This is a genomic window from Bartonella sp. WD12.1 (genome assembly GCF_002022415.1).
GTDB lineage: Bacteria > Pseudomonadota > Alphaproteobacteria > Rhizobiales > Rhizobiaceae > Bartonella.
The window spans coordinates 173,014-230,684 of the sequence record NZ_MUBG01000001.1; the positions used below are offsets into that span (position 1 = coordinate 173,014).

Annotated in this window: 41 protein-coding genes and 1 pseudogene (2 of these 42 only partly in view); 28 read left to right on the forward strand and 14 right to left on the reverse strand. The window is 37.4% G+C overall.

What is annotated here, in order from left to right:
- From BWD121_RS00595 to BWD121_RS00670, 16 genes are all read left to right on the forward strand, one after another.
- Nucleotides 1–1,734 carry the final stretch of a YadA-like family protein gene (locus tag BWD121_RS00595; RefSeq protein ID WP_078662939.1) on the forward strand. The gene continues 5,613 nt to the left of window position 1, outside the view, so 1,734 of the gene's 7,347 nt are visible here — the last part of the coding sequence; its start codon lies beyond the left edge, outside the window; it ends in the stop codon at nucleotides 1,732–1,734.
- Between the two features lie 903 nt (nucleotides 1,735–2,637).
- Complete coding sequence (locus BWD121_RS00600) at nucleotides 2,638–13,476, forward strand: YadA-like family protein (protein ID WP_078662940.1); 10,839 nt, start codon at nucleotides 2,638–2,640, stop codon at nucleotides 13,474–13,476.
- A complete protein-coding gene (locus tag BWD121_RS00605) occupies nucleotides 13,476–14,048 on the forward strand; it encodes an invasion associated locus B family protein (protein ID WP_078662941.1) in 573 nt (190 codons plus the stop codon). The genes BWD121_RS00600 and BWD121_RS00605 overlap by 1 nt, the downstream gene beginning before the upstream one ends.
- Before the next feature lie 997 nt (nucleotides 14,049–15,045).
- Nucleotides 15,046–15,771 carry an RlmE family RNA methyltransferase gene (locus BWD121_RS00610; protein ID WP_078662942.1) on the forward strand — a complete coding sequence of 242 codons (726 nt, stop codon included), beginning with the start codon at nucleotides 15,046–15,048 and terminating at the stop codon, nucleotides 15,769–15,771.
- A 169-nt stretch (nucleotides 15,772–15,940) separates the two neighbouring features.
- Nucleotides 15,941–16,957, forward strand: coding sequence for a GTPase ObgE (gene obgE / locus BWD121_RS00615; RefSeq protein WP_078662943.1), 1,017 nt, complete (start codon nucleotides 15,941–15,943; stop codon nucleotides 16,955–16,957).
- A gap of 11 nt (nucleotides 16,958–16,968) precedes the next feature.
- Nucleotides 16,969–18,108, forward strand: coding sequence for a glutamate 5-kinase (gene proB / locus BWD121_RS00620; RefSeq protein ID WP_078662944.1), 1,140 nt, complete (start codon nucleotides 16,969–16,971; stop codon nucleotides 18,106–18,108).
- A 50-nt stretch (nucleotides 18,109–18,158) separates the two neighbouring features.
- Nucleotides 18,159–19,415: a glutamate-5-semialdehyde dehydrogenase gene (locus BWD121_RS00625; protein WP_078662945.1), complete on the forward strand. Its 1,257-nt coding sequence runs from the start codon at nucleotides 18,159–18,161 to the stop codon at nucleotides 19,413–19,415.
- Nucleotides 19,416–19,438: 23 nt separating this feature from the next.
- Nucleotides 19,439–20,032, forward strand: a complete 594-nt coding sequence (locus tag BWD121_RS00630; RefSeq protein WP_078664032.1) for a nicotinate-nucleotide adenylyltransferase — start codon at nucleotides 19,439–19,441, stop codon at nucleotides 20,030–20,032.
- Nucleotides 20,033–20,090: 58 nt separating this feature from the next.
- Nucleotides 20,091–20,534, forward strand: coding sequence for a ribosome silencing factor (rsfS, locus tag BWD121_RS00635; RefSeq protein WP_078662946.1), 444 nt, complete (start codon nucleotides 20,091–20,093; stop codon nucleotides 20,532–20,534).
- 1 nt (nucleotide 20,535) lies between these two features.
- Nucleotides 20,536–21,018 (forward strand): 23S rRNA (pseudouridine(1915)-N(3))-methyltransferase RlmH, encoded by a 483-nt coding sequence (gene rlmH / locus BWD121_RS00640; protein WP_078662947.1) that lies wholly within the window; start codon nucleotides 20,536–20,538, stop codon nucleotides 21,016–21,018.
- Nucleotides 21,019–21,183: 165 nt separating this feature from the next.
- Nucleotides 21,184–22,395: a peptidoglycan DD-metalloendopeptidase family protein gene (locus BWD121_RS00645; protein ID WP_078664033.1), complete on the forward strand. Its 1,212-nt coding sequence runs from the start codon at nucleotides 21,184–21,186 to the stop codon at nucleotides 22,393–22,395.
- Nucleotides 22,385–23,695: a S41 family peptidase gene (locus BWD121_RS00650; protein WP_078662948.1), complete on the forward strand. Its 1,311-nt coding sequence runs from the start codon at nucleotides 22,385–22,387 to the stop codon at nucleotides 23,693–23,695. The genes BWD121_RS00645 and BWD121_RS00650 overlap by 11 nt, the downstream gene beginning before the upstream one ends.
- A gap of 59 nt (nucleotides 23,696–23,754) precedes the next feature.
- The gene (locus BWD121_RS00655; protein ID WP_078662949.1) at nucleotides 23,755–24,276 is read left to right on the forward strand and encodes an RNA pyrophosphohydrolase; all 522 of its coding nucleotides are present in this window, start codon (nucleotides 23,755–23,757) and stop codon (nucleotides 24,274–24,276) included.
- Between the two features lie 106 nt (nucleotides 24,277–24,382).
- Nucleotides 24,383–24,940 (forward strand): invasion associated locus B family protein, encoded by a 558-nt coding sequence (locus tag BWD121_RS00660; RefSeq protein ID WP_078662950.1) that lies wholly within the window; start codon nucleotides 24,383–24,385, stop codon nucleotides 24,938–24,940.
- A 341-nt stretch (nucleotides 24,941–25,281) separates the two neighbouring features.
- Nucleotides 25,282–25,575 carry a YggT family protein gene (locus BWD121_RS00665; protein WP_078662951.1) on the forward strand — a complete coding sequence of 98 codons (294 nt, stop codon included), beginning with the start codon at nucleotides 25,282–25,284 and terminating at the stop codon, nucleotides 25,573–25,575.
- Between the two features lie 30 nt (nucleotides 25,576–25,605).
- Nucleotides 25,606–25,932 (forward strand): DUF167 family protein, encoded by a 327-nt coding sequence (locus BWD121_RS00670; protein ID WP_078662952.1) that lies wholly within the window; start codon nucleotides 25,606–25,608, stop codon nucleotides 25,930–25,932.
- Between the two features lie 54 nt (nucleotides 25,933–25,986).
- Here BWD121_RS00670 and ppa read toward each other — a convergent pair whose 3' ends face one another.
- The 3 genes from ppa to mgtE all read right to left on the reverse strand — a co-directional run bounded on the left by ppa (nucleotide 25,987) and on the right by mgtE (nucleotide 30,075).
- The gene (ppa, locus tag BWD121_RS00675; RefSeq protein ID WP_078662953.1) at nucleotides 25,987–26,517 is read right to left on the reverse strand and encodes an inorganic diphosphatase; all 531 of its coding nucleotides are present in this window, start codon (nucleotides 26,515–26,517) and stop codon (nucleotides 25,987–25,989) included.
- Nucleotides 26,518–26,584: 67 nt separating this feature from the next.
- Nucleotides 26,585–28,411, reverse strand: coding sequence for a translational GTPase TypA (gene typA / locus BWD121_RS00680; RefSeq protein ID WP_078662954.1), 1,827 nt, complete (start codon nucleotides 28,409–28,411; stop codon nucleotides 26,585–26,587).
- Between the two features lie 287 nt (nucleotides 28,412–28,698).
- Entirely contained in the window at nucleotides 28,699–30,075 is a 1,377-nt protein-coding gene (gene mgtE, locus BWD121_RS00685) for a magnesium transporter (RefSeq protein ID WP_078662955.1), read from the reverse strand.
- Nucleotides 30,076–30,418: 343 nt separating this feature from the next.
- Between mgtE and BWD121_RS00690 the strand changes: the two genes are divergently transcribed.
- A complete protein-coding gene (locus BWD121_RS00690) occupies nucleotides 30,419–32,443 on the forward strand; it encodes a M3 family metallopeptidase (protein WP_078662956.1) in 2,025 nt (674 codons plus the stop codon).
- Between the two features lie 812 nt (nucleotides 32,444–33,255).
- Here BWD121_RS00690 and BWD121_RS00695 read toward each other — a convergent pair.
- Nucleotides 33,256–34,512 carry a lytic murein transglycosylase gene (locus tag BWD121_RS00695; protein WP_078662957.1) on the reverse strand — a complete coding sequence of 419 codons (1,257 nt, stop codon included), beginning with the start codon at nucleotides 34,510–34,512 and terminating at the stop codon, nucleotides 33,256–33,258.
- A 269-nt stretch (nucleotides 34,513–34,781) separates the two neighbouring features.
- Between BWD121_RS00695 and galU the strand changes: the two genes are divergently transcribed.
- The gene (gene galU, locus BWD121_RS00700; RefSeq protein ID WP_078662958.1) at nucleotides 34,782–35,666 is read left to right on the forward strand and encodes a UTP--glucose-1-phosphate uridylyltransferase GalU; all 885 of its coding nucleotides are present in this window, start codon (nucleotides 34,782–34,784) and stop codon (nucleotides 35,664–35,666) included.
- A 45-nt stretch (nucleotides 35,667–35,711) separates the two neighbouring features.
- Nucleotides 35,712–36,707, forward strand: a complete 996-nt coding sequence (locus tag BWD121_RS00705) for a KpsF/GutQ family sugar-phosphate isomerase (RefSeq protein ID WP_078662959.1) — start codon at nucleotides 35,712–35,714, stop codon at nucleotides 36,705–36,707.
- Between the two features lie 264 nt (nucleotides 36,708–36,971).
- Here BWD121_RS00705 and BWD121_RS00710 read toward each other — a convergent pair whose 3' ends face one another.
- A complete protein-coding gene (locus BWD121_RS00710; protein ID WP_078662960.1) occupies nucleotides 36,972–37,346 on the reverse strand; it encodes a hypothetical protein in 375 nt (124 codons plus the stop codon).
- A 266-nt stretch (nucleotides 37,347–37,612) separates the two neighbouring features.
- Between BWD121_RS00710 and BWD121_RS00715 the strand changes: the two genes are divergently transcribed.
- The 3 genes from BWD121_RS00715 to guaB all read left to right on the forward strand — a co-directional run bounded on the left by BWD121_RS00715 (nucleotide 37,613) and on the right by guaB (nucleotide 42,642).
- Complete coding sequence (locus BWD121_RS00715; RefSeq protein WP_078662961.1) at nucleotides 37,613–39,025, forward strand: sigma 54-interacting transcriptional regulator; 1,413 nt, start codon at nucleotides 37,613–37,615, stop codon at nucleotides 39,023–39,025.
- Between the two features lie 394 nt (nucleotides 39,026–39,419).
- The gene (locus BWD121_RS00725; protein ID WP_078662963.1) at nucleotides 39,420–40,991 is read left to right on the forward strand and encodes a phospholipase D family protein; all 1,572 of its coding nucleotides are present in this window, start codon (nucleotides 39,420–39,422) and stop codon (nucleotides 40,989–40,991) included.
- Between the two features lie 151 nt (nucleotides 40,992–41,142).
- Entirely contained in the window at nucleotides 41,143–42,642 is a 1,500-nt protein-coding gene (gene guaB, locus BWD121_RS00730) for an IMP dehydrogenase (RefSeq protein ID WP_078662964.1), read from the forward strand.
- A 163-nt stretch (nucleotides 42,643–42,805) separates the two neighbouring features.
- Here guaB and BWD121_RS08340 read toward each other — a convergent pair whose 3' ends face one another.
- On the reverse strand, nucleotides 42,806–42,955 hold the full coding sequence (locus BWD121_RS08340; RefSeq protein WP_197684852.1) for a hypothetical protein: 150 nt from the start codon (nucleotides 42,953–42,955) through the stop codon (nucleotides 42,806–42,808).
- Between the two features lie 240 nt (nucleotides 42,956–43,195).
- Nucleotides 43,196–44,056, reverse strand: a complete 861-nt coding sequence (locus BWD121_RS00735) for a universal stress protein (protein WP_078662965.1) — start codon at nucleotides 44,054–44,056, stop codon at nucleotides 43,196–43,198.
- 237 nt (nucleotides 44,057–44,293) lie between these two features.
- Between BWD121_RS00735 and BWD121_RS00740 the strand changes: the two genes are divergently transcribed.
- The 3 genes from BWD121_RS00740 (at nucleotide 44,294) to BWD121_RS00750 (ending at nucleotide 48,181) form a co-directional block, all read left to right on the forward strand.
- Nucleotides 44,294–45,580 carry an RsmB/NOP family class I SAM-dependent RNA methyltransferase gene (locus BWD121_RS00740; RefSeq protein WP_078662966.1) on the forward strand — a complete coding sequence of 429 codons (1,287 nt, stop codon included), beginning with the start codon at nucleotides 44,294–44,296 and terminating at the stop codon, nucleotides 45,578–45,580.
- A 133-nt stretch (nucleotides 45,581–45,713) separates the two neighbouring features.
- Nucleotides 45,714–47,270 (forward strand): glutamine-hydrolyzing GMP synthase, encoded by a 1,557-nt coding sequence (gene guaA / locus BWD121_RS00745; RefSeq protein ID WP_078664034.1) that lies wholly within the window; start codon nucleotides 45,714–45,716, stop codon nucleotides 47,268–47,270.
- Between the two features lie 170 nt (nucleotides 47,271–47,440).
- Entirely contained in the window at nucleotides 47,441–48,181 is a 741-nt protein-coding gene (locus tag BWD121_RS00750; protein WP_078662967.1) for a glycerophosphodiester phosphodiesterase, read from the forward strand.
- A gap of 83 nt (nucleotides 48,182–48,264) precedes the next feature.
- Here the strand turns inward: BWD121_RS00750 and BWD121_RS00755 are convergent, their stop codons facing one another.
- The 7 genes and pseudogenes from BWD121_RS00755 to BWD121_RS00785 all read right to left on the reverse strand — a co-directional run bounded on the left by BWD121_RS00755 (nucleotide 48,265) and on the right by BWD121_RS00785 (nucleotide 55,438).
- Nucleotides 48,265–49,302, reverse strand: a complete 1,038-nt coding sequence (locus BWD121_RS00755; RefSeq protein WP_078662968.1) for a sn-glycerol-3-phosphate import ATP-binding protein UgpC — start codon at nucleotides 49,300–49,302, stop codon at nucleotides 48,265–48,267.
- A 2-nt stretch (nucleotides 49,303–49,304) separates the two neighbouring features.
- Nucleotides 49,305–50,156, reverse strand: a complete 852-nt coding sequence (ugpE, locus tag BWD121_RS00760; RefSeq protein ID WP_078662969.1) for a sn-glycerol-3-phosphate ABC transporter permease UgpE — start codon at nucleotides 50,154–50,156, stop codon at nucleotides 49,305–49,307.
- Nucleotides 50,157–50,167: 11 nt separating this feature from the next.
- Nucleotides 50,168–51,052: a sn-glycerol-3-phosphate ABC transporter permease UgpA gene (gene ugpA / locus BWD121_RS00765; protein WP_078662970.1), complete on the reverse strand. Its 885-nt coding sequence runs from the start codon at nucleotides 51,050–51,052 to the stop codon at nucleotides 50,168–50,170.
- A gap of 105 nt (nucleotides 51,053–51,157) precedes the next feature.
- Nucleotides 51,158–52,482 (reverse strand): annotated as a pseudogene (gene ugpB, locus BWD121_RS00770) (sn-glycerol-3-phosphate ABC transporter substrate-binding protein UgpB).
- A 379-nt stretch (nucleotides 52,483–52,861) separates the two neighbouring features.
- On the reverse strand, nucleotides 52,862–53,800 hold the full coding sequence (locus BWD121_RS00775) for a zinc ABC transporter substrate-binding protein (RefSeq protein ID WP_078662971.1): 939 nt from the start codon (nucleotides 53,798–53,800) through the stop codon (nucleotides 52,862–52,864).
- A 9-nt stretch (nucleotides 53,801–53,809) separates the two neighbouring features.
- Nucleotides 53,810–54,682 (reverse strand): metal ABC transporter permease, encoded by an 873-nt coding sequence (locus tag BWD121_RS00780; protein ID WP_078662972.1) that lies wholly within the window; start codon nucleotides 54,680–54,682, stop codon nucleotides 53,810–53,812.
- Nucleotides 54,683–54,697: 15 nt separating this feature from the next.
- Entirely contained in the window at nucleotides 54,698–55,438 is a 741-nt protein-coding gene (locus tag BWD121_RS00785) for an ABC transporter ATP-binding protein (protein WP_078664035.1), read from the reverse strand.
- 693 nt (nucleotides 55,439–56,131) lie between these two features.
- Between BWD121_RS00785 and nrdH the strand changes: the two genes are divergently transcribed.
- The 3 genes in view from nrdH to nrdE are tightly spaced (each overlapping or abutting the next) and all read left to right on the forward strand, a layout consistent with a single transcriptional unit that may run on beyond the window.
- Nucleotides 56,132–56,356 carry a glutaredoxin-like protein NrdH gene (gene nrdH / locus BWD121_RS00790; protein WP_007477950.1) on the forward strand — a complete coding sequence of 75 codons (225 nt, stop codon included), beginning with the start codon at nucleotides 56,132–56,134 and terminating at the stop codon, nucleotides 56,354–56,356.
- Nucleotides 56,356–56,748, forward strand: coding sequence for a class Ib ribonucleoside-diphosphate reductase assembly flavoprotein NrdI (gene nrdI, locus BWD121_RS00795; RefSeq protein WP_078662973.1), 393 nt, complete (start codon nucleotides 56,356–56,358; stop codon nucleotides 56,746–56,748). The genes nrdH and nrdI overlap by 1 nt, the downstream gene beginning before the upstream one ends.
- On the forward strand, nucleotides 56,736–57,671 hold the 5' portion of the coding sequence (nrdE, locus tag BWD121_RS00800) for a class 1b ribonucleoside-diphosphate reductase subunit alpha (RefSeq protein WP_078662974.1). Its footprint extends 1,215 nt past the window's final position; the window shows 936 of its 2,151 coding nt (coding positions 1–936); its start codon is at nucleotides 56,736–56,738; its stop codon lies off the right edge, out of view. The genes nrdI and nrdE overlap by 13 nt, the downstream gene beginning before the upstream one ends.

Consider the following 57,671-nt stretch of genomic DNA (forward strand, 5'->3'; position numbering starts at 1 on the left):
AATAAGAATCTGAATGCTTATTTAGGTGGTGATGCAGACGTACTGAAGGGTCAACAGCCAACGTATAAAATTCAGGATACTTCGTATAATGATGTTGCTTCTGCCTTTGAAGGTGTTGGTGAGAAGTTAGCAGACCTTTCTGTAAAGGTTGGTGAGGCGACGAGTAGCTTGGAATCTAGAATGGAGAGTGAGAAGCTTGTAAAACAAGATCTTGTGTCAAAGCAAATCACGATTGGTGCCGAAACTGGTGGTGATGAGATCAAAATTACTAACATAAAAGAAGATTCTCGTATTCTTTCTGGTGTTGCAGAGGGTCAAGTTGCAAAAGGCTCGAAAGATGCGGTTTCAGGTAGGCAGCTTTATAAGTTTGGTCAGTATATTGAGAAGTTGAATAGCGGTGCTGAGGGTGTGCAGACAGATATTGCAACCTTTAATAAGAATCTTAGTGCTTATTTAGGTGATGATGTAGATGTCCTTAAAGATCAACAACCGACGTATGAAATTCAAAATCAAGAGCGTACAGGTATTGAAAATGCGTTTAAAGGTGTAGATGAAAAGCTGACGGCTCTTGTAGCTGATGTTAAGGATGTCACGAGTACGATAAATAATAGCCTTGTAGTGAAAGAAGGTTCAAAAATCACGATTGGTAAGGATGTAGAGGGTGCTAAGATCTCCATTGCCGGTAGTGAAGGATTACGCAAGCTTACTAATTTGGAAGATGGAGATATTTCGGAACATTCAACACAAGCAGTGAATGGTGCACAGCTTCATGAGATAAACACTACGATTGCACGATATTTTGGTGGTGGTGCTGAGTATGATGGCCAATGGAAAGAGCCGACATTTATGATTACAAACTTTGGTGCACAAGGCAAGGGTGGCGAACAACAATATCATAATGTAGCTGAAGCCTTTGATGCTGTTAATAACGGTATGTCTGGTTTCAATAATCGTGTTCAACAGGTTGAAAATGAGTATTCTAGTAGTTTAAATTGGGATGCCGACAAAGATGCCTATAGCGCTAGCCATAATGGTCAGCCTGGTAAGATTACCAATATGGCCAATGGTAACATTAGCAAGGATTCCACTGATATGGTTACGGGTGATCAGCTTTGGGAGACGAATGAGAAATTTGGCAACGTTGAAAACAAGGTTGATAATTTTATGGGTGGAATTGTCACCTATGACAAAGATAAACAGGGCAACAGAATCAATAGCATCACGTTAGTAGGGGGTAAAGACGGTGACCCTGTGGTCATTGACAATGTTGCAGATGGTAAAGTCGAAGAAGGTTCAAAACAAGCAGTCAATGGCGGTCAACTGCATGATTATACCAAAGAACAAATGGACCTTGTTCTTGCAGACGCAAATAAGTATACAGATGAAAAAATAGGGAATATAGAAAACATAGAGAATATACCTAAGGATATCGTGATACGAGCCAACGCTTATACTGATATGCAGTTTAACGCTTTAAGCTCTGATATCGAAAAAGCTCAAAAAGAGGCACGACAAGCGACAGCTATTAGTTTAGCTGTCTCTAACTTACGCTACAATGATAAAGCGGGAAAATTCAGTGTTGCATTTGGTAGCGGCATCTGGCACGGTCAATCTGCATTGGCTTTCGGTGCTGGTTATACATCTGAAAACGGAAATATTCGTTCCAACCTTTCCGCTACAACTGCAGGTGGTCACTGGGGTATAGGAGCAGGAATAAGGTTTGCACTGAATTAATAACACCACATTAAGAATTAAATGCCATATACCAAAGGTATGATTTGGATAAAATCAGCTTAAATAAATAAGGCATTTTTATGGAGAAAAAACTTATCCACAGTTTTCTTTTGATATATTATTACGAAAAACCGCACAAAACCACTGGGTTTACCCCATAGATTCACTTGGAAATAAAACACATTTCAATCTTTACAAAGAACTCACTTTTAACAAATAGAGCTAAACTTCCTTAATTTTCTATTTACTCGTCCGTGTGCACCCTTTAACATAAAGCCAAGTTGCTTTCCGTAAACACGTAAAAGCAAACACTACACTCAGACTAATTACTTTAATTAAGGAGATATAAAACGAACACACCCCATTAGTTACGTTTAGCTTTCTAAATAACGTTTTTGAAAAATAAAATACTCTCTTAAACACCCCTCATCATATTAAAGAGAAAAAGATTTTTCACTAACGCTTATTAATAACTCACCCACGGAACTTTATTCTCTCAAAGGCCTAACACCACAACTTCCCTTTGTTTGAATAAAATTCCCAAACCTCTTTTAAGCTAACAATAACTAAATAACCTTTGATGCTCAAAGGCATTACTTAACATTTTTATTTCAGAGGATTTACTATGAAAACTACGCACCCCTAAAACCTATACCCTTTGTAAGAAAAAGACCTTAAGACCTCTTCTTCTTATTCATTATTAGTTAACAAAAAGTTTATTTGAAAGCTAAAAACTGCACTCTTTTGTTTTTTAGCATCCAAAATTGGTTCCGCTTTATGGTTTATTTTTATGCTTATTTTTGAAACACAAAACTTACCATTAAATCAGATAGCGTTCAATTATGACTTTTAAATGGCTCAAATGCATTTTTTTGATGTTTTTTATTTTTTGAAAGATTTGTTATGAAAAAAGTACATATCACTCCAAAAGACAAAAGCTTCAATGCTCAAAGGCCTCTTTGTGAGGTATCTTTGGTTAGAGTTATTTCATTAGGGGTGGTAATGGCTACACTTTTGTCGAGTGTTTCTCCAGTTTTTGCTTCTCATCTTTCTTCAACGGGGTCGACAGTTCAAAGTGTAAGTGCAGGTGTGGTTTCTGCAAAGGGTGGTAAGGCTGGTTCTGGGCATGTTGGGGTGGTTAATGGTAATCGTTCTTGTGGGGTGGATCAGGTTGTTAGTCGTAGTTCATCAAGGTTAGGTAAGAAAGTATCTGCAAAAGATAAGAAATTGAGCAAAAATCGGCTTTCTGATGGTTCTGGTGATTATTCTTTTGAGAGTAGTTGTGGGGCTGATGCATCAGTAAATGCGTTAACGAGTGCAAGTGCACGTTCTTTAATTGATGTAGATGTAGCGGCAAGTGATTGGTTTTTAGAAAAAAATAATACCATTAACTGGTCTGTTAATACAACGGGTGCACGTGTTGCTGATGGTGAAGATACAGATGCAGTGAATGTTGCTCAGCTAAAAGCGTTACCAGCACGAAATGGAATACGAGAAGGTTCGGATCTAATTTTCTTAAAAAATGGGCAGATCTCTATTGGAGGTAAATCGCCGGGCGATGTTATTAACATTTTGAATCAGGACGGTGATGTTCGTTTTATTTTGGGTGTAAAAGGTGGAAGTATTAAAGAAAAATCGACAGATGCAGTCAATGGTGCGCAGCTTTATATGACGAACACTAAAGTGGTGGAGTATTTAGGTGGAGGAGCTGCGTATGATGGTAGTTTTGGTGATAAATGGACAAAGCCAACGTTTAAGGTTCAGGAGGATGAATATAATGATGTTGGTTCTGCCTTTGCAGGTATTGGTGATAAGTTGTCTGAGCTTTCTGATCAAGTTGAGGATATGGAAAGTGCAGGCCTTGTTCAGAAAGATGGGTTCAATGTCATCACGATTGGTAAGGACGCAGAGGGGACGGAGATTAAAATTAGCAACAGTAGTGGAGATGATCGGAAACTTACCGGTTTGGCTAAGGGAGATGTTTCAGATAAATCGACAGATGCAATCAATGGCTCACAGCTTTATGATACGAACACCAAGGTTGTGGAGTATTTAGGTGGAGATGCTGCGTATGAGGATGGTGAATGGACAAAGCCAACGTTTAAGGTTCAGGAGGATGAATATGATGATGTTGGTTCTGCCTTTTCAGGTGTTGGTGATAAGTTGTCTGAGCTTTCTGAGCAAGTTGAAGAGGTGGAAAATTCAAAGCTTGTGGTGCAAGATCCAAAAACGCATAAGATTACCATTGGTGCCAAAGTAGAGGGCGATGAGATCTCTATTACCAACAGTAGTGGAGATAATCGGAAACTTACCGGTTTGGCTGATGGAGCTGTTTCAAAAGCATCAACAGAAGCGATAACAGGTAAACAGCTTTATGAGTTGAATACCACGATTGCGGGATATTTAGGTGGAGACGCTGCGTATGAGGATGGTCAATGGACAAAGCCAACGTTTAAGGTTCAGGAGGATGAATATAATGATGTTGGTTCTGCCTTTGCAGGTATTGGTGATAAGTTGTCTGAGCTTTCTGATCAAGTTGAGGATATGGAAAGTGCAGGCCTTGTTCAGAAAGATGGGTTCAATGTCATCACGATTGGTAAGGACGCAGAGGGGACGGAGATTAAAATTAGCAACAGTAGTGGAGATGATCGGAAACTTACCGGTTTGGCTAAGGGAGATGTTTCAAAAGAATCAACAGAAGCGATAACAGGTAAACAGCTTTATGATACGAACACCAAGGTTGTGGAGTATTTAGGTGGAGACGCTGCGTATGAGGATGGTCAATGGACAAAGCCAACGTTTAAGGTTCAGGAGGATGAATATAATGATGTTGGTTCTGCCTTTGCAGGTATTGGTGATAAGTTGTCTGAGCTTTCTGATCAAGTTGAGGATATGGAAAGTGCAGGCCTTGTTCAGAAAGATGGGTTCAATGTCATCACGATTGGTAAGGACGCAGAGGGGACGGAGATTAAAATTAGCAACAGTAGTGGAGATGATCGGAAACTTACCGGTTTGGCTAAGGGAGATGTTTCAGATAAATCGACAGATGCAATCAATGGCTCACAGCTTTATGATACGAACACCAAGGTTGTGGAGTATTTAGGTGGAGATGCTGCGTATGAGGATGGTGAATGGACAAAGCCAACGTTTAAGGTTCAGGAGGATGAATATGATGATGTTGGTTCTGCCTTTTCAGGTGTTGGTGATAAGTTGTCTGAGCTTTCTGAGCAAGTTGAAGAGGTGGAAAATTCAAAGCTTGTGGTGCAAGATCCAAAAACGCATAAGATTACCATTGGTGCCAAAGTAGAGGGCGATGAGATCTCTATTACCAACAGTAGTGGAGATAATCGGAAACTTACCGGTTTGGCTGATGGAGCTGTTTCAAAAGCATCAACAGAAGCGATAACAGGTAAACAGCTTTATGAGTTGAATACCACGATTGCGGGATATTTAGGTGGAGACGCTGCGTATGAGGATGGTCAATGGACAAAGCCAACGTTTAAGGTTCAGGAGGATGAATATAATGATGTTGGTTCTGCCTTTGCAGGTATTGGTGATAAGTTGTCTGAGCTTTCTGATCAAGTTGAGGATATGGAAAGTGCAGGCCTTGTTCAGAAAGATGGGTTCAATGTCATCACGATTGGTAAGGACGCAGAGGGGACGGAGATTAAAATTAGCAACAGTAGTGGAGATGATCGGAAACTTACCGGTTTGGCTGATGGAGCTGTTTCAAAAGCATCAACAGAAGCGATAACAGGTAAACAGCTTTATGAGTTGAATACCACGATTGCGGGATATTTAGGTGGAGACGCTGCGTATGAGGATGGTGAATGGAAACAGCCAACGTTTAAGATTCAGGAAGATGAGTATAATGATGTTGGTTCTGCCTTTGCAGGTATTGGTGATAAGTTGTCTGAGCTTTCTGATCAAGTTGAGGATATGGAAAGTGCAGGCCTTGTTCAGAAAGATGGGTTCAATGTCATCACGATTGGTAAGGACGCAGAGGGGACGGAGATTAAAATTAGCAACAGTAGTGGAGATGATCGGAAACTTACCGGTTTGGCTAAGGGAGATGTTTCAGATAAATCGACAGATGCAATCAATGGCTCACAGCTTTATGATACGAACACCAAGGTTGTGGAGTATTTAGGTGGAGATGCTGCGTATGAGGATGGTGAATGGACAAAGCCAACGTTTAAGGTTCAGGAGGATGAATATGATGATGTTGGTTCTGCCTTTTCAGGTGTTGGTGATAAGTTGTCTGAGCTTTCTGAGCAAGTTGAAGAGGTGGAAAATTCAAAGCTTGTGGTGCAAGATCCAAAAACGCATAAGATTACCATTGGTGCCAAAGTAGAGGGCGATGAGATCTCTATTACCAACAGTAGTGGAAAGCAGCGGAAACTTACCGGTTTGGCTGATGGAGATATTTCAAAAGCATCAACAGAAGCGATAACAGGTAAACAGCTTTATGAGTTGAATACCACGATTGCGGGATATTTAGGTGGAGATGCTGCGTATGAGGATGGTGAATGGAAACAGCCAACGTTTAAGATTCAGGAAGATGAGTATAATGATGTTGGTTCTGCCTTTTCAGGTGTTGGTGATAAGTTGTCTGAGCTTTCTGAGCAAGTTGAAGAGGTGGAAAATTCAAAGCTTGTGGTGCAAGATCCAGAAACGCATAAGATTACCATTGGTGCCAAAGTAGAGGGCGATGAGATCTCTATTACCAACAGTAGTGGAGATAATCGGAAACTTACCGGTTTGGCTGATGGAGCTGTTTCAAAAGCATCAACAGAAGCGATAACAGGTAAACAGCTTTATGAGTTGAATACCACGATTGCGGGATATTTAGGTGGAGACGCTGCGTATGAGGATGGTGAATGGAAACAGCCAACGTTTAAGATTCAGGAAGATGAGTATAATGATGTTGGTTCTGCCTTTGCAGGTATTGGTGATAAGTTGTCTGAGCTTTCTGATCAAGTTGAGGATATGGAAAGTGCAGGCCTTGTTCAGAAAGATGGGTTCAATGTCATCACGATTGGTAAGGACGCAGAGGGGACGGAGATTAAAATTACCAACAGTAGTGGAAAGCAGCGGAAACTTACCGGTTTGGCTGATGGAGATATTTCAAAAGCATCAACAGAAGCGATAACAGGTAAACAGCTTTATGAGTTGAATACCACGATTGCGGGATATTTAGGTGGAGACGCTGCGTATGAGGATGGTGAATGGACAAAGCCAACGTTTAAGGTTCAGGAGGATGAATATGATGATGTTGGTTCTGCCTTTTCAGGTGTTGGTGATAAGTTGTCTGAGCTTTCTGAGCAAGTTGAAGAGGTGGAAAATTCAAAGCTTGTGGTGCAAGATCCAAAAACGCATAAGATTACCATTGGTGCCAAAGTAGAGGGCGATGAGATCTCTATTACCAACAGTAGTGGAAAGCAGCGGAAACTTACCGGTTTGGCTGATGGAGATATTTCAAAAGCATCAACAGAAGCGATAACAGGTAAACAGCTTTATGAGTTGAATACCACGATTGCGGGATATTTAGGTGGAGACGCTGCGTATGAGGATGGTAAATGGACACAGCCAACGTTTAAGGTTCAGGAGGATGAATATGATGATGTTGGTTCTGCCTTTTCAGGTGTTGGTGATAAGTTGTCTGAGCTTTCTGAGCAAGTTGAAGAGGTGGAAAATTCAAAGCTTGTGGTGCAAGATCCAAAAACGCATAAGATTACCATTGGTGCCAAAGTAGAGGGCGATGAGATCTCTATTACCAACAGTAGTGGAGATAATCGGAAACTTACCGGTTTGGCTGATGGAGATATTTCAAAAGCATCAACAGAAGCGATAACAGGTAAACAGCTTTATGAGTTGAATACCACGATTGCGGGATATTTAGGTGGAGACGCTGCGTATGAGGATGGTGAATGGACAAAGCCAACGTTTAAGGTTCAGGAGGATGAATATGATGATGTTGGTTCTGCCTTTTCAGGTGTTGGTGATAAGTTGTCTGAGCTTTCTGAGCAAGTTGAAGAGGTGGAAAATTCAAAGCTTGTGGTGCAAGATCCAAAAACGCATAAGATTACCATTGGTGCCAAAGTAGAGGGCGATGAGATCTCTATTACCAACAGTAGTGGAAAGCAGCGGAAACTTACCGGTTTGGCTAAGGGAGATGTTTCAGATAAATCGACAGATGCAATCAATGGCTCACAGCTTTATGATACGAACACCACGATTGCGGGATATTTAGGTGGAGACGCTGCGTATGAGGATGGTGAATGGACAAAGCCAACGTTTAAGGTTCAGGAGGATGAATATAATGATGTTGGTTCTGCCTTTTCAGGTGTTGGTGATAAGTTGTCTGAGCTTTCTGAGCAAGTTGAAGAGGTGGAAAATTCAAAGCTTGTGGTGCAAGATCCAAAAACGCATAAGATTACCATTGGTGCCAAAGTAGAGGGCGATGAGATCTCTATTACCAACAGTAGTGGAAAGCAGCGGAAACTTACCGGTTTGGCTGATGGAGATATTTCAAAAGCATCAACAGAAGCGATAACAGGTAAACAGCTTTATGAGTTGAATACCACGATTGCGGGATATTTAGGTGGAGACGCTGCGTATGAGGATGGTAAATGGACACAGCCAACGTTTAAGGTTCAGGAGGATGAATATGATGATGTTGGTTCTGCCTTTTCAGGTGTTGGTGATAAGTTGTCTGAGCTTTCTGAGCAAGTTGAAGAGGTGGAAAATTCAAAGCTTGTGGTGCAAGATCCAAAAACGCATAAGATTACCATTGGTGCCAAAGTAGAGGGCGATGAGATCTCTATTACCAACAGTAGTGGAGATAATCGGAAACTTACCGGTTTGGCTGATGGAGATATTTCAAAAGCATCAACAGAAGCGATAACAGGTAAACAGCTTTATGAGTTGAATACCACGATTGCGGGATATTTAGGTGGAGACGCTGCGTATGAGGATGGTGAATGGACAAAGCCAACGTTTAAGGTTCAGGAGGATGAATATGATGATGTTGGTTCTGCCTTTTCAGGTGTTGGTGATAAGTTGTCTGAGCTTTCTGAGCAAGTTGAAGAGGTGGAAAATTCAAAGCTTGTGGTGCAAGATCCAAAAACGCATAAGATTACCATTGGTGCCAAAGTAGAGGGCGATGAGATCTCTATTACCAACAGTAGTGGAAAGCAGCGGAAACTTACCGGTTTGGCTGATGGAGATATTTCAAAAGCATCAACAGAAGCGATAACAGGTAAACAGCTTTATGAGTTGAATACCACGATTGCGGGATATTTAGGTGGAGACGCTGCGTATGAGGATGGTAAATGGACACAGCCAACGTTTAAGGTTCAGGAGGATGAATATGATGATGTTGGTTCTGCCTTTTCAGGTGTTGGTGATAAGTTGTCTGAGCTTTCTGAGCAAGTTGAAGAGGTGGAAAATTCAAAGCTTGTGGTGCAAGATCCAAAAACGCATAAGATTACCATTGGTGCCAAAGTAGAGGGCGATGAGATCTCTATTACCAACAGTAGTGGAAAGCAGCGGAAACTTACCGGTTTGGCTGATGGAGATATTTCAAAAGCATCAACAGAAGCGATAACAGGTAAACAGCTTTATGAGTTGAATACCACGATTGCGGGATATTTAGGTGGAGATGCTGCGTATGAGGATGGTGAATGGAAACAGCCAACGTTTAAGATTCAGGAAGATGAGTATAATGATGTTGGTTCTGCCTTTTCAGGTGTTGGTGATAAGTTGTCTGAGCTTTCTGAGCAAGTTGAAGAGGTGGAAAATTCAAAGCTTGTGGTGCAAGATCCAGAAACGCATAAGATTACCATTGGTGCCAAAGTAGAGGGCGATGAGATCTCTATTACCAACAGTAGTGGAGATAATCGGAAACTTACCGGTTTGGCTGATGGAGATATTTCAAAAGCATCAACAGAAGCGATAACAGGTAAACAGCTTTATGAGTTGAATACCACGATTGCGGGATATTTAGGTGGAGACGCTGCGTATGAGGATGGTAAATGGACACAGCCAACGTTTAAGGTTCAGGAGGATGAATATGATGATGTTGGTTCTGCCTTTTCAGGTGTTGGTGATAAGTTGTCTGAGCTTTCTGAGCAAGTTGAAGAGGTGGAAAGTTCAAAGCTTGTAGTGCAAGATCCAAAAACGCATAAGATTACCATTGGTGCCAAAGTAGAGGGCGATGAGATCTCTATTACCAACAGTAGTGGAGATAATCGGAAACTTACCGGTTTGGCTGATGGAGCTGTTTCAAAAGCATCAACAGAAGCGATAACAGGTAAACAGCTTTATGAGTTGAATACCACGATTGCGGGATATTTAGGTGGAGACGCTGCGTATGAGGATGGTAAATGGACACAGCCAACGTTTAAGGTTCAGGAGGATGAATATGATGATGTTGGTTCTGCCTTTTCAGGTGTTGGTGATAAGTTGTCTGAGCTTTCTGAGCAAGTTGAAGAGGTGGAAAATTCAAAGCTTGTGGTGCAAGATCCAAAAACGCATAAGATTACCATTGGTGCCAAAGTAGAGGGCGATGAGATCTCTATTACCAACAGTAGTGGAAAGCAGCGGAAACTTACCGGTTTGGCTGATGGAGATATTTCAAAAGCATCAACAGAAGCGATAACAGGTAAACAGCTTTATGAGTTAAACACCACGATTGCGGAGTATTTAGGTGGAGGAGCTGCGTATGAGGATGGTAAATGGACACAGCCAACGTTTAAGGTTCAGGAGGATGAATATGATGATGTTGGTTCTGCCTTTTCAGGTGTTGGTGATAAGTTGTCTGAGCTTTCTGAGCAAGTTGAAGAGGTGGAAAATTCAAAGCTTGTGGTGCAAGATCCAAAAACGCATAAGATTACCATTGGTGCCAAAGTAGAGGGCGATGAGATCTCTATTACCAACAGTAGTGGAAAGCAGCGGAAACTTACCGGTTTGGCTGATGGAGATATTTCAAAAGCATCAACAGAAGCGATAACAGGTAAACAGCTTTATGAGTTGAATACCACGATTGCGGGATATTTAGGTGGAGACGCTGCGTATGAGGATGGTAAATGGACACAGCCAACGTTTAAGGTTCAGGAGGATGAATATGATGATGTTGGTTCTGCCTTTTCAGGTGTTGGTGATAAGTTGTCTGAGCTTTCTGAGCAAGTTGAAGAGGTGGAAAGTTCAAAGCTTGTAGTGCAAGATCCAGAAACGCATAAGATTACCATTGGTGCCAAAGTAGAGGGCGATGAGATCTCTATTACCAACAGTAGTGGAGATAATCGGAAACTTACCGGTTTGGCTGATGGAGATATTTCAAAAGCATCAACAGAAGCGATAACAGGTAAACAGCTTTATGAGTTGAATACCACGATTGCGGGATATTTAGGTGGAGACGCTGCGTATGAGGATGGTAAATGGACACAGCCAACGTTTAAGGTTCAGGAGGATGAATATGATGATGTTGGTTCTGCCTTTTCAGGTGTTGGTGATAAGTTGTCTGAGCTTTCTGAGCAAGTTGAAGAGGTGGAAAGTTCAAAGCTTGTAGTGCAAGATCCAAAAACGCATAAGATTACCATTGGTGCCAAAGTAGAGGGCGATGAGATCTCTATTACCAACAGTAGTGGAGATAATCGGAAACTTACCGGTTTGGCTGATGGAGCTGTTTCAAAAGCATCAACAGAAGCGATAACAGGTAAACAGCTTTATGAGTTGAATACCACGATTGCGGGATATTTAGGTGGAGACGCTGCGTATGAGGATGGTGAATGGACAAAGCCAACGTTTAAGGTTCAGGAGGATGAATATGATGATGTTGGTTCTGCCTTTTCAGGTGTTGGTGATAAGTTGTCTGAGCTTTCTGAGCAAGTTGAAGAGGTGGAAAATTCAAAGCTTGTGGTGCAAGATCCAAAAACGCATAAGATTACCATTGGTGCCAAAGTAGAGGGCGATGAGATCTCTATTACCAACAGTAGTGGAGATAATCGGAAACTTACCGGTTTGGCTGATGGAGCTGTTTCAAAAGCATCAACAGAAGCGATAACAGGTAAACAGCTTTATGAGTTGAATACCACGATTGCGGGATATTTAGGTGGAGACGCTGCGTATGAGGATGGTAAATGGACACAGCCAACGTTTAAGGTTCAGGAGGATGAATATGATGATGTTGGTTCTGCCTTTTCAGGTGTTGGTGATAAGTTGTCTGAGCTTTCTGAGCAAGTTGAAGAGGTGGAAAGTTCAAAGCTTGTAGTGCAAGATCCAGAAACGCATAAGATTACCATTGGTGCCAAAGTAGAGGGCGATGAGATCTCTATTACCAACAGTAGTGGAAAGCAGCGGAAACTTACCGGTTTGGCTGATGGAGATATTTCAAAAGCATCAACAGAAGCGATAACAGGTAAACAGCTTTATGAGTTGAATACCACGATTGCGGGATATTTAGGTGGAGACGCTGCGTATGAGGATGGTAAATGGACACAGCCAACGTTTAAGGTTCAGGAGGATGAATATGATGATGTTGGTTCTGCCTTTTCAGGTGTTGGTGATAAGTTGTCTGAGCTTTCTGAGCAAGTTGAAGAGGTGGAAAATTCAAAGCTTGTGGTGCAAGATCCAAAAACGCATAAGATTACCATTGGTGCCAAAGTAGAGGGCGATGAGATCTCTATTACCAACAGTAGTGGAAAGCAGCGGAAACTTACCGGTTTGGCTGATGGAGATATTTCAAAAGCATCAACAGAAGCGATAACAGGTAAACAGCTTTATGAGTTGAATACCACGATTGCGGAGTATTTAGGTGGAGGAGCTGCGTATGAGGATGGTAAATGGACACAGCCAACGTTTATGATTACAAACTTTAGTGTAAAGGATAAGAGTGGCCCACAACAGTATCATACTGTAGCTTCTGCTTTTGAAGCTGTTAATGATAGTATGTCTGGTCTTAATGGTCGTGTTGAGCAGGTTGAACATCAGGCTTCCAATAGTTTACTTTGGAATAATGACAAAAATGCTTACGATGCTAGCCATAATGGTCAAGTTGGTAAGATCACTAATGTAGCGGATGGTGCGATTGAAAAGGGATCCACTGATGCAGTAACGGGTCATCAACTTTGGGAGACGAATGAGAAGATTGATAATCTTGAAAATAAGGTTGATGGCATAATTAGTGAAGTTGGCATTCTTACTGATGGGGTTGTCACCTATGACAAAGATGAACATGGTAATAAAACTAATAGTATCACGTTAGTAGGTACTGATGATGATACACCTGTAATGATTGACAATGTTGCAAATGGTAAAGTCGAAGAAGGTTCGAAACAAGCAGTCAATGGTGGACAACTAAAGGAACAGATGAGCCTTGTTCTTGCAGACGCAAATAAGTATACAGATGAAAAGGTAAAGAATGTATTTGATAATGCTGTTGCGCAAGCTAACGCCTATACTGATATGAAGTTTGAGGCCTTAAATTATAAAGTTGAAGGCGTCCAAAAGGAAGCAAGGCAAGCCGCGGCTATTGGTTTAGCTGTAGCTAATTTGCATTACATTGAGACACCAGGGATGCTCAGTATTGCACTTGGTAGTGGTGTATGGCGTGGTCAATCAGCACTTGCTTTTGGAACTGGTTATATGTCTGAAGATGGAAAGGTGCGCTCCAACTTCTCCGTCACCACTTCCGGAGGATATTGGGGTGTAGGAGCAGGATTAAGCTTAGCATTAAAATAATGATGAGAAATTGGAAAATTATTACAGGTCTTTTGTTTGTTCTTGTTTTTTTAGGAAAAGCTGTAAGCTTTGCTGAGGAGCAAGATAGTATTTACATAGTACGTCCACCGCAATTGTCAGTACCCGGTGGAAAGTCTGGTGAAACACGCCGGATTATTATGCAGTTTCATTACTGGACATTAATTTGCGATGAGAACAAAACAATGAAACAAGGGATCTGCAATGTAACTCAGACAATTCATGATGATAAAGAAGGTAACAAAGTTTTTAGTTGGTCTCTTGTTTCTACGAAAAATGGTCAACCGGTTATGCTGTTACGGACATTGCCAAACGCTAACACAAATGTTCCTATTCAAGTATTTATGGAAGATGTTAAAAAACCTCTTCTTATTAGTTATAAGCAGTGCAATCGAGAAATCTGTTTAGCGCAGTATTCTGTAGGGCCTGTTTTAATGAAACAAATAAGTAAGAGTAGCAATGTGCGCATTTCTTATCAGCTTAAAGAGGGAAAAACGCTTTCCTTTGTAGCGCCATTTAAGGGCTTGGGTGAAGCACTTTTCTCTTTGCAATAATAACAAGCAATAAATATGATTTATTGGCAGAATTATAATGCTATCAATTATCGAATTTCATTTTATACAAAATTATCAGTAATTGAGTTTTTATATTGCAGTGTACTATAGAAGTGATTTCTTCGAATAATGTACTATTTTGTGAGAATGAAATCACGTAAACTTTTGTATATTTTTAATTAGTGCAAAACATTTTAAGCAATTATTGTACGATAAAAACTTACTATTTTAACTGAACATAGCCAGTTTATTCAATGAATTTTGGGTGAGGTTGTAACCTTAATTAGAGATTATGAATCAGGCTACAGAAGTGTGTTGTTCTTTTTGAGATTGGCACATTAATTAGTTAAGTTAAATACTCACACGATCGTGTTTTTTGATGTTGAAAGCAGGTCATTAAGAATTGTATTGCTGAATATTTTTCGAAAGTGCTTTTTGCATTTGGCTAGGCAGATTACAATTTGAATATTTTTTTCTATTGGTGTTATTTACATTTTCTAGGTGTTTGAAAGTAGGAATGTAAGTTTAAGTAATTTTTAGAATCGTTAAAATGAAAAGATTTAGTCCATAATCTTAGGTTTTATATTTTGGAACTTCTGGAGCGCTTGTTGCTTTAAGGAATATAGCTTAATTTAGCGCTTACAATCGAAATACATGGATATTAGATAGGTATAACTATAAGAGATTAGTTTTAGGTATTTGGTGAATTAATATAGGGATTATTTTTGTAATAAAACGCTTATTGTCATGATAGACTAGGAAGCGAGAAATTAATTTTTGCAATAATCTGAAAAGAGCAAGTTTAATTTTAGGTTTCTGTGTAATTTTAAATCTTATTTGACAAGTTTAACCATTGCTAATGGTTGAGAATTTCTAACTGTGGGGTAAGAGAAGGTACTTTGGTAGCATTATTGGTGCACTGTGATGTATGGTGTAGTTATAAGAAAAGAGATTGTAAGCGCTAGTAATTACCAAAATATAGAGATAATAAACGACCATGAAAAAAACTATAAAAACATCGACAGGTGGACGTGGTGGCGCAGGGTCACATGAATTATATCAGCGAGTCAAAAAAAAAGCGGGGACCATTAAAGCCTCGTCACGACGATGGTTAGAAAGGCATTTGAATGATCCTTACGTTCATCAGTCGAAAGTGGATGGTTATCGTTCACGTGCTGCTTATAAATTAATCGAAATTAATGAGCGCTATAAGATACTCAAAAAAGGTCAAAAAATTATTGATTTAGGAGCAGCGCCTGGGGGATGGTGCCAGGTGGCGGCACGTATAGTTGGGTCAAATGATCAATGCCCTAGCGTAGTTGGAATTGATTATTTACACGTAGATCCGCTACCTGGAGTTGTAATGTTAGAAATGGATTTTTTTCATGAAAATGCACCACAACAATTGATAAGTGCTTTAGGGGCAAAACCAGATGTGGTCCTTTCTGATATGGCAGCGCCAACAACAGGTCATCGTCAGACAGATCATTTGAGAACAGTTTATTTATGTGAATCTGCTGCTGATTTTGCTATTTCAGTTCTCAAACCCGGTGGACATTTTTTAGCAAAAACTTTTCAAGGAGGGGCAGAAAACACTCTTCTTACGAAATTGAAACAGAATTTTAAAACAATTCATCATGTTAAACCACCTGCAAGTCGTTCTGAATCAGTTGAGCTATATCTTGTGGCTCTTAAATTGAAGGAGAAAACCGAAACACAGTAATAGTTTTTTTGAAGAAGTTGGAAATTATTTTACTGACTTGAATATAAAAAACATTTCCAAATAGTTTTGAATAATATTATGTGTGGTTTTCTTTTTTGAATGAAAAAATGGTAAAATTAGTCCATTTTCTATAAAAATAAATGTAATTAATTCCTTTGTGAGCACTGCCATGAAATTTCTTGATCAGGCTAAAGTTTATATTCGTTCTGGTAATGGTGGAGCAGGAGCAGTATCATTTCGTCGTGAAAAATTCATAGAATTTGGAGGTCCTGATGGGGGTAATGGGGGGCGTGGAGGTGACGTTTGGGTTATTGTTGTTGATGGGCTCAACACATTGATTGATTATCGCTACCAGCAGCATTTTAGGGCAAAAACGGGTGGGCATGGTAAAGGGCGTAATATGACGGGCGAAAAAGGTGAAGATGTTGTCCTTAAAGTACCGGTTGGAACACAAATTTTTGCAGAAGATAATGAAACGCTGATTTGTGATTTAAAGGAAGTTGGGCAACGGTACTGTCTTGCAAAAGGAGGTAATGGCGGTTTTGGTAATCTTCATTTTGCTACATCTACAAATAGGGCGCCCCGCCATGCAAATTCTGGTTTGAGTGGAGAAGAGCATACATTGTGGCTGCGTTTGAAACTGATTGCTGATGGAGGGTTGATTGGTTTGCCCAATGCTGGAAAATCGACCTTTTTAGCGTCAGTAACAGCTGCAAAGCCAAAAATTGCGAGCTATCCTTTTACCACACTGTATCCTCATCTGGGTGTTGTGCGTATTGATGACAGTGAGTTTGTTTTGGCTGATATTCCTGGTTTAATTGAAGGAGCGCATGAAGGTGTGGGAATTGGTGACCGTTTTTTAGGGCATGTAGAACGGTGCCGTGTTTTAATTCATTTAATTTCTGCTCAAGAAGAAGATGTGGTCAAGGCGTATCAAATTATTCGTACTGAACTTGAGGCGTATGGAAATAGTTTAAGCGATAAGAATGAAATTGTCGCTTTAAGCCAAATAGATACTCTTTCTATTGAGGAATATAAAGTTAAACAAGAAGTGTTGCAAAAAGCGATTGGTAAATCTGTTATGACGTTTTCTGCTATTAGTCATGAAGGTTTAAACAATGTGCTACGTGTTGTCGCTCACATGATTGAGATGGAGCGTAAAGGCAATATCGGTAAAGATGAATAGGGTTAAAAAAGATGGCGGTTGGACTGCAAAAACTTGAGCAATATAAACGCATTGTAATTAAAGTTGGTTCTGCACTGTTAGTTGACCCCCAAATAGGTTTACGCGTTGAATGGCTTCAAAGTTTGATAGGTGATATTGTTGTATTACACCAAAAAGGAGTGGAAATTTTATTGGTGTCTTCTGGTGCTGTTGCTTTAGGACGGACATTATTACATCTTCCTAACGGTGCTTTAAAATTAGAAGAAAGTCAAGCATGTGCTGCTTTGGGGCAAATTGAACTTGCCAAAGCTTATACTGATATTCTTGCACAACATGGGTTGAGAACGGGCCAAATTTTGTTGACATTATTCGATACAGAAGAACGTCGGCGTTATCTCAATGCACGTACTACGATTAATACGCTTTTACGCTTTAAAGCAATACCTGTTATTAATGAGAACGATACTATAGCAACCAGTGAAATTCGTTATGGTGATAATGATCGTTTAGCAGCACGTGTCGCAACTATGATGGGTTGTGATCTTTTAATCCTTTTATCAGATATTGACGGTCTTTATACACAATCACCTCATCTCAATCCAAACGCTGAATTTGTTCCTTTTATTGCATCCATTACAAGCGATATTGAGAAAATGGCAAGTGGTTCTGATTCACTTCTTTCCCGGGGTGGAATGAAAACGAAACTGGACGCTGGAAAAATAGCTAATTCTTCTGGAACGGCTATGGTCATTACTTCGGGGAAGCGTATAAATCCTCTTTCTGCGCTTGATCAAGGAGAACGTAGCAGTTTTTTTGCTCCGAGTAAAAAACCAGTCAATGCGTGGAAAACATGGATTTCCGGTAATTTAGATCCATCTGGTACTTTAACTATTGATCAAGGAGCTGTGAAGGCCCTTAAATCTGGGAAATCATTATTGGCTGCGGGGGTTGTGGCGGTTAAGGGAATGTTTTCCCGTGGAGATACAGTCGCAATTGTTGATGAAAATGGAGTTGAGATTGCTCGTGGTCTTGTAAGCTATGACAAAGATGAAGCAGAAAGCATTATAGGGCATAAAAATGAAGAAATAGAGCATATTCTCGGGTATGAGTCGCGCTCTGCTATGGTGCATCGCAATGATATGATTGTACGTAATTTGGCTAGTTTTTCTTAAAAAAAGCTAGTTTTTAATGTATTGATTGCTTTTGATAAATGGATAATTGCATGACTTTAAAAGAAGAGATGAAAGCTATGGGGCAAAAAGCGCGTAATGCTGCTTCAAAGCTTGCAATTCTTTCTGCTGAACAAAAGAAAAATGCATTGGAAATGATAGCTCTGAGTTTGGAAGCTCAATCAAGTGAGATTTTACGTGCTAATAGTCAAGATTTAGCAAATGCAGCTCAAAATAATTTGAAGCTAGCGATGATTGATCGGCTAAGGTTAGATGAATTACGTTTGCGCACAATAATAGACAGTGTCAGACAAATTGCACATTTTCCTGATCCTATCGGACAAGTGATAAACGAGTGGACACGCCCCAATGGGTTACATATACGCCGTGTACGAACACCACTTGGTGTGATTGGTATTATTTATGAAAGTCGACCAAATGTTACAATTGATGCAAGTGTTTTGTGCTTAAAATCTGGAAATGCTGCAATTTTGCGTGGCGGTTCAGATAGTTTTCATTCTGCATATGCTCTTTATTTAGCGTTGGTAAAAGGGCTAGAGAAAGCTGGCTTACCTAAGGGCATTATTCAAATGGTTGAAACTACAGATCGTGCTGCTGTTGGAGAAATGCTCAAGGGATTGGATGGTGCAATTGATGTTATTATACCTCGTGGTGGAAAAAATCTTATTGCACGTATTCAATCTGATGCACGAGTTCCTGTTTTTGCACATTTAGAGGGTCTTTGTCATATTTATATTGATAAATCAGCAGATTTAGACATGGCACGTGATATTGTGTTAAATGCAAAATTGCGACGTACAGGTGTGTGTGGAGCTGTTGAAACAGTTTTAATTGATCATCAGGCATTAAACAAATTTCTTCCTGTTCTTACTGCTTTGCAGGAAAAAGGGTGTGAAATTCGTGCAACAAAGGATATTGTTTCAATGATGCCAGAAGTCAAATTAGCGGATGAGAAAGATTGGTCTTGTGAATATCTTGATGCAATTCTTTCTGTCAAAACAGTTGATAGTGTAGAGGGAGCTATTGCACATATTAAACATTATTCATCAGGACATACTGAATCAATTATTGCTGAGGATATGAGAGCAGTGGAGATATTTTTTAAACATTTAGATTCAGCTATTTTGCTTCATAATGCATCGACACAATTTGCAGATGGAGGTGAATTTGGTTTTGGAGCAGAAATTGGAATCGCAACAGGAAAAATACATGCACGTGGACCAATTGGTGTTGAACAATTGACGTCATTTCAATATCAAATTACAGGAAATGGACAGGTTAGACCTTGAATCAATTCCAATGGGAAAATTGTATACCACATATCGAAAGGTCGAGTGTTGTTGGCCTGTTTGGTGGTTCATTCAACCCACCGCATGCGGGGCATATTCTTGTGGCGAAAACTGCAATTCGGCGTTTACGTCTTGATCAGTTATGGTGGATGGTAACTCCAGGAAATCCTTTAAAAAATTGTACACAATTACCATCTGTACACGAAAGAATGCGACTAAGTTTTAAGTTTATTGATCATCCAAAGATTCGTGTCACTGGTTTTGAGAAGGAGATAGGCAGCACGATATCAGTGGAAACGATTACTCATATTCTTGCACATTATAGAGGGATACGTTTTGTATGGGTTATAGGTGCAGATACTTTAGCAACGTTTCATCATTGGCATCGGTGGCGTGATATTATATCTATGCTTCCTATTGCGATTGTTGATCGCCCTTCGGTACGTACACCAGCACTTTCTTCTCCTGTGGCACGAACTTACCGTTATTTTCGTTTGGATGAAAGAAAAAGTGCACTTTTACCTTTTATGTCGCCACCAGCTTGGACTTATTTGCATGGACCTTTATCTTTTCAGAGTTCAACACAACTTCGCTTAAAAGAAAATAATTTTTCTTGAACATTTTATAAGATTCTGCAAATCTCTTTAGGAAAGTTCCTCTTTTTCTATATTTCGAATGATAAGAAAGGGTATCAACCTGGAAAACAACTCACAAAAACGCCATCATCTCGCGGAAGTACCGGGGAAAGAAAAACTCTTTTTAGTATCTGATGGTCTTAAAATTATTCTCAATAGTTTAGAAAATGCAAAAGCAGAAGATATTGTTTCTATTGATATTCAGGGCAAATCATCTTTAGCTGATTATGTCGTTATTGCTTCGGCGCGTTCACAACGTCATGTATCAGCTATTGCTGATCATTTGTTATCGACTTGGAAAGATAGTGGATACGGCAAGGCAAAAGTAGAAGGGCTTTCTACAGGTGATTGGGTATTGATTGATACAGGAGATATTATAGTTCATCTTTTTCGTCCAGAAGTTCGTGCTTTTTATAATTTAGAAAAAATATGGCTTGCTCCAAATTTGGACGATGTAAAGACGATTGTCTTTGGAGACAATTGATATGCAAATTTCTATTTTTGCTGTTGGACGCATGAAAAAAGGAGCTGAGCAGACATTAACTCATCGTTATTTGGATCGTTTTTCGAAAAGTGCTGGAGTGGTTGGATTTCATTTTAAAAAAATGCAAGAAATATCGGAAAGTCGTGCTCAAACAGCGTGCCAGCGCATGGAAGAAGAAGGTGCAAAACTTTTTGAGGCTTTGCCTGAAAAGTGCCGATTAATTGTATTGGATGAGCGTGGAAAATTAATTTCATCATTTACTTTTGCTGAGAAGTTGGCGTTTTATCGCGATGAGGGTATTCGTGATTTGATAATCGCTTTAGGAGGGCCTGATGGACATAGTGAGCGCGTTAGAAATCGCGCTGACTTTCTTTTATCTTTTGGTTTGATGACATGGCCACATCAAATTGCACGTATATTACTTACAGAACAGCTTTATCGGGCTGTAACAATTATGAGTCATCATCCATATCATCGCTCTTAGCTTTTTGTGTGATTTTTAGCATCTATTATTGCAATTTATTAATATTGTTTTAGTTGACACCGTTTAAAGCGTTTTATTTGATATGATTGTGCTTAACAGTTAGGCAAATGAAGCAGATTCTTCATGAAAAAATGCAATATTTTATATAAGCCATACATAATGTTTATGGCACTGATGTTGAGTATAGGGTCTTACTCATCTGTATCGTATGCTGAAGATAATGATAGTCGTGAAGCAGCGCATAAAATGTTGATGGAAATTCGCCAAAATATTTCTGTATCACGTGAGCGTATTGCTTTTCTTGTTCGTCAAGTTACTCGTTTAAAGAAAGATCAACAGACTTTAACTGATGAATTAATAAAAGTAGCTAAAGCAGAATATGATATAGAGCGTAATATTATTGCGAAAAAAGAAAAACTTGAAGAACTTATAAAGCAGCAGGAACAAGTACACAAAAATTTAAGAAACAGTCGTACTGAATTTGCAGAAGTATTAGCTATTTTAGAACGAATAGGGTTAAATCCACCTCCTGCTATTATAGTACGTCCTGAGGATGTATTGGCTTCTATACGTAGTTCTGTGCTATTGGGATCTGTCACTCCTAAGATGCAGGAGAAAACACTGGTTTTATCCGATAATCTCAAGAAATTAACTGATTTGAGCTACTCCATTACTGCAGAATGTACGGCTTTAAGAGATGAAATGCAAAATCAAGCTGAACAGCGAAAACATTTAGAGCTTTTATTAAGTGAAAAAGCAAAATTACAAAAAAAATCGGAAAAAGAACTTATAGAACAACGACAAAAAAATAGTGTTCTTTCTAAAAAAGCTCAGTCTTTGGAAGAATTAATTTCGCAACTTGAACATGAGTCACAAGTTAGCGCAGATTCATCAACACAAATGCAGAAGAATATTCGATTGTTAGAAAAGCTTAATTTTGAGCGTCAAAAAGGTTCTTTGCTTTTACCTGTATCTGGAAAAAAAATTCAGCAGTTTAATAGCGGTTCTCATGCTACGCGCTTTGGTGAAATAATTGAAACAGAACCAGCGGCTTTAGTAACAACCCCTACAAATGCTCTTGTTGCTTTTGCTGGAACATTCCGTTCTTATGGACAGATAATTATTCTCAATGTTGGAAGCGGTTATCATATCATTCTTGCTGGGATGGAAAAAATAAATGTAACTCAAGGACAATTTGTTTTTGCGGGTGAGCCTCTTGGGGTGATGAGTACACAATTTATTGCAAGCACAGTTACATTAGATATAGGTAAAAATGCTCTAATGCTTTACATTGAATTTAGAAAAGATGGAAAACCTGTGAATCCAACTCCTTGGTGGCGGACTGAAGAATTGAAAAGGGACCAAAATGATTCGTAAAGTTGTTTTTTTAGTTGTTGGGGTGTTGCTTAGCGCCAGCTCGATGATTGTGGTGCAATCTGTTTCTGCAAATAATGAAAATAATACTTATAAACAACTAGCTATATTTGGTGATATTTTTGAACGAGTGCGCGCCCAATATGTGACAGTTCCGGATGATAAAAAGCTTGTTGAAAATGCTATCAATGGTATGCTCTCATCGCTTGATCCACATTCGTCTTATATGGATGCTGAGAAAGCTAAGGACATGAGGGATTCTACTAAAGGGGAATTTGGAGGTCTTGGTATTGAGGTGACTATGGAGAAAAACTTAATAAAAGTTGTGTCTCCGATAGATGATACACCTGCTTCAAAAGCAGGTATTTTAGCAGGGGATATTATTTCAAAAATTGATGGCAAAGAAACGAACGGTCAAACATTAAGTGAAGCTGTCAATAAAATGCGAGGTGCCGTTGGAACACCAATTACGCTGACAATTATTCGCTCTGGTGTTGATGAACCGTTAGAGATTAAGATTGTTCGTGATATCATAAAGGTAAAAGCAGTAAAATATCGTATTGAAAATGATATTGGTTATTTAAGACTCATTCAGTTTAGTGAACAAACTTTTGTTAATCTTAAAGCTGCAATTAAAGATATTCAGTCTAAAATTCCTCAAGATAATTTAAAGGGGTATGTTCTTGATTTACGGCTTAATCCTGGTGGTTTATTAGATCAGGCTGTAAATGTTTCAGATGCTTTTCTCAATAAAGGTGAGATTGTATCAACACGTGGTCGTAAAAAAAGTGACGTAATGAGGTTTGATGCTAAACAAGGTGATATAATTAATGGGAAGCCTCTTATTGTTCTCATTAATGGTGGTTCAGCTAGTGCTTCTGAAATTGTCGCAGGTGCTTTACAAGATCATCGTCGCGCTACAATTTTAGGAACACAGTCTTTTGGTAAAGGATCTGTTCAAACTATTATTCCTTTGGGTGAAAATGGTGCTTTACGCTTAACGACAGCACTGTATTACACACCATCTGGTATATCAATTCAAGGAACCGGAATCACTCCAGATATTATTGTAGAGCAGCCATTGCCTGAGAAATATAAGGGTTATAATGTAACACTTGGTGAATCTGAGTTAAAAGGGCATATTAAGGGCAAAAGGGAAAGTGATAAAGGGTCTGGTTCAGCTGCTTTTGTTCCGAAAGATCCTAAGGATGATGTTCAATTGAATCAGGCTTATAAACTTTTACGAGGTGAAATAGTGAATGCAGCATTTCCACCAGATCCTAATAAAGGTATTTTAAAGTAACAATAAATATTTATAATCCACACTTTTATATGAGTTATGCTCTTTTAAGAGGTTATTCAATGGATACAATTGTAGATTTCAAAGCTCTTCCTTATCGGAAAGGCGTTGGAATGCTTGTATTTAATCGTGAAGGTAAGGTTTGGATAGGGCGCCGTTTGATGACCTTTGCTTATGCAAACACTGATGTATCTAAACTTTGGCAGTTACCTCAAGGGGGGATTGATGAAGGCGAAAATCCATTAGATGCTGCACGGCGTGAACTTTATGAAGAAACAGGTATCCAATCGATAAAGTTAATTAAAGAAGCGCAAGATTGGTTCTATTACGATTTTCCACAAGAACTTGTTGGGCACGTATTGGGTAGTAAATATCGTGGACAAACACAAAAATGGTTTGCTTTTCAGTTTATAGGAGAAAATTCTGAAATTGCAATTAATCCTCCACCTGATGGTAATAAAGCAGAGTTTAACCAGTGGAAATGGGTTAATTTAGAAGAACTTCCATCACTTGTTATTTCTTTTAAGAAACATGTCTATATGCAAGTTATTAATGAGTTTCAAAATAGTTTTAGATATTTATAAATGTATGATTACAAAAAGTTATTGTCTCGTTGAAATACTTTAGTATCATACACCGCTATTAGAAGTAGTTGAAATGATTCTATTTATGTGAGGAACTGAGTATAAGATGAAAAAATTACTAAATTTCTTTGTAATTTCTGCGTTATTAAGTATTTCTCCTGTAGCATTTGCCCAGAATTCAAAGCCAATTGCTAAGCCTTCTGTAACTACGTTGCCAAATGGTGCTTCTTCGTTAACAGAGACGTATGATTTGTGGAGCGTTAACTGTGGTATACAGGAGGGAAAGAAAGTTTGTTTCATGCTCCGTCAGGAAGTTAATGACCAGAATCGTGTTGTAGTAGCTATGAATGTTATGCTCGATGCTGATGATGTTGTGTCTGGAAATTTGACGGTTCCTTTTGGTATTTTAGTTTCTAAACCCATTCGTTTAAATGTAGATGATTCAAAAACTGTTATTGAAACTGGTGTTCGGACTTGTGTACCAGCAGGTTGTGTTGTTCCAATAATTTTTGATAAAAGTTTTGTAGCAGCTTTACGCAGTGGAAAGCAGCTGAAATTATCTATGACGGTTGCTGCTCCAGGCGAGCCACCTTTAAATGATTTATTCGTTCAACTGAATGGTTTTGGTGACGCACTTAATCGTTTAATCGTCTTGCAAAAATAATTTTCTTATCAAAGAGAAAACGGCCTTTTTAGGCCGTTTTTAATTGAAAAACAGTTTTTTGTAGAAAAAAGAACTGAAGTTATTTGGTTAGTTAAGTGGCAGGCAATCGAGAAGTTTTTAGGGTTCCTTTTAATTTAATTTTACTCCTATTTAAAACTGGCTATTATCTTATCTAATATTTGTTGTTTAGTTTTATTATATGGTATGTATTTAACGATTAAGCTGCTTAATCATTCTTTTTGTGAAAAAAGGGCTTAATTGTAGAGCCATTTTGATAGGTTTGTTAGCATGAATGCACTATATATGATCTTTTATTCTATTGGTTGGTAAAGGAATAAAGAATGATCTATGCATTGCTTCAAGTAATTGATCTTATTCTCAGTATTTATGTTGCTATTTTGATAGCCAATGTTGTCTTTTCCTGGCTTTGTGCATTTAATATCGTAAACATGCGTAATCCCTTTGTTATGATGATAGGGAATTTTCTTTATAGTGCTACAGAGCCGATTTTAAGGCGTATCCGGTATTTTTTGCCAAATCTTGGAGCAGTGGATATTTCACCTCTTATAGTATTTCTGATTATTTATTTTATTCGTATTTTTATGTGGCGAGCTTATGTAGGTTTATTCTTATAAATATGAGAATATTACACCAGATAGATAACAATGCTGTACCGTATTGATGACAGTGGCTTAATTTTATTCGTGCGTTTAATTCCCAGAGCTTCAATGGATAGTATAGTAGGGGTTGAGAGTAGAGATGGTGAAACGCAGCATTTAGTTATACGTCTTCGTGCTGTTCCTGAAGATGGCAAGGCAAACAAAGCATTAATTAAATTTTTAGCAAGGCAATGGAAAATACCGTCTTCTTATATTTCTCTTAAAAGTGGTATAACATCACGTTATAAACAGCTTTGTTTTTCAGGGTATATAGAAGAACTTGAACAGAAATTGCAACTTATGAGCAATATGCATTCACAAAGATGTAAATAAAAACTGTAAAGCCTGTTTGAACAACAGGCTTTGATTTGTTAGAGTTAGTCTATTCTATTCCTTTGTTGCTTTTGCAATAGCTTCCTTAATCAATTCACGTGCAAAATTTTTGTCACGCCAACCTTCAATTTTAACCCATTTTTCAGGTTCAAGATCCTTATAATGCTTAAAGAAATGTTCAATCTGCTTTAATGTGATTTTGGGAAGATCTGTATAATCATGAACATCAACATATCGTTGTGTTAATTTTGGGGCAGGGACAGCAATGATTTTTTCATCTTTACCACCATCATCTTCCATAATTAGGGCCCCGATTGGGCAAACATTGATGACACAACCAGGCATAAGTGGACGAGTGTTACAAATAAGAACGTCAAGTGGATCACCATCTTCTGAAAGTGTATGTGGGATGAAGCCATAATTACCGGGATAGACCATAGGTGTATAGAGGAAGCGATCAACAAATAATAATCCAGATTTTTTATCCATCTCATATTTTATTGGTTGGCCACCAACAGACACTTCAATAATAACATTAATATCTTCTGGTGGATTATTGCCAATAGGGATCTCTTTAATATTCATTGTAAATATCCTTTCCGGAGTGAAATCACACTAAATGCACTAGAATATTTGGCTAAAAAAGTTATAGTCAGGTTGAAATTGGTGAACGTGTTTTTTCAAAGCGCTTGCGTTCATTTGGGTCTAAATAGAGTTTACGTAGACGAATATTTTTAGGGGTCACTTCAACAAGTTCATCATCTTGTATCCACGATAATGCACGTTCTAATGTCATTTTAATTGGAGAGGTCAATTTTACAGCTTCATCTTTACCAGAAGCGCGCATATTGGTTAGCTTTTTTCCTTTTAAAACATTCACTTCTAAATCATTATCGCGTGAATGGATACCAATAATCATGCCTTGATAGACTTTAGCACCAGCATCGATCACCATAGGTCCTCGATCTTCAAGGTTAAAAAGTGCATAAGCAACAGCTTCACCATTATCGTTTGAAATCATCACGCCATTAGTACGGCCATTGATATCACCTTTATAAGGTTCGTAAGAATGGAAGAGGCGATTCATAATCGCTGTACCACGTGTATCGGTTAACAGTTCGGATTGGTAACCAATAAGTCCACGAGTTGGTGCATGAAAGACAAGGCGTACACGATTACCACCAGATGGACGTAATTCAATCATGTCTCCTTTGCGCTCTGACATTTTTTGAACAACAGTTCCGGAATATTCCTCATCAACATCGATCACGACTTCTTCGATTGGTTCAAGAGTTATTCCATTTTCATCCTTCTGCATAACTACACGTGGGCGTGAAACACTGAGCTCGAATCCTTCTCTGCGCATGTTTTCGATCAGTACTGCAAGTTGTAATTCTCCTCGTCCTGAAACATAGAAAGAATCTTTATCGGTTGATTCCTCAATTTTAAGGGCTACATTACCTTCCGCTTCCTTCAACAAACGATCACGGATAACGCGGCTTGTCACTTTATCTCCTTCAGTACCAGCAAGGGGGCTATCGTTCACCAAAAAACTCATGGTCACAGTAGGAGGATCAATGGGTTGAGCAGTGAGTGGTTCATTGATGGTGGGGTCACAGAAAGTATCAGCAACAGTGCCTTTTTGTAGACCAGCAATTGCTACAATATCACCGGCAATGCTTTCTTCAATTGGCTGTCGTTCTAATCCACGAAATGCCAAAATTTTTGAAATACGTCCAGTTTCTAAAAGCGTTCCATTTTGTCCAAGAACCTTAACACTTTGATTGGGTTTAATAGAACCCGAATGAATTCGACCTGTGATGATTCGACCTAAAAACGGATCTGCTTCAAGAATAGTGCCAATCATACGAAATGGTCCTTCCGCTACAGTAGGTTCAGGCACATGGCGGATCACAAGATCAAATAAGGAACTCAGTCCTTGATCTTTTGGTCCTTCAGGAGTTTCAGCCATCCATCCATCGCGACCTGATCCATAAAGAATAGGAAAATCAAGCTGTTCATCAGTTGCATTAAGAGCTACAAAAAGGTCAAAAACTTCATTAATAACTTCATCAGCACGCGCATCAGATCGATCAATTTTATTGATAACAACAATAGGGCGTAATCCTACTTTTAATGCTTTCCCAACGACAAATTTAGTTTGCGGCATAGGGCCTTCAGCTGCATCAACAAGCAAAATTGCTCCATCTACCATATTGAGAATACGCTCGACTTCTCCACCAAAATCAGCGTGACCAGGGGTATCAACAATATTAATTCGGGTATCTTTCCAAACAACCGATGTCGCTTTTGCTAGTATTGTAATACCGCGTTCTTTTTCAATATCATTTGAATCCATCATACGCTCACTGGTGCGCTGATTATCGCGGAAATTTCCTGATTGTTTGAGAAGTTCGTCCACAAGTGTTGTTTTACCATGGTCGACATGGGCAATAATGGCAATATTACGCAATTGCATAAATTTTCTTCTTTTCGTTTAATGAAATTTCATTTGAGGCAAAGTTTTTGTATTTTTAACTTTGCAGTTTGAAGCCTTTTACAGTTTTTTTTATACTTTTGGAAGAGGAGAACTGTTTTTATAGAGAAGTAGTTGAGAAGATTTCTACAATTTTAAGCGAGAATGCCCAAAAACACTTTTTTATAAGATGGGCATTTATATAGCATGTACAAAGAATAAATAACGCAATCTAATTGCGTCATAGAAGGGTTTTAAGGTTGTTTTGGGTATGCTTTTGTCTTCTTATTTTAAAGTAAAATTCCAGATAAAATAAGAGAAGCAACAGAGAAATAGATTACAATACCTGTGACATCTACTAAGGTTGCTACTAAGGGAGCTGAAGCACTTGCTGGATCAAATTTTAAACGTTTAAGAATAAAAGGCAGCATGGAACCAGACAAGGAACCAAATGTAACGATTCCAACCAAAGTTGCACCCACTGTTATAGCAATGAAAATCCAATGTTCACCGTAGTTATAGATGCCCAGTTGTTGCCAGATAACAATGCGCATTATTCCAATAATTCCAAGTAAAAAGCCAAGAGACATTCCTGCTGGGATCTCGCGAAGGATGACTCTCCACCAGTCCTTAAGTGTAAGTTCACGTAAAGCTAATGCACGAAGAATAAGTGATGTTGCTTGTGAGCCAGAGTTTCCTCCTGAACTCATAATAAGGGGAATGAATAGTGTAAGGGTGATAACTTTTTCAATCTCTGCTTCGAAATATTGCATAGCGCTGGCTGTTAACATTTCACCAAGAAAAAGCAACGCCAGCCAGCCACCACGTTTTTTCATCATTCCAAGAAAATTTATCTGCATATATGGTTTATCTAGAGCTTCCATACCCCCAAATTTATAAGCATCTTCACTCATTTCATCAACCATAGTATCAAGCACATCATCAACTGTTACAATGCCAATAACATGGTTACTGTCATCAATAACTGGCACAGAGAGAAGGTCATGGCGCTGGAAAAGGCGAGCAATATCTTCATGGTCTGTAAAAGGTGATATTGTGATAGGTGTATCATGTGTAGAGACATTGAGAATTTGATCATCGGGTGAGGCAAGAATAAGATTTCGTAACGAAACAGCTTTAAGAAGTACACCTGTTTTGGGATCAATGACATAGCTTGTGTAAACTGTTTCACGTGTTCGTTCAACGTCACGAATGTGATCTAGAGTTTTTTTGACAGTCCAATCCGCTGGGATAGCGATAAACTCTGTTGTCATTAATGCACCAGCTGTATGATTAGGATAACTGGTGAGTTTTTTAAGTTCGGTTCGAGTTAAGGGTTTCAACAAGGCGTAAAGCCGTGTACGGGTCTTTCTATCCATTTCTTGAAAAACGTCTGCAGCAGCATCTGCAGACATACCCTCAAGAATTTCAACAGAACGATTAGTAGGTAGAAGTTCAAGAATAGCTGCTGGTTGTTCGAGTTCTGGTTTATCAAAGAGCTCAATAGCATAATCAAGAGGTAAAAGACTAAAAACAGTCACGCGTTCCATAATATCTAGATCGTTGATTATATCAATTGAATCAGCAAAATGACGGTTTTTTAATTCTTCAGCGAGAGTTTCAGGAGAAAGGTTTTTAAAGTCGAAGGTTGTTTTTATTTCAGTCATGGTAAAGCGCCTTCCAAAATTATAAGATTCAGGTATATGGATAGGATCAATCAAAGTGATAGAAAACTTAGAAACATCTCTCTGAATTGTTTTTGAGATTGTGAATATTTTAAATAAAGTCAAGGATAGATCACAGTCTATAAACAATTTCATTTTTCAAATAAATGGAGCTTGTTTGTTTTTATGTATCCTATAATAAAATAGTTTTTTGCTTTTTTATTTTTTCTATCAAAATATAGATTTAAAAATTTGTTTCAGGGCATACTCGATAATTCTTCCAAGATAGTTTGTATGCTGGAAGTAATCATTTTGTTTTAAAGCGTATAGTGGAGGCATAGATATTATGACAAAAACAGCAGTTTTAGATTGGAACGGATTTTCAGGACTTCCCGATTTTGCCTCAATAAGTGACGATGATTTTAAACCCGCTTTTGAACAAGCTCTTAAAGAAGCCGAAAAAGAAGTAGAGGCAATTGCATCTGTGGAAGAACCTCCAACACTTGAGAATTTTTTGCAGCCTTTTGAGCTTTTTGGCAAGGCACTTGATCGTATATGTTCAATATTTTTCTTACGTTCAGGCGCGCATAGCAATGTGTTGATTCAGAAGTTAGAACAAGAATTTACTGTACAACTATCTCGTTATTTTTCGAAAGTTATGATGGATGCGAGGATATTTGTAAAGATGGATACACTGTATATACAGTCGCAGCAGGGTATGTATAACAGTGAAACAAAGCGCGTAATTGAATTATGGTGGAAGAAGTTTATTCGTAACGGTGCAAAACTTGATGCACAAGGTAAGAAACGTCTTGTCGAAATCAATGAAAAACTTGCTCTTTTAGGCACTACTTTTGGTCAACATGTATTAAAAGATGAAGCTGAATGGATTTTGTTTTTAGAACAAACAGATTTGTCTGGTTTATCTGATGATCTTATTGCTTCGATGAAGGAAATTGCTCGCGAAAAAGGTCATGAAGGATTTTATGCATTAACATTAGCACGTTCGATTGTTGAACCTTTTTTAAAGTTATCTAATCGCCGTGATTTGCGTGAAATAGCATTTCAAGCTTGGTCTAAACGTGGTGAAAATAATGATGATAATGATAATCGAGCGATTATTGTAGAAATGATCACGCTTCGGAATGAAAAAGCCAAATTGCTGGGATATGAATCTTTTGCAGATTTAAAACTTGATAATACCATGGCCAAGAGTGTTAATTCAGTTATGAATTTGCTCATGCCTATATGGGAACGAGCAAAAGTTAGGGCTGCTAGTGAACAGACTGAATTACAAAATTTAGCAAAAAATCTAGGAAGCAATGAGCCCTTAGCAGCTTGGGATTGGCGTTATTATGCTGAAAAATTACGTACTGAAAAATTTTCTTTTAATGAAGCTGAGGTTAAACAATATTTTCAGCTAGATCGTATGATTGAAGCGGCTTTTGCAGTGGCAAAGAAGCTCTTTGGAATTTCATTTGAAGAAAAAACAACTGTCGCACTTTGGCATCCTGATGTGCGTTTATGGGAGGTTAAACATTCTGATGGTAGTTTACTTGGGCATTTTATTGGCGATTATTTTGCACGTTCTTCAAAACGATCTGGCGCATGGATGAGTCAGCTGCAGTCACAGCATAAATTGAATGGTGGACAAAAACCGATCATTTATAATATTTGCAATTTTGCAAAGCTTCCTAAAGGGGATGCTGCTCTTTTGTCGCTAGATGATGCACGTACACTTTTTCATGAATTTGGACACGCCTTACATGGTTTGCTTTCTGATGTAACATGGCCATCCGTGGCAGGAACATCGGTTTCGCGTGATTTTGTTGAACTTCCTTCTCAACTTTATGAGCATTGGTTGACTGTACCAGAGGTGCTAAAATCTTATGCTACGCACGTAAAAACAGGTATTCCCATGCCACAAACTTTGCTGGATAAGATTATGTCAGCACAGACATTTAATGCTGGCTTTTGTGCTGTTGAATATATTTCATCGGCTTTAATAGATATCGCTTTTCATAAAGGAGTAGTAGTTTTTGACCCAATATTGTTTGAGTATAAGGAATTAGAAAAGTTAGAAATGCTTGACACAATTATTATGCGCCACCGTCCTCCACATTTTACACATGTGTTTTCAGGTGATAGTTATGCTGCTGGTTATTATTCTTATATGTGGTCGGAAGTGCTCGATGCTGATGCATTTCAAGCTTTTGAGGAAACTGGTGATGTTTTTAATCCAGAACTTGCTGGCCAATTGAAGCGTTTTATTTATTCTTCTGGGGGTAGTTGTGATCCAGAAGAGCTTTATAGATCTTTTCGGGGAAGGTTACCTTCACCAGAAGCGATGATCAAAAAACGGGGGCTGTAAATCATACATAATACAGGGTAGTCCATACTGTATTTTTTTATTCAGGTGTTTCAGGTTATGTGCAAATTTTTAATTTATTATGATAGCGTAATAAAACATTAGATTTGATATTTTAAAAGAGGTTATGGAGAAAGAATTGTCGATTTGACCTTACTTAGTAGTTATTTACGTGACTGCATTTTACCGGGCTCTAATTTATTTGTTGGGTAAGTAGCTGTTTTGTACCATCTCATAAAGAGGGTATTGGTTTTTGGTACTCAAGATTGTAAGCCTAGCTTCTTCTTATAATTTGAATAAAAGGCTTTGTTTGTTAATAAAATCATTTCAAATATAGACAAAATACTCTCCCTATATTTTTAGGATTTTCATATAGAATACGTAAAAATTTATTTTTGTCATTCAAGGGCAGATTAGCTTATTCATATTCATAATTTTTCAGAATTATGAAAAGTTTTTATCAATTTTTGAAAGTTCTTTACTTATAAAAGTCTATTCATTTTGGCTAAATAATTGTTAAGAATGTTATTGGATGTCATTATTAATTTCACTTCACACTTATCACCATAAAATATGCCTAGCTTATTTTTTCAATGAATTTTAAAATATGATTTTTTCCAAAAATGATGATCAATCGAAATGAAACTGGAAGTAGGCATTACAATTTATGGTGATTGTATTTGTTTTTTACATGCGTACACAATTCAAAAAAGTTTTGCATTTTAGTTGAAATTAGCTTTGTTGTTATAAAAGAAAAAGTAAAAAGAAGGTAAATCAAATATATTTGGAAAAATGGTATGAGTATTTATTCTAGATCATTGTTTTCTGAGGAGAGAGAGAACTTTATAACTTGGGTATCCATTAGCTTCTAAGCCATGGCGCAGTTGAAAAGCCTTAATGGCTTGTTTGGAAGCTGTACCAATTTTACCATCAATTTCTCCTTTATAGTCTCCAAGCGCAGCTAAGCGAGATTGCAACTCTAAACGTTCTTGAAAAGTAATAGATTTGAATGGTCGATTCCAATCTTGTGCTAATCCAGGGTGTCCAGCGATACGATTAGCAAGGAGAGCAACGGCGAAGGCATAACGATCTGCATTATTGTAACGTTTAATAACAAAGAAATTTTTTGTTACTAAAAATATAGGTCCTTCTGGCCAATCGGGAAATTTCAATATTGCAAGTTGAGAAGAAGAAGGAAAAGGTTTCCCGTGTGCATGGCGGACACCTAGCTTTGCCCATTGTTCAAAGGAAAGCCAATCTTCAGGGAGTTTTTTTCTATGTGGTAATTTAACTTCAACACCCCAAGAAAGATCAGATTGCCAACCATTCATGTGAAGAAGATTGGCAGCAGTAGCAAGTGCATCTGGAATTGATGTCCAAATATTACAGCGTCCATCTCCGTCCATGTCAACACCATAGGCAAGATAACTCGTTGGGATAAATTGGGTGTGTCCTAATGCGCCGGCCCAAGATCCAATGAGTTGAGAACGATGAATGCCACTGTTTTGTAAAATTTTCATTGCAGCAATAAGTTGTGTGTGTGCATATTTTTTACGTTTCTGGTCTGCGTAAGCTAAAGTTGCAAGTGAACGAATGGCATCATGCATTACATTTTTATTTTGCAAAACTTTTCCATAGCTACTTTCTATAGACCAAATAGCAAGGAGAATATTCCGGTTAACACCGAAACGTTTTTCAATTTTGGAAAGCCATGGTTCCCATTTTTGAGCGTGGTACTGCCCTTCCATAATGGCGATATTATGGACACGATTGTCGAAATAGTTCCATGGAGAATCGATAAATTCTGGTTGATATGCCGCTTTTTTTAAAACCACTGGGTCAATTGCGTCAACAGTTTTAAAAGCCATATCAAATGTAGTTGATGAGATATTGTTGGCTAAAGCTATTTTTTTAAATTCGTTAATCCAGTTTTTAAAATCACGCTCAGTATGTGCAAATGAAAGAAAAGGCGTCGAAAGAGCTAAAAGAGTAGAGATTACACCAATGATAAAGGCTCTGCGATTTATTAATTTCTTTGAAGAAGAAAGTAGACTCAGTGTTATTGGTTTCATCTTTTTGTTACTGCCGATTTTAGAATACTTTAGTATGAAGTAATTTCGTTTTTTGTATTTGGTTTGTAAAGTATACTACCCAATTAAATCGAAAAACTTTGAAAAAGTATTCTGATTATTTAACTATTCGTGTCTTTTATTATAGCTAATTTTTATGATAATCCAACCAAAACAATGAAGAATCTTTTTAGCATTTTAGTAAAACACGGTGATACATTAAATCAGAAAGCTATATAGCAAACGCTATATTTATAATCAGGAGAGTAAGTGTGCGTAAAATCCGGAAGGCAGTATTTCCCGTAGCAGGTCTTGGTACTCGTTTTCTTCCAGCAACGAAAACAGTTCCTAAGGAAATGCTGACTGTTGTTGATAAACCTATTATTCAATATGTTGTAGATGAAGCACGTGAGGCGGGCATTGAGCATCTTATTTTTGTTACTGGACGCAATAAAGCAGTGATTGAAGATTATTTTGATGCTCAAGTTGAATTATATACAGTACTTACTGAACGTGGCAAAAAAGAAGAACTTAAGCATTTACAAGATTTGCAGCCGCAACCTGGCATGACTTCTTTTACTCGGCAGCAACAATCTTTGGGTCTTGGGCATGCTCTCTGGTGTGCACGTGAGTTAGTTGGCAAGGAACCTTTTGCTTTATTATTACCAGATATGTTGATACAGGCTAAAAAGAATTGCCTTTCTGAAATGATCTACCTTTATGAAAAAACGGGTGGAGGAAATATTATTTCTGTTCAAGAATGTAATTTTGAAGACGTTCACAAATATGGTATTGTCGGCAAGGGTAAGCAAATTGCAAACGGCTTTGAAATCACAAAAATGGTAGAGAAACCAGAAAAGGAAATGGCTCCATCTAATTTATACATTAATGGACGTTATATTTTACAACCAGAAATTTTTGATATTCTTTCCAATCAAGAACGAGGGGCAGAAAATGAAATTCAGTTGACAGATGCTATGGTTCGGCTTTCAAATGAGCAAGCTTTTTTTGGTTTCCAGTTAGATGGATATACTTTTGATTGTGGTTCTACAACTGGTTTTATTGAAGCCAATGTTGCGTTTGCTTTAGCGCGTGCTGATATGAATCAGCATGTTTCTGTTTCATTGAAAAACTTACTTGAAACGATAAAAGCTTAAAAATTATATAGATCTCTGTTTTGATTTCATTTATCAAATTTAGTTATGATGATACAGTCTTCTAATATGCTGGCTTTACAAGGTGCAATTACATCGGCACTTAAAACTATTTCTCGTGAGAAACAAGGGCTTGAAGCTCTTGAGAAAGCTCTTTTAAGCCACCTTTCAGATTCTTTTAAAAAAGCTGTTCAGACCATTAGTAATGCTCAGGGTCATGTGGTGATTACTGGTCTTGGTAAGAGTGGTCATATAGGAACAAAAATTGCTGCGACTTTAGCCTCAACGGGGACGCCTGCCTTTTTTGTGCATGCTGCAGAAGCTAATCATGGTGACCTTGGTATGATTAGTTCTGATGATGTTATTCTTGCTTTGTCATGGTCAGGTGAAACTATGGAATTAAGCGGCATTATAAACCATGCTGCGCGTTTCCGTATCCCACTTATTGCAATGACATCTGGCGAGCACTCTGTATTAGGGCGAAAAGCTGATATTGTATTATTATTACCAAAGATAGAAGAGGCTTGTCCTCATGGGCTTGCTCCGACAACTTCTACAGTTATGCAATTGGCAATGGGTGATGCATTAGCTGTTGCTCTTTTAGAAAGGCATGACTTTAGCGCAACAGATTTTAAAATTTATCATCCTGGTGGTTCGCTTGGTGCAAACTTTAAATATGTGCGCGATATTATGCATCAAGGTGATAGTCTTCCTTTGATTATACAGGGTGCACCTATGACTGAAGCTGTAAATATTTTGGTTGAAAAACATTTTGGTTGTGTTGGTGTTATAAACCAAAAAGGTGAATTAATTGGAATTGTAACGGATGGCGATCTTGCGCGTAATATTCACTGTGATTTATCAAAGTTCAATGTTGATGAGGTAATGACAAAGGATCCTAAAATTGTAAACCCAGATACACTCGTTGGTGCTGCGACAGCTTTTATTAATGATCATCAGATTGGTGCTTTTTTTGTCATCGAAGATAAAAAACCCGTAGGGATTGTTCATTTTCATGATCTTTTGCGTGTTGGTGCTGTTTGAGTTAATAGGTGCCGATATCAGGTAAAATTTTTAATGCGCAAGTTAAGGTGAATTTAATAATAACAGAAGCAATTTTAAATATAGAATTACTCCGTTAAGTTATTATTGTTAAAGGGCTGTTGTTTACGTATCTTAAGATTGTATAGCGAGTTTATCAGCCAGATATGTGTAATGTTTACATTAATTTTAAAGCTCTATTAGGAAGGGCAATTACACTTTCTTATGAGTTTATTTTGTAAATTTAAATAAAATTTTGACTTTCATTTAAATTTGACGGTTGAGAAAAAATTGTAATCCAGTACTTGATGTGCAAAAAAGCTGCATTGTGTCATTTGATAATCTACAATCAGCTCTAGATATAGTTCCACGGAGAATTGAGCGTATTTCAATTTCTACATGTTGAGCATTGACGTAATTGTAAGTGCCTTCTGATAATTTTTCTTTTGTATCTGCTGCTCGTGTTTCAAAAGTGCCATTACGGAAAGAAGAAATAATACCGTTTTTATCAATCCATTCACCATCAATTCCAGTTGGTATATTTTCTACGGTCGGGTGTTGCCCATAATGGTGTGGAAGGCTGCAGGCTGCTATCGCCAAAATAGTAATTGTAAGACATAAAATGCGGCAGATATATTGCATTTGTTTCACTCTATTTATTTTATGTTGCTTTTCAATTATTTATAATAAACTTAAGATTATTATTATTAAGTTACTTTATTAATTAATATTGAGGCTTTTGCTGAAAAATAATGAAAAAGCAAAGAATTGGAAAAAATATCTTAATGTTGTTAATTATTGAAATAATAAATTTAACACGCGTGATACAAAAGGTAAAATATTTTTTATGATTTACAATAATTCTCATATTAATATTGTTTAGTAGTCTCAGAGGAGATTATTAAATTATGGTTGGTCCTATTCTTGTTGCGAGTGAAGATCACGGAAAGCGTATAGAGTTTTCTGCTATGCTCCGAGATCTTGGTTATCGTGTCATTGAAGCAGAAAATAGTCTGCGTACGATCGACCTTTTACATAGACGTAAAAATGTCATGCTTGCACTGCTTGATGTTGTTATGAGTGATTTAAGTATAAGTGATTTGATTACGACAATTAGAGCTGCTGGAGTTTCTGTTCCTATTATTGTTATAGCAAAGCAAGATAATCAAGAATCACTTCAAAAAGCTTTAAGAGCTGGAGCTATTGATTATTGGATTTATCCGGTTACACCACTACGATTGAGAATTACATTGAATAATCTTTCACGTACTTCTGCATTAGAGCGTGAAGTTTATTATATTCAACGACGAAATAAAAATTATTTACGATTTTCTGATCTCTATACAAAAAGCAGTGCAATGCAAGTGGTCTTAGAACAATCAAAAAGTGCTGCTATTTCTCCACAGAATCTTTTGATAAAAGGTGAAATAGGAACTGGTCGTGAAACATTAGCACACATTATTCACTGTGAAAGTTTATTCTCAGAAGGGCCTTTTATCCGCTTCCAGTGTTTACCTGTTATTGATCCAGAGCAAGAAAAACACATATGGTTTAAAGAATTTTTACCCCTAGTTTCTTCTCTTGAAAAGGGGACTCTTTGCCTTTGTGATATTGATCGACTTGAGCCCATACAGCAAAAACGTTTTGCACATTATCTAAAAGAGAGAGCAGAGACCACAAAGAATGAAAAGCCTCCTTTTCGCATTATAGCCATATCAACGTCACAACTTGAAGATCTAGTTAAAGATGACGTTTTTTTTCATGGTTTGTTTGAACATTTTTCCCAATTATATATCAATGTTCCTACTTTGCGAGAATTAAGGGATGATCTTCCAGAAATTTCTCAGCGTTTGATTGATCGCATCATTACTGAAACAGGACGATTGCATATACATGGTTTGGCGGGATCAGCTATTTCATTACTTATGCAATATGATTGGCCTGGTAACCATAGTGAACTTGAAAATTTATTATTTCGCGCAGTTTTACTCAGTGAAGGGCCTTTGTTAACTGTTCGCGATTTTCCACAATTAATGGGAAGTTCATTACTTGGTGTTCCAAGTATTATGTATAATCATGTTCAAAAACATTCTGAAAAAACGTCTATACAATTTTTAAATTCTGAAGGACATGTTCGTACCTTTGCGGATATGGAACGCGATATTATTGAAAAAGCAGTTAAACATTATAAAAGACGTATGAGTGAGGTTTCTCGCCGTCTTTGTATAGGGCGTTCTACACTTTATCGTAAAATAGAAGAATACGAGGGTGACAAACAGTCAAAAATAGAAGGAAAATCTATAATAGATTTCCATTCATAAAAATACGGTTTTTAATAGTGGTAATACGAAGACTTCTGTTTTTTTAGAAGTATCATTTGCGATATAACTGACTAAATTTGAAGTAATTTTTCAATCGATGTTTTTATTTTAACTTAATAAATATGAAATTTTATTTGAGGATATTCTCATTAGCTTTATTGCTTAAAGCTTGTGGTATTGAAGTTAAGACTGCATTTACAGATAATAAACAGACATTTCATGTTTTCTTGCGTCGGATACAGAATTTTAGAATCACTGATGTGGTAGGTTATATTTTCAAGCAAATAATAAGATTCTACTTATTATATCAATTGAATGATAAAAACGTTGATTTTGATGTTAGAGCACGTATTTATGAATGTGCAATAGCTTTTAAAGTAGAAAGTGTATCACTTTGATTCTGTTAAATATTATTATCGGATCTATTATCTTTTTTACTACAGCATTTATATTGGCAATTTACGCTTATGGCTGTTTTACCAAAAGTACGATAAAGGAGTATTCTTATGCGTTTAATGTCGAGAAAGATGCGACCAAGCTTGATTGTATAGTGAGTCGATTAGCAAAAGAGACGAATGGATTAGGGGTCGACAAAGATGCTCTTTCACTCATTACTAGCAATTTAGATGCGTTTTGTGTTCGTACAATGGCGGCAGCACAGGCTGAACGCAGTCTTGATCTGATGTATTATATTTGGGACGATGATTTAACAGGGCGTTTGTTACTTAGCGAAGTGGTGGAAGCGGCTGATCGTGGTGTGCGCGTGCGTCTTCTTTTGGATGATATTAATGCTCAGGGGCGTGATCCAGCTTATATTGCGCTTAATAAACATCCTTATATTGAAGTTAGAATGTTTAATCCAGGGCGAGCGCGCAGTGGTGGTTTACGTCGCGGTCTAGAGATTATATTGCGGGCACTTGTTGTAACACGCAGAATGCATAATAAAGCTTTTATTGTAGATGGACGGGTAGCTTTTGTAGGAGGACGCAATATTGCAGATTCTTATTTTGATGCCGGTAAGGAGGCAAGTTTCCGAGATCTAGACCTGATGTTAATTGGTCCATCGGTAAAAAAAGTAGAAACTATCTTTGATGATTTTTGGAATAGTTCTGTAGTTTTACCAATTCATGCTTTAGTAGTTCCAAAAAGTACAAATAACCTTGACGATTGGAAAGATAAGTTGCACAAATTTCGTCACTCCAAAGTCGCAAAAGTTTATTTAGATTATGTCAACAAATATATCAGTTTTGAATATTTTATCCAAACTGGAAAGCGATTATTTCTAGCAGATAAAGTTGAAGTTCTTTCTGATCCTCCAGAAAAAGCATTAGGCAAAAAAGTAGGCAATTGGCTGATGGAGGTACTCTCACAAGTTATTGAAGGTGCAAAAAAAACAGTCCAAATTACATCACCTTATTTTGTTCCTGGTAAAGCAGGCACACAGCATTTGAGCAGTTTGGTGTCAAAAGGTGTTGATGTTAGAATTCTTACTAATTCTTTAGCGGCTACTGATGTGGTGGTGGTGCATAGTGGTTATGCACCTTATCGTAAGGTTTTATTGAAAAGTGGTGTTAAACTTTATGAATTAAAACCAGATGGAGGTTCCCACCGGTTGTGGTTGTTTAGATCAAGTAAAGCAAGTTTACATACAAAAGCTTTTTTAATTGACCATAAAACTGCTTTTATTGGATCTTTAAATTTTGATCCTCGATCAGCTTCATTGAATACAGAAATGGGTATTCTTTTTGAGTGTGCACCAATTACAGCTATGTTGGATTTGCTTTTTTTAGAGGAAACAACAGGTGAAATGAGTTATTGTTTACGTCTTGGGGATAATGATCGTATTTATTGGGATTTTATTGAAAATGAAAAACAATATAGTATTGATTATGAACCAGAAAGCAGTTTTAAGCGTCGCGCATTTGCAAAGATAATGAGTTGGTTGCCAATTGAATCACAATTATAGCTTATACAAGAATATATTAGAAAAAATATTTATTTTTCTTTTCATTTTGTTTGCAACATGGCATAATTCATTGCCAAATTCACAGCGCATAAAAACTACAGCTGCATTTTATATTTATTTGCCAGTGTTTTATTATTAAAGGAATTTGGCTATGACAAAAATTGTTGAAACCAAAACAGGTGTGTTGGCGCTTACCTTTGATGATGTACTTCTACAACCTGGCCATTCGCTTGTTATGCCTAGCCAAGTGGATCTTAAAACACGTATTGCAGCCGATATTGAATTAAATTTGCCTTTACTTTCTGCCGCAATGGATACGGTGACAGAATCGCGTTTAGCAATTGCTATGGCTCAAGCTGGGGGTCTTGGTGTTATTCATCGCAACATGTCTCCTACAGAGCAAGCTGAAGAAGTCCGTCAAGTGAAAAAATTTGAATCCGGTATGGTTGTTAATCCGGTAACAATTGGGCCAGATGCGACACTGGAAGAGGCAAAGAATTTAATGCGCTCTCATGGTATTTCAGGTATTCCTGTTGTTGAAAATGGAGCTAAGGGTGGAATTTCTGGTAAGCTAGTTGGTATTTTAACCAATAGGGATGTGCGCTTTGCATCAGATCCAAAACAAAAAATCCGTGAATTAATGACGCATGAAAATTTAATCACAGTACGTGAAAATGTTCAACTGGATGAAGCGAAGTGTCTTTTACATTATCACCGTATTGAAAAATTATTGGTTGTAGACGAGCAAAATCGCTGTGTTGGTTTAGTAACAGTCAAAGATATTGAAAAAGCACGGTTACATCCGAATGCTACTAAAGATTCTCAAGGTCGTTTACGTGTTGCAGCTGCCAGTGGTGTAGGGGATAATGGGATTGAACGAGCTGAACGATTAGTTGATGCGGGCGTTGATGTATTGGTGATTGATACAGCTCATGGACATTCTCAGCGTGTGTTAGAAACGATTGAACGTATTAAAAAAATGGCGCTTTCTACAACTATTATGGCTGGTAATGTAGCGACTGCGCAAGCAACACAAGCTTTAATTGATAGTGGTGCAGATGCGGTAAAAGTTGGTATCGGGCCTGGCTCTATTTGTACAACGCGGATTGTTTCAGGTGTTGGTGTACCTCAGCTTTCAGCTATTATGGATGCTGTAGAAGTTGCTGATAAAGCAGGGATTCCCATTATTGCTGATGGTGGTATCAAAACTTCAGGTGATTTTGCTAAAGCTTTGGCAGGCGGAGCTTGTGCTGCTATGATTGGCTCTCTTTTAGCTGGTACAGATGAAAGCCCTGGAGAAGTTTATCTTTATCAGGGTCGTTCTTTTAAAGCTTATCGGGGTATGGGGTCTGTCGCTGCTATGGCGAGAGGATCGGCAGATCGTTATTTTCAAGCTGAGGTTCAGGATGAACTTAAACTGGTACCTGAAGGTGTTGAGGGGCAAGTTGCTTATAAAGGTCCTATAGCATCAGTTCTACACCAGCTGGCTGGTGGATTACGTGCTTCAATGGGCTATGTTGGAGCACAAGATTTAGTTGAATTTCGTAAAAAAGCGACATTTGTTCGTATTACGAATGCTGGCCTTTATGAAAGTCATACACATGATGTTTCTATTACGCGGGAAAGCCCAAATTATCGTGGTCCTGTTTGATAACTAAATTTGGCGTTATTGTTATATCAATACCACGCGTTCTTTTGAAAAAATGATATGATATCTATCATTTGTGCGCAGTCCTATGTATTGCGATTCCAAATTTATCGAAAGAAGGAATTGAGTGTTACTATTCCAATTCCTTCTAGCGGTTATCTTAAAATTAGCTTTTCATATTTTTCCGTCCTGCTTTTAATGCACAGTGGCGATCGCTAGCCTGATTATTTTGGGCGGATTTCTTTCTACTATGTGAAGACATTGTATTCTGGTTGCTTTTAGATGCAGCTATTTTCCCATTATTATGAGTATTCATTAATTTTCTCCTTTTTAACTATCTGGCATATGCCAGTATAGAGGAACGGTCATATCAAATAGTAGTTCCGAGAATTTTTGAAAAAGTTCATCTGTGCTTTGTTTGAAATGAGATAAATATAGTGGTGGCAAGAGCTTTTCTAAACAAACAGCGTTTTTTCATAATGTTAACCGTTTAGTTTTCAAAACTATTAGTTAAGTCATTCAGTGTTTATTTTTATTTTCCAAGGTGAAGAGAACTTTATAATTCTCTTGCAATCATAACTGGAATAGGCGCTTTATGGATAATAGTCTGAGTTTTAGAGCCAAATAAAAAATTATACATTTTAGAATGATGAAAAGCTCCCATAACTAGCATATCAAGATGAAGTGTCTGAATGTTCTGAAGAATCATTTGTTCAAGACTGTCCTCTGTTTTAAGTGGTTCAACTTTAATTTGAGCAGATTGTAATCGCTCTAATGTTTCGTTGAAACTGTCTTGCACAGCTTGTGTTTGCAATTCTGCCATACCTAATACAAAGGTTAGGTTATTAAAAAATTTTCGTGTACAAATAAAATCAATGGCTTTCATGATCAAAGGGCCACCGTCAAAAGCTATGAGAACTCTTTGAATTGGGCGAAAATGACGTGAAGCAACGAGAATTGGAAGCTCAGAAGAACGTACAACATTTTCAAAATTGAGCCCTAATCGTTTTTTATCAGGTGCTGTTTGTTCACCACGTTTTCCCATAACAATAAGTGAAGATTGAGTATTATAAGTATTCAATGCATCAATAAGACTGTCATGACGTAGGCGTGTTTCAATTTCAATATGACTCTGAGAATTGAGATAATCTTTCGCTTCTTCCAAAGCTGTTTGTCCAACTTTTTGCGCAAAGAGTGCTTTAGCAAGAGTGGTATCTTGTTGTTTTAAGTCAGATGGATTTAGTGTGTTATTGTCGGCTTGTTGTGTATCTGGTAAGCTAATTTCTTCTTCCGATTTGTCCAAGACGTGCAACAACCGAATTGTTGTTTGCATAGATTTAGCAGCCCATAACGCTAGGTCACATACATGTTTTGCATAAATTGAAGAATCAATAAGAGCGAGTATCGGTTTTGTCATTATATTATGTCCCAATGTTATTGCTTATAGAAGAGATTTATAATCTTCGTTAAGATCTATATTATAGAAATAATAATTCTATCTTTCTTCAGAATAAGATTCTAGCTTACAGTGAGAAGTATTCAGTTTTCAATAATAAATTGGGGAATTATTTTAAGATTATAGCTGAAAATGGAGAAGATCATTTAAAGTTTTTAATTTAATTATTTATTGATAGTATTTGAATAGGACAATAAATTGCGATTAGGTGGACGTTTGCAAGCAGCAATAGATGTTCTAAAAGAGATAGAGATGCGGCATCGTCCTGCAAGTGAAGCTCTAAAAGATTGGGGGCTTTCTCATCGTTTTGCTGGAGTGAGTGATCGTGCAGCAGTTGGTACAATTGTTTATGATGTTTTAAGACGACGTTATTCATTACAATGGCGTATGGATAGTGATGATATTCGGAACATAGCTTTTGGAGCTTTGTTAGATACCGGAGCAATGACAATTGAACAGATTGATAGTACTTTAGAAGGAGACCGATTTGCACCACAATTATTAGCCCCTGAACAGCGTCATTCATGGCAAAAACGTCAGCTATTTGATGCACCAGACTATATTCGTGGTGATATTCCCCAATGGTGTCAAGCTCATTTTCAACCCTTATTTGCTGACAATTGGGTAACTGAAGCTGCTGCTTTAGCAACACGTCCTCCATTAGATTTACGAGTAAACAGTTTAAAAGCAACACCAGAGAAGGTGCTCAAAGAATTAGCAAAAATAAAAGTTCAACCTTTTTCGTGGTTTAGACAAGCTTTAAGAATTGCACCAATTGAAAAATTTGGTCGTCATCCTAATGTGCAAATTGAACCCGCTTTCCAAAAAGGGCACTTTGAAGTACAGGATTTGGGATCTCAAATTGTTGCTCATCTTACAGAAGCGAAAGCAGGTATACAGTTATTGGATTATTGTGCAGGAGCTGGTGGAAAAACATTAACGTTGGCTGCCAATATGAATAATCGGGGGCAAATTTATGCTTATGATTCAAATAAAGTCCGCTTAACTCCTATTTTTAATCGTCTTCGCCGAGCTGGTATCCATAATGTACAATCACGGGTGCATGTAGAAGAATTAAAGCCACTAGTAGGTCAGATGGATATAGTTTTATTAGATGCTCCATGTAGTGGAACAGGAACATGGCGCCGTCGCCCAGATGCAAAATGGCGTTTGACACTAGAACAAGTAAAACAGCGTCAAGCAGAACAATTCGCTATTTTGAATGAAGCATTGGTTTATCTTAAGTCGAATGGACGTTTAGTTTATATTACATGTTCCCTTTTTATAGATGAGAATGAAGAGCAAATTTCCCGTTTTCTTCAACAACATTCCAATTTCTGCTCTGTAGATTTGCGTGCACTTTGGCAGCGACATTTTAGTTCTTCAACTATACAACCAATGTTTTCAGATTATGGATTGACTCTATCGCCAGCATCAACTCAGACAGATGGTTTCTTTTTAGCTGTTTTACAAAAGAAGCATTGAAGATATATTTCCACGTTTTTTATTTTAAATTGTATAACAATGATATTTTTCTAATGCCAAAAGGCTTGTGAAAAGAGAAAGATTAAATCATAAATCTCATTTGCTATTCTTTGCAATTATTGATTGGTTTTCTATGAGTACATCGCATTCAAATACTATTCTTATCATTGATTTTGGTTCACAAGTTACACAGCTGATTGCACGGCGAGTGCGGGCAATAGGCGTTTATTCCGAAATTGTTCCTTTTCAATTGGCTTTGGAGAAGTTCAAAAGTATTAAGCCTAAAGCTGTTATTTTATCGGGTAGTCCTTATTCGACTGTTGATGATGGTTCACCGCGTGCTCCGATAGAAATTTTTGAAGCCGGCATTCCAGTTCTTGGTATTTGTTACGGTGAGCAAATTATGTGTGTTCAACTTGGTGGAAAAGTTGAAGCTGGACATGAGCGTGAATTTGGGCGTGCTTCTTTGGAAGTAAAAGAGGCAAGTGCGCTTTTTGATGGTGTTTGGGAAAAAGGGTCGTGTCAACAAGTATGGATGAGCCATGGTGATCGCGTAACAGCTTTGCCAGAAGGTTTTCGTGTAATCGGAACATCGCAAGGTGCTCCTTATGCCGCCATTGCTGATGAGAAACGGCATTTTTACGCAGTGCAGTTTCACCCTGAAGTTGTCCATACACCAGATGGTATAAAACTTTTGCAAAATTTTGTTTATAAAATCTCTGGTCTTAAAAGTGACTGGTCCATGGCTGCTTATCGTGATCAGGCTATAGCTGCGATTCGCAAAAAAGTCGGAAAAAGTCGAGTGATCTGTGGTCTTTCAGGTGGGGTGGATTCATCGGTTACAGCTGTATTGCTTCATGAAGCGGTAGGAGAGCAACTGACATGTATTTTTGTAGATCATGGGTTGATGCGTAAGAATGAAGCTGAAGAAGTTCTTACATTGTTTCGCGATAATTATAATATAAAGCTTGTTCATGTTAATGCTGCTCATAGGTTTATCAATGCTCTGAATGGTGAAACAGATCCAGAGAAAAAGCGCAAAACTATAGGTCATCTTTTTATTGAAGTTTTTGAAGAAGAAGCAAAAAAAGTAGGTGGTGCGCAGTTTTTAGCTCAAGGAACACTTTACCCAGATGTTATTGAAAGTATTTCAGCTGTTGGTGATGCAATAACAATTAAAAGTCACCATAATGTGGGTGGATTACCAGAGCGAATGAATATGCAACTTGTAGAGCCATTGCGTGAATTGTTTAAAGATGATGTTCGCTCTTTAGGGAGAGAGTTAGGTTTGCCTGAACAATTTATCGGTCGTCATCCTTTTCCAGGTCCTGGTCTTGCAATTCGATGTCCAGGTATAGTAACGCCTGAAAAATTAGAAATTTTATGTGAAGCGGATGCTATTTATCTTGATGAAATTCGTAAAGCGGGTCTTTATGACGAAATTTGGCAGGCTTTTGCTATTCTTCTTCCTGTTCAAACTGTTGGTGTTATGGGTGATGGACGCACTTATGAATTTGTTTGCGCTCTTCGTGCTGTAACATCTGTAGATGGTATGACTGCTGATTTTTATCCATATAATATGAATTTTTTAGGCAAGGTAGCAACGCGTATTATTAATGAGGTTCGAGGTATTAATCGTGTTGTTTATGATGTAACTTCAAAACCTCCTGGTACCATTGAGTGGGAATAATTAGGATCAAATGCAAGTATTTGAACAATAAAATTGTTGAAAGGTGGTATTTAATGCAATTGAAGGAAAAGGATAATTGCTTGGGGAGTAAGTGTTCTTGAGTTGATATTGTCTTTAATCCTCATCTTATTTTTAACTGATATAGTGTGAAGTTTGGAAGTAAAATATCTATGTTTAAACCAAAAATTGTTGCTCATCGCGGTGGATCTAGTCTCTATTGCGAAAATACACTTTCAGCATTTCGTCACGCAATTGCATTGGGAGTTGATGAAATTGAATGTGACATTCATCTCCTTAAAAGCGGTGAGGTAGTTGTATTTCATGATTTTTGTCTTGAGCAATTGGTGGGGCAAAAAGGTTATATTCATGATATTGATAATGAAACGCGTAAACAACTATGTGTAAAAGGTAGTACTGAGTCTCCTCCTTTATTAGAAGAATTATTAGATCTTTTAGTACCAACAAATGTTGCACTGCATCTTGAAATTAAAACATGTGGTGCGGTTGAGCGTGAATATATTTTATCTCAAAAAGCTCTTGGATTGATTAATAGCCGAAATTTGGCAAAACAAGTTTCAGCAATTAGTTTTGATTCTGCTTGTTTGCGTCCTTTTGTTGAGGCGGGAATACCATCTGGTCCATGTATAGATAATTTTGAAGGTGATATGTTTTGTCATTTTTCTAAATGGAAACAATTGGGGTATTCTGATCTGAGTCTAGATGGTTCAACTGTATCGCGAAACTTTATTGAATCTGCACTCGATTTTGGTTTTACTGTCGGTGTTTGGACAATAAACGGGAAGGCTCGTTTATCACATTGGCTTGATATGCCTGTGCATTATATTACAACAGATCAACCTGATCTTGCTTTACAATTACGTTCACAACAGGAAAAACAGTCTCTATTATAATTTATATGTCATGACAAAGACGAAAGTTAGTTAAATGAACATTTTCTGATACAGCTTATGAGCTTTAAATTAAGCTTTTGTAATTATGTGCGCTTTCCTGTAATCTTATTAAAAGTGTGAAAACTCTGATTGGGAACGGTGAAATTTAATTTTTGCCCATAATTACTTGTAAGGCGCTCTTTTATATCAACCGTGAAAACGGTATCATTCCAACGTGTTAAGACATGACACCCTGTTCCTACAAATTTGATGAGTTCAATATGCGTATGAAAAACTGGACCTTTGTCTGGATGCTCACCTAACAAAATTGCTTCTGGTCTAAATGCTAAAATATCAGTTTGTTCGCTACAAGAAAATGAACTATTTAAATGTTGTTCTAGAGTTTGGCGATCAAGAAAATTCATAGGGGGAGAGCCAATAAAGTTCGCAACAAATATTGTTTCTGGATAATCGTAAATTTCCATCGGTGTTCCAATTTGTTCGATAGCTCCTTTATTCATAACGACGATTCTATCAGCCAGTGTCATAGCTTCTAGTTGATCGTGGGTAACATAGAGACTGGTTGTTTTTAGTGAACGTTGTAGTTTTTTAATTTCAATACACATTTGTGTACGCAATTTTGAATCAAGGTTTGAAAGCGGTTCATCAAAAAGAAAAACACGTGGTTGGCGAACAATGACACGTCCCATTGCAACACGTTGACGTTGCCCTCCTGATAATTGCTGTGGCTTACGATCAAGAAATGGCTCTATTTCCAAAAGTTTTGCAGCATGTGTAACGCGCCTATTAATCTCTTCTTTGGGTGTTTTTCGATTTTTAAGGCCGTATTCCAAGTTTCCACGTACTGTCATATGTGGATAGAGTGCGTAATTTTGGAAAACCATAGCAATGTCACGATCAGCTGGTTCATAATCGTTGATATGTTCATTATCAATATAGAGCTCACCTGAGGTGACTTGTTCGAGCCCAGCAATGATACGTAATAAAGTTGATTTTCCACATCCTGAGGGACCAACAATAACAAGAAGTTCGCTATCAGCAACGGTTAAGTTTAAATCATTAATGACCACAATGTCATTGTCATATTGTTTTTTTATATTTGATAACTGAATGATAGCCACAGCTATTTCTCCGTTTCAATGAGGCCTTTAACAAAAAGCCGATACATGCAGATGACAACTAAAACAGGTGGTACCATAGCAACAACTGATACTGCCATAAGGATATTCCATTGGGGATCATGTTGAAGTGATTCTACAACAAGTTGTTTTAGGATAATAAGAATAGTTTGGTGGTCTTGATCTGTCATAACAAGTAGAGGCCAAAGATACTGTATCCATCCATAAACGAACATGATAATAAATAAAGAAGCTATATTATTTTTACTAAGAGGCAAAAGAATATCCTTAAAAAACTTAAATGGTCCTGCGCCATCAACGCGGGCAGCTTCTAAAAGTTCATCGGGAACAGTCAAAAAGAATTGACGAAATAAAAATGTAGCGGTTGCTGAAGCAATCAATGGAATAATCATTCCACTGTAAGTATTTATCATGTTTAATTGTGCAACGACTGCATATGTTGGAATAATACGAACTTCAATGGGTAACATTAATGTGACAAAAATCAGAGCAAAAGCCGTTTTACGAAAAGGGAAGCGCATATAGACAATTGCGTAAGCAGAGAGGAGCGAAATAATAATTTTTCCAACGCTAATACCAATTGCCATTATGAGTGAGTTTATTAAAAGTGGTAGAAGGTTTGGAAGACCAAGTTGCGCAAGACCATCACCAAAAATGGTTTTATAATTTTCTAAAGTATATTGTCCTGGTAGGAGAGGGAGTGTTCCCGAGCTAAATGCAGCTGAGTTATGAGTTGAAGCAATAATAGCAATGTAAACTGGAAAACAAATAATAATAATGCCAACAATGAGGATAAGATGGGTCAGAAATGTCAAAAAAGGGCGATTTTCAACCATAATTTCTTTCCTTAATATTGTACACGGCGATCAATCCAGCGAAACTGGATAAGTATTAAGCCAATAACCATAAACATTAAGATTATTGATTGCGCTGCTGATGCTCCGATTATTTGGTTTCTAAAACCGTCGTTATATATTTTATAGACAAGCGTGGTTGTTGCATGCGCAGGTCCTCCAAAAGTTATATTATCAATAATGCCAAATGTATCGAACATGACATAATTGATATTGATAACAAGAAGAAAAAAGGTTGTTGGTGAAAGTTGTGGGAAGACTATAGTCCAAAATCGTTTAAAGGGACCAGCGCCATCAATGGCAGCTGCTTCTATTTGAGATTGTGGTATAGATTGAAGTCCAGCTAGAAAAAAGAGAAAATTGTAGGAAATTTGTTGCCAGCTAGCAGCAATCACAATAATGATCATTGCTTGAGTACCATTAATACGGTGATTCCAAATAATATTTATTTTCTCAAGCAGAAAAGGAACAATTCCAATAGTTGGGTGGAAGATAAACAACCATAATATACCAGCTACTACGGGGGCAACCGCATAAGGCCAGAGCAAGAGTATTGTGTAAGCCTTTTTTGCATGAATAATGCGATCAGCTGAAACTGCTAAAAGAAGCGATATTGTCATTGAAACAACAGTAACAGAGACAGAAAATATTATGGTTGTAAGAAATGATTTTATATAAATTGGATCAGAGAGAACTGTTATGTAGTTTTCAAATCCAATAAAAGTTGTGGTTAAACCAAATGGGTCTTCACGCTCAAAAGATGATTTTATTGCTTGGGCAGTAGGCCAAAAGAAAAACAAGAAAGTTATAGCAAGCTGAGGAAAGAGTAGACAATAAGGAAGTAGTCTATTTTTAAAATATGCATGTTTTTCTTGCATTTGCAGTGCTCTTTAGTAAGAGGCGTTGGAAGAGAAATTAAAAGAAAGTTGGAAAAATCGGCTTTTAAAGTCGAATTTTTAGCTTTTAGCAATAATCATGAAATCTTAATGATTAGCTTTTTCAAATTCACGTAAAAGCTTATTGCCGCGTTCAACCGCTTTATCCAATCCATCTTTAGGTGTTTTAGAGCCATTAAGAATAGCTTCCAATTCTTGGTCAAGGATAGAACGAATTTGTGGCAAGTTACCAAACCTTATTCCTTTTGAGTTCTCTGTTGGTGGGTTGAGATCAATTTGTTGAATAGCGATATCTGCACCTGGGTTTTTTTCATAGAAATGTTGTTCTTTGTTTAGCTCATAAGCAGCTTTTGTGATGGGGAGATAGCCTGTTGTCTGGTGCCATTTTGCTTGATTATCTGTCCGCGAGAGGAATTTGAGAAAGGCCGCTGCTCCTGCATATTCTTCAGGTGTATGACCTTTTAAAACCCAAATAGAAGCCCCCCGATAATTGAATTTTGTGGTGTATTTTGCACATCAGCATAATAGGGCAGCATACCAACTCCAACATTAAACTGAGCTTCTGAAATGATGCCGTTAAGCGACCCTGAAGATTGTATAAAGATTGCACAATGTTGTGCCATAAACATTGGAGCTGAATCTAATGCACCAGCTGGGCCACCGTAGCGAAAAATACCTTGATCTGACCATTTTTTAAGGTCAGTCCACATACGTATTTGCAAAGGTCCATTCACTGTTAGTTCTGAATCAAGCCCATTAAAACCGTTTTCTTTTGTTCCGAAGGGGATATTATGTAATGCTGAAAAATTTTCTAAACCAATCCATTGGGCTGCATAAGCCATTGTAAAACCGCAACTTGCTGCTTTACTGTCAAGAATTTTTTTGGAAAAATTTTCGACATCTTGCCATGTTTTGGGTGGCTGTTCTGGATCAAGTCCTGCTTTTTTAAAAATGTCTTTATTATAAAAAAGAATTGGTGTTGAAGCATTGAATGGCATGGAAAGCATTCGTCCTTTCTCATCAGAGTAATAGCTACTGATGGTAGACAAATAGTCTGCAGAGTTAAATTCTTGCTTTGTGTCATTCATGAGTTGATAAAGTGGATAAATTGCACCTTTTGCAGCCATCATGGTACTCGTACCAATTTCATAAATTTGGGCAAGAACAGGCTGCTGTTTTCCGCGAAATGCTGCAATAAGTGAGACCATGCTTTCTTCATATTCTCCGCGAAATGAAGGAATGATTTCATAATCAGATTGGCTTGCATTAAAATCATTAATTAAATTTTCAGTTTGTTTTCCTAGCTCACCGCTCATAGAATGCCAAAAACTGATTTTTGTTTGCGTGAAACCCGTTGTTGCTGCAGTCATAACAATTGCAAATGCTGCTGCGGAAAAATAAAAACGGTTCATGATTCACCTTTTCTGAATTAATGGAACACAGTTCTTTCAAGATTATATACTACGATGCATAAATAATACCATGATGGTTCATTTCAGAAATGCGTTAATTCATTTAAATATGAACCATGAAAAGGTCAAACGAATTTGTATAAGCTTACCAATTTTACCATTTTAGAAATATTATGCCAATGAGTACAATAATAACTATAAGTAATTGACTACAATAATTCAAAAAAGAGTAGAATAGAGAACCGATCAAATATAAAAGAAGTCGGCATTTTTTAGATAAGAATATACAGTAAAATTTATTATCTTCAGTAAGATGTCGTTGAGCTTTTGTAATGTTTGTCGATAGTTTTGAACATTATTTTGAATTGTTGTTTACATCTTAGTTATTGATAATTTGAGTAGTCTGTATTGCATTGATGATAGTGTTAACATTGTATTGTATCATACTCAGATAAGTTGTTGCAGGGCCATTTTTTTCCGATAATGCATCAGAATAAAGAATGCCACCAATTTTCAAATTTGTCTCTTTTGCAATCTGTTCTATAAGGCGGGGATTGGAGATATTTTCAACGAACAATGCAGATGCTTTATTGGCTTTAATTTGCTTAATAAGGTTGGCGACATCTGCTGCAGTGGCTTCTGTTTCTGTTGAAATACTTTGAGGGGCAAGTATAGTAAAATCATATTCATAAGCGAAATAACTAAAGGCATCATGAGATGTAATAATGGTACGCTTATCTTTTGGGATGGTCGCAATTTGTGTTGTGATGGCTGTTTGCAGTGTATCGAGTTTTTGGAGATAAGCATCAGCATTTTTATTATAGCTTTCACATGATTGGTGATCGATTGTACAAAAAGCAACAGCAATATTTTTAACATAAATTTTTACGTTAGAGATAGCTTGCCAAGCGTGTGGATCAATACTGTTGTGACGATGATGTTTTGTACCGTGTTCTTGATCTTTAAGTGTGAGGGCGGGAATATTGGCACTAGCTTCAATAAGAAGTGCTTTTGTATTACTTGCTGCGATGATTCGGTTAATAGAATCTTCTAAATGGAGTCCATTTACAAAAATGATATGAGCGTCTCTAAGAACTTTTACATCACGTGGAGTGGGTTCATACGTATGAATGCTTGCATTAGGGCCAACTAGAGTTGTCACGGAAATATGATCACCTCCTACATTTTCTACCAAGTCTGCGAGAATAGAAAAGCTTGCGACAACTTTAATTTTATTATTTGCAGTAGCAGAAGATGAAAAAAAGGAGAAGAATAAAATAAAGCCGAACAAGGCAAATTGTTTAACACGTATGTGCATATTGTTCTCCTATGATGAAGAAGAGATATAAAAAAAACGAGGGAACCGTGCTGCAATAAGGCCGCGTGGGCTTATAAAGCAAGAGAGAATATAGATAAATCCTGCAACTAAAATAATAGTAGGGCCAGAGGGAAGTGACATGTGAAAAGAAAGTAGTAGACCAAATGCGCTAGAAATTATTCCTAAGATGATAGATAGCACACAAATAGGTCCTAACCGCGAAAGCCAAAAACGAGCCGTGATGGCTGGAATCATCATAATGCCGACTGACATTAAAGCTCCTAGTGAGTGGAAACCACCAACCAGATTAAATACCGTAAGTCCAAGTAATAATATATGAATATATTTTCCTAAGGGAGAAAGTGATTTAAAAAACAATGGATCAAGGCTTTCCATTATAAGAGCACGCCAGAAAATACACAGACTGCTCATTGTTATTAACATTAAGGTGGTAATTAACCAAAGGGCTTCTGTGTTAATAGAAAGAACTGAACCAAATAAAAAATGAAGAAGATCAACAGTTGATCCTTTGAGTGAAATAATAATCACTCCTCCTGCCAACGCAATAAGGTAAAAGACTGCCATTGATGCGTCTTCTTTTTGAAAGCCATTGCGTGAAATTAAGGCAGTTGCTAACGCGACAATAATGCCTGCTATGATTCCACCAATAGCCATAGGAATGAGGTCAAACCCATAAAATAGAAAGGAAATTGCGACACCAGGAAGAATAGCATGAGACATAGCATCGCCTATTAAGCTCATTCCACGCAGTGTTAAAAATACACCAATAGGACAGGCGCTAATGGCTAATAGAGTCGAACCGATTAAGGCATTTTGCATGAATTTGAAATCAATGAAAGGTGCAAGGAAAAATTCGTACACGTATTATGATCCAATCTACTTAGAATCACTGACGGGGAAATATTGTTTTGGTGAATTGTTAGGGGAAAAACTGGGTATGAAAAATGGCACGCTATGATGGTCACTAGGGGTGAGGAGTGGTGTTGTTTCTCTATAAAAGGCACATTGTTTATTGATTTGAATCGTTTTGGGAAAATGTTCTTGAACAATAAGGGGATCGTGTAGTGCCATAAGAACAGTTCGTCCTTGTTTTTGCCAATGAGTAATTAGTGTAAGAAGATCTTTTTGGGTATTAAGATCCACCCCGTTGAAGGGTTCATCAAGCAATATGATATCAGAATCCTGTACAATAATACGTGCAAAAAGAGCACGCTGTAATTGACCACTTGATAGTGTATCAAGCGAACGATTAGCGAGCTCTGTAAGCCCAACTATTTCGAGTGCATTTTTAATTTTATCTTGATAAGAGCGCTGGTTTTTCAATAACCCACAAAAAGACCACAGTCCTGTCTTTATAAGTGTTTCTACATTGATTGGAAACGTTCGGTCAATTTCACACTGTTGGGCAAGATAAGCGATACGGCTTTTCATTGGTTTTGTAATTTTGCCACTAATAGGCTTAATCAATCCTGCGATGGCTTTAAGCAATGTAGATTTTCCAGAACCATTATCACCAATTATTGCGATTAATGAGTTCACTGTTAATTTTGCTGAAAAATCCTTTATTATTGTCCTATTTGCATAACCTAGTGTTACATTGTTGAAATATAAGCACATATCCATACCATTTTTATTCTTCCTACATAAGTTATGTTATATAGTTACATTTGTCAATGAAATGTTATATCATTGCATATGTTTTTGAAGGTTATATACTTTGGTGGGAAGATCGTGGAAAATTCACAATAATGGTTGAATTTTTCTTGACGAAATAACGTGCGTGTATACTATATATAGTATCGAAATGATTGATGATTTTAAATGAGCACAAATGGGAATATCACGCATTTTTGAAGCTCTGACTGCTTCTACAATATAGCAAAATTGTATTATGAATAATTAAGTAGTAGTTCCGCTAAAATGTTTGTTTAGCGAAGGGGGGCTTTTTTTATTTATAAATCGAAAACCTTTTTGCAATGTGAGAAGCCTAGAGGGGTATAAGGAACATCCTCTTACTATTTTTATAAAAACAGTAAGAGAGGGGAATGGAAAATGAGTAAAGTAAGATGTTAAAAATGTTGTTTTGTAACTGATTATTGTGAAATGACCATTTGTTAGCATCAAGTTTTTATTATTTAGTAATGGAGTGTCATAACTTAATATCTAAGGTTTGTATTTATTTGTAACTAAAATATAGCTGCGTGTATTTTACATGAAAGTTACTGTTTTTATTATTTTGTAAGTATTTGTATAAATTGTCAGAGTAAACTTTTTTAGGTTGTTTTTTTTGAAATATGAAAGTTGAAGAGAATGTCTATAACTATTTATAGTAAGCCATCTTGTGTCCAATGTAATGCTACTTATCGTGCCTTCGATGCTAAAGGTATTAATTATCGTGTCGTTGATATTTCACGTGATGAACAAGCCTATAATTTTATTCAATCTCTAGGGTATCGTCAGGTTCCTGTAGTTGTATGTGGTGAAAATCATTGGTCGGGTTTTAGACCAGATATGATTAATGGTCTTTGTGGCTAATGGGGCTTATTGTCTATTATTCGAGTGTAACGGGTAATACTGAGTATTTCGTTTCTCAGCTAGGTCAACAGCTTTTCAAAATTGATAAAAAAAAACCATCTGTGTTGGTTAGGGAGCCTTATATATTGGTCGTACCTACCTATGCAGATGGAGAAGGTAGGATGGCGGTGCCAAAGCCCGTTATTCATTTCCTTAATGAAATAGAAAACCGTAAATTAATTCGTGGAGTAATTGGAGGCGGAAATCGTAATTTTGGTTGTAATTATAGTTTAGCGAGCAAGATTATTTCTGAAAAATGTTTTGTGCCTTGCCTTTATCGTTTTGAGTTGCGTGGAACAGATGAAGACGTTATTTTTGTTAAAAAGGGATTAGAAAAGTTTTGGAAAAAATAGATATGGAAGGGCTTCAGAAGCCGGATCAAATTACAGATTATCATGCACTCAATGCAATGCTTAACCTTTATGATGAAAATGGTCATATTCAATTTGATATGGATCGTCTTGCTGCACGGCAATATTTTCTCCAGCATGTTAATCAAAATACGGTTTTTTTCCATGATTTGAAGGAAAAAATAGATTATCTGATAGAAGAAGGTTATTACGAAAAAGCGTTATTTGAGCTTTATGATTTTTCTTTTGTCAAAAAGCTGTTTAAACGTGCTTATGCATTTAAGTTTCGTTTTCCTACCTTTTTGGGGGCGTTCAAATATTATACCAGTTATACGCTAAAAACCTTTGATGGAAAGCGCTATCTTGAGCGTTATGAAGATCGTGTTTGCCTTGTTGCTTTATATTTAGCGCAAGGCAACAAAACTCTTGCTGAGTGTTTGGTTGATGAGATTATTACAGGGCGGTTTCAACCTGCCACACCAACATTTTTAAATGCAGGAAAAAAGCAACGAGGTGAGTTGGTATCGTGTTTTCTATTGCGGGTTGAAGATAATATGGAGTCGATTGGGCGCTCAATTAATTCAGCTTTGCAACTTTCAAAACGTGGTGGAGGTGTTGCGCTTTGTTTGACTAATTTGCGAGAAGCAGGGGCACCGATCAAGCAGATAGAAAATCAGTCATCTGGTGTTTTGCCTGTGATGAAATTGTTAGAAGATGCATTTTCTTATGCTAATCAACTTGGTGCGCGACAAGGTGCTGGTGCTGTCTATTTACATGCTCATCATTTAGATATTATGACATTTTTAGATACAAAGCGCGAAAATGCTGACGAAAAGGTTAGAATCAAAACTCTTTCGCTTGGTGTTGTTATTCCTGATATTACTTTTGAACTTGCACGTAATAATGAGGATATGTATCTGTTTTCG

What these genes read in the sequence shown, in the direction of transcription:
- BWD121_RS00600 (WP_078662940.1), top strand. Translation starts at nt 2,638, where the DNA reads ATGAAAAAAGTACATATCACTCCAAAAGACAAAAGCTTCAATGCTCAA.
- BWD121_RS00605 (WP_078662941.1), top strand. Translation starts at nt 13,476, where the DNA reads ATGATGAGAAATTGGAAAATTATTACAGGTCTTTTGTTTGTTCTTGTT.
- BWD121_RS00610 (WP_078662942.1), top strand. Translation starts at nt 15,046, where the DNA reads ATGAAAAAAACTATAAAAACATCGACAGGTGGACGTGGTGGCGCAGGG.
- obgE (WP_078662943.1), top strand. Translation starts at nt 15,941, where the DNA reads ATGAAATTTCTTGATCAGGCTAAAGTTTATATTCGTTCTGGTAATGGT.
- proB (WP_078662944.1), top strand. Translation starts at nt 16,969, where the DNA reads ATGGCGGTTGGACTGCAAAAACTTGAGCAATATAAACGCATTGTAATT.
- BWD121_RS00625 (WP_078662945.1), top strand. Translation starts at nt 18,159, where the DNA reads ATGACTTTAAAAGAAGAGATGAAAGCTATGGGGCAAAAAGCGCGTAAT.
- rsfS (WP_078662946.1), top strand. Translation starts at nt 20,091, where the DNA reads ATGATAAGAAAGGGTATCAACCTGGAAAACAACTCACAAAAACGCCAT.
- rlmH (WP_078662947.1), top strand. Translation starts at nt 20,536, where the DNA reads ATGCAAATTTCTATTTTTGCTGTTGGACGCATGAAAAAAGGAGCTGAG.
- BWD121_RS00645 (WP_078664033.1), top strand. Translation starts at nt 21,184, where the DNA reads ATGGCACTGATGTTGAGTATAGGGTCTTACTCATCTGTATCGTATGCT.
- BWD121_RS00650 (WP_078662948.1), top strand. Translation starts at nt 22,385, where the DNA reads ATGATTCGTAAAGTTGTTTTTTTAGTTGTTGGGGTGTTGCTTAGCGCC.
- BWD121_RS00655 (WP_078662949.1), top strand. Translation starts at nt 23,755, where the DNA reads ATGGATACAATTGTAGATTTCAAAGCTCTTCCTTATCGGAAAGGCGTT.
- BWD121_RS00660 (WP_078662950.1), top strand. Translation starts at nt 24,383, where the DNA reads ATGAAAAAATTACTAAATTTCTTTGTAATTTCTGCGTTATTAAGTATT.
- BWD121_RS00665 (WP_078662951.1), top strand. Translation starts at nt 25,282, where the DNA reads ATGATCTATGCATTGCTTCAAGTAATTGATCTTATTCTCAGTATTTAT.
- BWD121_RS00670 (WP_078662952.1), top strand. Translation starts at nt 25,606, where the DNA reads ATGCTGTACCGTATTGATGACAGTGGCTTAATTTTATTCGTGCGTTTA.
- ppa (WP_078662953.1), bottom strand. Translation starts at nt 26,517, where the DNA reads ATGAATATTAAAGAGATCCCTATTGGCAATAATCCACCAGAAGATATT.
- typA (WP_078662954.1), bottom strand. Translation starts at nt 28,411, where the DNA reads ATGCAATTGCGTAATATTGCCATTATTGCCCATGTCGACCATGGTAAA.
- mgtE (WP_078662955.1), bottom strand. Translation starts at nt 30,075, where the DNA reads ATGACTGAAATAAAAACAACCTTCGACTTTAAAAACCTTTCTCCTGAA.
- BWD121_RS00690 (WP_078662956.1), top strand. Translation starts at nt 30,419, where the DNA reads ATGACAAAAACAGCAGTTTTAGATTGGAACGGATTTTCAGGACTTCCC.
- BWD121_RS00695 (WP_078662957.1), bottom strand. Translation starts at nt 34,512, where the DNA reads ATGAAACCAATAACACTGAGTCTACTTTCTTCTTCAAAGAAATTAATA.
- BWD121_RS00705 (WP_078662959.1), top strand. Translation starts at nt 35,712, where the DNA reads ATGATGATACAGTCTTCTAATATGCTGGCTTTACAAGGTGCAATTACA.
- BWD121_RS00710 (WP_078662960.1), bottom strand. Translation starts at nt 37,346, where the DNA reads ATGCAATATATCTGCCGCATTTTATGTCTTACAATTACTATTTTGGCG.
- BWD121_RS00715 (WP_078662961.1), top strand. Translation starts at nt 37,613, where the DNA reads ATGGTTGGTCCTATTCTTGTTGCGAGTGAAGATCACGGAAAGCGTATA.
- guaB (WP_078662964.1), top strand. Translation starts at nt 41,143, where the DNA reads ATGACAAAAATTGTTGAAACCAAAACAGGTGTGTTGGCGCTTACCTTT.
- BWD121_RS08340 (WP_197684852.1), bottom strand. Translation starts at nt 42,955, where the DNA reads ATGAATACTCATAATAATGGGAAAATAGCTGCATCTAAAAGCAACCAG.
- BWD121_RS00735 (WP_078662965.1), bottom strand. Translation starts at nt 44,056, where the DNA reads ATGACAAAACCGATACTCGCTCTTATTGATTCTTCAATTTATGCAAAA.
- guaA (WP_078664034.1), top strand. Translation starts at nt 45,714, where the DNA reads ATGAGTACATCGCATTCAAATACTATTCTTATCATTGATTTTGGTTCA.
- BWD121_RS00750 (WP_078662967.1), top strand. Translation starts at nt 47,441, where the DNA reads ATGTTTAAACCAAAAATTGTTGCTCATCGCGGTGGATCTAGTCTCTAT.
- ugpE (WP_078662969.1), bottom strand. Translation starts at nt 50,156, where the DNA reads ATGGTTGAAAATCGCCCTTTTTTGACATTTCTGACCCATCTTATCCTC.
- ugpA (WP_078662970.1), bottom strand. Translation starts at nt 51,052, where the DNA reads ATGCAAGAAAAACATGCATATTTTAAAAATAGACTACTTCCTTATTGT.
- BWD121_RS00775 (WP_078662971.1), bottom strand. Translation starts at nt 53,800, where the DNA reads ATGCACATACGTGTTAAACAATTTGCCTTGTTCGGCTTTATTTTATTC.
- BWD121_RS00785 (WP_078664035.1), bottom strand. Translation starts at nt 55,438, where the DNA reads ATGTGCTTATATTTCAACAATGTAACACTAGGTTATGCAAATAGGACA.
- nrdH (WP_007477950.1), top strand. Translation starts at nt 56,132, where the DNA reads ATGTCTATAACTATTTATAGTAAGCCATCTTGTGTCCAATGTAATGCT.
- nrdI (WP_078662973.1), top strand. Translation starts at nt 56,356, where the DNA reads ATGGGGCTTATTGTCTATTATTCGAGTGTAACGGGTAATACTGAGTAT.